Annotated in this window: 56 protein-coding genes (1 of these 56 cut by a window edge); 38 read left to right on the forward strand and 18 right to left on the reverse strand. The window is 64.7% G+C overall.

The window, feature by feature from the left end; all coding sequences use genetic code 11:
• The 5 genes from J3474_RS19650 to J3474_RS19670 all read left to right on the forward strand — a co-directional run.
• Positions 1-226 (forward strand): zincin-like metallopeptidase domain-containing protein (locus tag J3474_RS19650; RefSeq protein ID WP_242528504.1); only part of this gene is annotated, 226 nt, incomplete at its 5' end.
• Positions 223-657: a DUF2958 domain-containing protein gene (locus tag J3474_RS19655; RefSeq protein ID WP_017499954.1), complete on the forward strand. Its 435-nt coding sequence runs from the start codon at positions 223-225 to the stop codon at positions 655-657. The genes J3474_RS19650 and J3474_RS19655, both read left to right, overlap by 4 nt.
• Before the next feature lie 85 nt (positions 658-742).
• Positions 743-2,554, forward strand: a complete 1,812-nt coding sequence (locus J3474_RS19660) for a ParB N-terminal domain-containing protein (protein ID WP_017499953.1) — start codon at positions 743-745, stop codon at positions 2,552-2,554.
• 110 nt (positions 2,555-2,664) lie between these two features.
• Positions 2,665-3,132 carry a hypothetical protein gene (locus tag J3474_RS19665; RefSeq protein WP_017499952.1) on the forward strand — a complete coding sequence of 156 codons (468 nt, stop codon included), beginning with the start codon at positions 2,665-2,667 and terminating at the stop codon, positions 3,130-3,132.
• The gene (locus tag J3474_RS19670; protein ID WP_017499951.1) at positions 3,125-3,628 is read left to right on the forward strand and encodes a hypothetical protein; all 504 of its coding nucleotides are present in this window, start codon (positions 3,125-3,127) and stop codon (positions 3,626-3,628) included. The genes J3474_RS19665 and J3474_RS19670 overlap by 8 nt, the downstream gene beginning before the upstream one ends.
• A 53-nt stretch (positions 3,629-3,681) precedes the next feature.
• Here the strand turns inward: J3474_RS19670 and J3474_RS19675 are convergent, their stop codons facing one another.
• Entirely contained in the window at positions 3,682-3,909 is a 228-nt protein-coding gene (locus tag J3474_RS19675) for a hypothetical protein (protein WP_017499950.1), read from the reverse strand.
• A gap of 360 nt (positions 3,910-4,269) precedes the next feature.
• Between J3474_RS19675 and J3474_RS19680 the strand changes: the two genes are divergently transcribed.
• From J3474_RS19680 to J3474_RS19700, 5 genes are all read left to right on the forward strand, one after another.
• Complete coding sequence (locus J3474_RS19680; RefSeq protein WP_017499949.1) at positions 4,270-4,590, forward strand: DUF736 family protein; 321 nt, start codon at positions 4,270-4,272, stop codon at positions 4,588-4,590.
• Positions 4,591-5,430: 840 nt separating this feature from the next.
• A complete protein-coding gene (gene rlxS / locus J3474_RS19685; RefSeq protein WP_017499947.1) occupies positions 5,431-7,395 on the forward strand; it encodes a relaxase/mobilization nuclease RlxS in 1,965 nt (654 codons plus the stop codon).
• A 27-nt stretch (positions 7,396-7,422) separates the two neighbouring features.
• A complete protein-coding gene (locus J3474_RS19690) occupies positions 7,423-7,647 on the forward strand; it encodes a hypothetical protein (RefSeq protein WP_231726911.1) in 225 nt (74 codons plus the stop codon).
• A complete protein-coding gene (locus tag J3474_RS19695) occupies positions 7,644-8,822 on the forward strand; it encodes a nucleoside triphosphate pyrophosphohydrolase family protein (RefSeq protein ID WP_017499945.1) in 1,179 nt (392 codons plus the stop codon). The genes J3474_RS19690 and J3474_RS19695 overlap by 4 nt, the downstream gene beginning before the upstream one ends.
• On the forward strand, positions 8,819-9,523 hold the full coding sequence (locus J3474_RS19700) for a uracil-DNA glycosylase (RefSeq protein WP_017499944.1): 705 nt from the start codon (positions 8,819-8,821) through the stop codon (positions 9,521-9,523). The genes J3474_RS19695 and J3474_RS19700 overlap by 4 nt, the downstream gene beginning before the upstream one ends.
• On the opposite strand, the gene J3474_RS19705 is transcribed toward J3474_RS19700, so the two are convergent.
• Genes J3474_RS19705 through J3474_RS19725 form a run of 5 tightly spaced genes read right to left on the reverse strand, consistent with a single transcriptional unit; the run spans position 9,490 to position 12,651 of the window.
• Entirely contained in the window at positions 9,490-10,269 is a 780-nt protein-coding gene (locus J3474_RS19705) for a hypothetical protein (RefSeq protein WP_017499943.1), read from the reverse strand. The genes J3474_RS19700 and J3474_RS19705 overlap by 34 nt on opposite strands.
• Complete coding sequence (locus J3474_RS19710) at positions 10,241-10,921, reverse strand: C1 family peptidase (RefSeq protein ID WP_017499942.1); 681 nt, start codon at positions 10,919-10,921, stop codon at positions 10,241-10,243. Before J3474_RS19710 ends, J3474_RS19705 begins: the two co-directional genes overlap by 29 nt.
• A 6-nt stretch (positions 10,922-10,927) precedes the next feature.
• On the reverse strand, positions 10,928-11,938 hold the full coding sequence (locus J3474_RS19715; RefSeq protein WP_017499941.1) for an ImmA/IrrE family metallo-endopeptidase: 1,011 nt from the start codon (positions 11,936-11,938) through the stop codon (positions 10,928-10,930).
• Positions 11,939-11,941: 3 nt separating this feature from the next.
• Positions 11,942-12,316 (reverse strand): helix-turn-helix domain-containing protein, encoded by a 375-nt coding sequence (locus tag J3474_RS19720; protein ID WP_017499940.1) that lies wholly within the window; start codon positions 12,314-12,316, stop codon positions 11,942-11,944.
• Entirely contained in the window at positions 12,313-12,651 is a 339-nt protein-coding gene (locus J3474_RS19725; protein WP_017499939.1) for a hypothetical protein, read from the reverse strand. Before J3474_RS19725 ends, J3474_RS19720 begins: the two co-directional genes overlap by 4 nt.
• 342 nt (positions 12,652-12,993) lie before the next feature.
• On the opposite strand from J3474_RS19725, the gene J3474_RS19730 reads away from it, so the two are divergent.
• From J3474_RS19730 to J3474_RS22925, 13 genes are all read left to right on the forward strand, one after another.
• On the forward strand, positions 12,994-15,021 hold the full coding sequence (locus J3474_RS19730) for a conjugal transfer protein TraG (RefSeq protein WP_038292469.1): 2,028 nt from the start codon (positions 12,994-12,996) through the stop codon (positions 15,019-15,021).
• 2 nt (positions 15,022-15,023) lie between these two features.
• Positions 15,024-15,449, forward strand: a complete 426-nt coding sequence (locus J3474_RS19735; protein ID WP_017499937.1) for a hypothetical protein — start codon at positions 15,024-15,026, stop codon at positions 15,447-15,449.
• Positions 15,446-16,468 (forward strand): P-type conjugative transfer ATPase TrbB, encoded by a 1,023-nt coding sequence (gene trbB / locus J3474_RS19740; RefSeq protein WP_017499936.1) that lies wholly within the window; start codon positions 15,446-15,448, stop codon positions 16,466-16,468. The genes J3474_RS19735 and trbB overlap by 4 nt, the downstream gene beginning before the upstream one ends.
• Entirely contained in the window at positions 16,465-16,818 is a 354-nt protein-coding gene (locus tag J3474_RS19745; protein ID WP_017499935.1) for a TrbC/VirB2 family protein, read from the forward strand. Before trbB ends, J3474_RS19745 begins: the two co-directional genes overlap by 4 nt.
• Before the next feature lie 50 nt (positions 16,819-16,868).
• Positions 16,869-17,099 carry a VirB3 family type IV secretion system protein gene (locus J3474_RS19750; protein WP_051035683.1) on the forward strand — a complete coding sequence of 77 codons (231 nt, stop codon included), beginning with the start codon at positions 16,869-16,871 and terminating at the stop codon, positions 17,097-17,099.
• Positions 17,093-19,561: a conjugal transfer protein TrbE gene (gene trbE / locus J3474_RS19755; protein ID WP_017499933.1), complete on the forward strand. Its 2,469-nt coding sequence runs from the start codon at positions 17,093-17,095 to the stop codon at positions 19,559-19,561. Before J3474_RS19750 ends, trbE begins: the two co-directional genes overlap by 7 nt.
• A 6-nt stretch (positions 19,562-19,567) precedes the next feature.
• Positions 19,568-20,320 carry a P-type conjugative transfer protein TrbJ gene (gene trbJ / locus J3474_RS19760; protein ID WP_017499932.1) on the forward strand — a complete coding sequence of 251 codons (753 nt, stop codon included), beginning with the start codon at positions 19,568-19,570 and terminating at the stop codon, positions 20,318-20,320.
• Positions 20,321-20,456: 136 nt separating this feature from the next.
• Positions 20,457-21,764 (forward strand): P-type conjugative transfer protein TrbL, encoded by a 1,308-nt coding sequence (gene trbL, locus J3474_RS19765; RefSeq protein WP_017499931.1) that lies wholly within the window; start codon positions 20,457-20,459, stop codon positions 21,762-21,764.
• Between the two features lie 3 nt (positions 21,765-21,767).
• Complete coding sequence (gene trbF, locus J3474_RS19770) at positions 21,768-22,610, forward strand: conjugal transfer protein TrbF (protein ID WP_026108910.1); 843 nt, start codon at positions 21,768-21,770, stop codon at positions 22,608-22,610.
• Complete coding sequence (trbG, locus tag J3474_RS19775; RefSeq protein ID WP_006635655.1) at positions 22,607-23,458, forward strand: P-type conjugative transfer protein TrbG; 852 nt, start codon at positions 22,607-22,609, stop codon at positions 23,456-23,458. The genes trbF and trbG overlap by 4 nt, the downstream gene beginning before the upstream one ends.
• The gene (locus J3474_RS19780) at positions 23,455-24,693 is read left to right on the forward strand and encodes a TrbI/VirB10 family protein (RefSeq protein ID WP_017499929.1); all 1,239 of its coding nucleotides are present in this window, start codon (positions 23,455-23,457) and stop codon (positions 24,691-24,693) included. Before trbG ends, J3474_RS19780 begins: the two co-directional genes overlap by 4 nt.
• A complete protein-coding gene (locus J3474_RS19785) occupies positions 24,686-24,898 on the forward strand; it encodes a DUF2274 domain-containing protein (RefSeq protein ID WP_017499928.1) in 213 nt (70 codons plus the stop codon). Before J3474_RS19780 ends, J3474_RS19785 begins: the two co-directional genes overlap by 8 nt.
• 4 nt (positions 24,899-24,902) lie before the next feature.
• Positions 24,903-25,136 (forward strand): helix-turn-helix domain-containing protein, encoded by a 234-nt coding sequence (locus tag J3474_RS22925; protein ID WP_051035681.1) that lies wholly within the window; start codon positions 24,903-24,905, stop codon positions 25,134-25,136.
• A 164-nt stretch (positions 25,137-25,300) separates the two neighbouring features.
• On the opposite strand, the gene J3474_RS19795 is transcribed toward J3474_RS22925, so the two are convergent.
• From J3474_RS19795 to J3474_RS19805, 3 genes are all read right to left on the reverse strand, one after another.
• The gene (locus J3474_RS19795; protein WP_256437864.1) at positions 25,301-25,654 is read right to left on the reverse strand and encodes a tyrosine-type recombinase/integrase; all 354 of its coding nucleotides are present in this window, start codon (positions 25,652-25,654) and stop codon (positions 25,301-25,303) included.
• Between the two features lie 324 nt (positions 25,655-25,978).
• Positions 25,979-26,152: a hypothetical protein gene (locus tag J3474_RS19800; protein WP_158511869.1), complete on the reverse strand. Its 174-nt coding sequence runs from the start codon at positions 26,150-26,152 to the stop codon at positions 25,979-25,981.
• Between the two features lie 733 nt (positions 26,153-26,885).
• The gene (locus J3474_RS19805) at positions 26,886-27,098 is read right to left on the reverse strand and encodes a hypothetical protein (protein ID WP_148275041.1); all 213 of its coding nucleotides are present in this window, start codon (positions 27,096-27,098) and stop codon (positions 26,886-26,888) included.
• Between the two features lie 138 nt (positions 27,099-27,236).
• On the opposite strand from J3474_RS19805, the gene J3474_RS19810 reads away from it, so the two are divergent.
• Entirely contained in the window at positions 27,237-28,115 is an 879-nt protein-coding gene (locus tag J3474_RS19810) for an OmpA family protein (RefSeq protein ID WP_207095333.1), read from the forward strand.
• 197 nt (positions 28,116-28,312) lie between these two features.
• Here the strand turns inward: J3474_RS19810 and rlmN are convergent, their stop codons facing one another.
• Complete coding sequence (gene rlmN, locus J3474_RS19815; RefSeq protein ID WP_207095334.1) at positions 28,313-29,581, reverse strand: 23S rRNA (adenine(2503)-C(2))-methyltransferase RlmN; 1,269 nt, start codon at positions 29,579-29,581, stop codon at positions 28,313-28,315.
• Between the two features lie 271 nt (positions 29,582-29,852).
• Between rlmN and J3474_RS19820 the strand changes: the two genes are divergently transcribed.
• Complete coding sequence (locus J3474_RS19820; protein WP_007014739.1) at positions 29,853-30,521, forward strand: outer membrane protein; 669 nt, start codon at positions 29,853-29,855, stop codon at positions 30,519-30,521.
• Between the two features lie 64 nt (positions 30,522-30,585).
• On the opposite strand, the gene J3474_RS19825 is transcribed toward J3474_RS19820, so the two are convergent.
• The 4 genes from J3474_RS19825 to J3474_RS19840 form a co-directional block, all read right to left on the reverse strand.
• Positions 30,586-31,095: a hypothetical protein gene (locus J3474_RS19825; RefSeq protein ID WP_041559074.1), complete on the reverse strand. Its 510-nt coding sequence runs from the start codon at positions 31,093-31,095 to the stop codon at positions 30,586-30,588.
• A gap of 115 nt (positions 31,096-31,210) precedes the next feature.
• Positions 31,211-31,672, reverse strand: a complete 462-nt coding sequence (locus J3474_RS19830) for an NUDIX domain-containing protein (protein WP_207095335.1) — start codon at positions 31,670-31,672, stop codon at positions 31,211-31,213.
• A 30-nt stretch (positions 31,673-31,702) separates the two neighbouring features.
• Positions 31,703-32,182, reverse strand: a complete 480-nt coding sequence (gene greB, locus J3474_RS19835; RefSeq protein ID WP_013834057.1) for a transcription elongation factor GreB — start codon at positions 32,180-32,182, stop codon at positions 31,703-31,705.
• Positions 32,183-32,270: 88 nt separating this feature from the next.
• Complete coding sequence (locus tag J3474_RS19840; RefSeq protein ID WP_376706548.1) at positions 32,271-34,193, reverse strand: lytic transglycosylase domain-containing protein; 1,923 nt, start codon at positions 34,191-34,193, stop codon at positions 32,271-32,273.
• Between the two features lie 165 nt (positions 34,194-34,358).
• On the opposite strand from J3474_RS19840, the gene dapA reads away from it, so the two are divergent.
• Positions 34,359-35,240 carry a 4-hydroxy-tetrahydrodipicolinate synthase gene (gene dapA, locus J3474_RS19845; protein WP_207095337.1) on the forward strand — a complete coding sequence of 294 codons (882 nt, stop codon included), beginning with the start codon at positions 34,359-34,361 and terminating at the stop codon, positions 35,238-35,240.
• 41 nt (positions 35,241-35,281) lie between these two features.
• Here the strand turns inward: dapA and J3474_RS19850 are convergent, their stop codons facing one another.
• The gene (locus tag J3474_RS19850) at positions 35,282-37,213 is read right to left on the reverse strand and encodes a prolyl oligopeptidase family serine peptidase (protein WP_308632980.1); all 1,932 of its coding nucleotides are present in this window, start codon (positions 37,211-37,213) and stop codon (positions 35,282-35,284) included.
• Between the two features lie 237 nt (positions 37,214-37,450).
• On the opposite strand from J3474_RS19850, the gene smpB reads away from it, so the two are divergent.
• The 7 genes from smpB (at position 37,451) to J3474_RS19885 (ending at position 46,688) form a co-directional block, all read left to right on the forward strand.
• Positions 37,451-37,933: an SsrA-binding protein SmpB gene (gene smpB, locus J3474_RS19855; protein WP_007014746.1), complete on the forward strand. Its 483-nt coding sequence runs from the start codon at positions 37,451-37,453 to the stop codon at positions 37,931-37,933.
• Positions 37,930-38,496: a DUF2062 domain-containing protein gene (locus tag J3474_RS19860; protein WP_013834053.1), complete on the forward strand. Its 567-nt coding sequence runs from the start codon at positions 37,930-37,932 to the stop codon at positions 38,494-38,496. Before smpB ends, J3474_RS19860 begins: the two co-directional genes overlap by 4 nt.
• A 41-nt stretch (positions 38,497-38,537) precedes the next feature.
• Positions 38,538-39,107 carry a DUF2062 domain-containing protein gene (locus J3474_RS19865; protein WP_013834052.1) on the forward strand — a complete coding sequence of 190 codons (570 nt, stop codon included), beginning with the start codon at positions 38,538-38,540 and terminating at the stop codon, positions 39,105-39,107.
• A gap of 17 nt (positions 39,108-39,124) precedes the next feature.
• Positions 39,125-41,557: a PAS domain-containing sensor histidine kinase gene (locus tag J3474_RS19870; protein WP_207095466.1), complete on the forward strand. Its 2,433-nt coding sequence runs from the start codon at positions 39,125-39,127 to the stop codon at positions 41,555-41,557.
• A 201-nt stretch (positions 41,558-41,758) separates the two neighbouring features.
• Positions 41,759-42,835: a recombinase RecA gene (gene recA / locus J3474_RS19875; protein ID WP_007014750.1), complete on the forward strand. Its 1,077-nt coding sequence runs from the start codon at positions 41,759-41,761 to the stop codon at positions 42,833-42,835.
• 213 nt (positions 42,836-43,048) lie between these two features.
• The gene (alaS, locus tag J3474_RS19880) at positions 43,049-45,700 is read left to right on the forward strand and encodes an alanine--tRNA ligase (RefSeq protein WP_207095338.1); all 2,652 of its coding nucleotides are present in this window, start codon (positions 43,049-43,051) and stop codon (positions 45,698-45,700) included.
• Positions 45,701-45,728: 28 nt separating this feature from the next.
• Positions 45,729-46,688, forward strand: coding sequence for a glutaminase (locus J3474_RS19885; RefSeq protein ID WP_085997516.1), 960 nt, complete (start codon positions 45,729-45,731; stop codon positions 46,686-46,688).
• Here J3474_RS19885 and J3474_RS19890 read toward each other — a convergent pair.
• A complete protein-coding gene (locus J3474_RS19890) occupies positions 46,679-48,460 on the reverse strand; it encodes a cation:proton antiporter (protein ID WP_013834048.1) in 1,782 nt (593 codons plus the stop codon). The two genes, J3474_RS19885 and J3474_RS19890, sit on opposite strands and share 10 nt — an antisense overlap.
• 183 nt (positions 48,461-48,643) lie before the next feature.
• On the opposite strand from J3474_RS19890, the gene J3474_RS19895 reads away from it, so the two are divergent.
• The 4 genes from J3474_RS19895 to J3474_RS19910 all read left to right on the forward strand — a co-directional run bounded on the left by J3474_RS19895 (position 48,644) and on the right by J3474_RS19910 (position 52,494).
• Complete coding sequence (locus J3474_RS19895; RefSeq protein WP_013834047.1) at positions 48,644-49,441, forward strand: outer membrane protein assembly factor BamD; 798 nt, start codon at positions 48,644-48,646, stop codon at positions 49,439-49,441.
• An 83-nt stretch (positions 49,442-49,524) separates the two neighbouring features.
• Positions 49,525-49,968: an Rrf2 family transcriptional regulator gene (locus tag J3474_RS19900; RefSeq protein WP_007014755.1), complete on the forward strand. Its 444-nt coding sequence runs from the start codon at positions 49,525-49,527 to the stop codon at positions 49,966-49,968.
• A 113-nt stretch (positions 49,969-50,081) separates the two neighbouring features.
• The gene (gene recN / locus J3474_RS19905; RefSeq protein ID WP_207095339.1) at positions 50,082-51,746 is read left to right on the forward strand and encodes a DNA repair protein RecN; all 1,665 of its coding nucleotides are present in this window, start codon (positions 50,082-50,084) and stop codon (positions 51,744-51,746) included.
• Positions 51,747-51,801: 55 nt separating this feature from the next.
• Positions 51,802-52,494 (forward strand): DUF4396 domain-containing protein, encoded by a 693-nt coding sequence (locus J3474_RS19910; protein WP_207095340.1) that lies wholly within the window; start codon positions 51,802-51,804, stop codon positions 52,492-52,494.
• Here the strand turns inward: J3474_RS19910 and J3474_RS19915 are convergent.
• Positions 52,478-52,978 carry a DUF2165 family protein gene (locus tag J3474_RS19915; protein WP_207095341.1) on the reverse strand — a complete coding sequence of 167 codons (501 nt, stop codon included), beginning with the start codon at positions 52,976-52,978 and terminating at the stop codon, positions 52,478-52,480. The genes J3474_RS19910 and J3474_RS19915 overlap by 17 nt on opposite strands.
• A gap of 118 nt (positions 52,979-53,096) precedes the next feature.
• Here J3474_RS19915 and ligA point away from each other — a divergent pair, with 118 nt between their 5' ends.
• Complete coding sequence (gene ligA, locus J3474_RS19920; protein ID WP_242528521.1) at positions 53,097-55,187, forward strand: NAD-dependent DNA ligase LigA; 2,091 nt, start codon at positions 53,097-53,099, stop codon at positions 55,185-55,187.
• A gap of 64 nt (positions 55,188-55,251) precedes the next feature.
• Here the strand turns inward: ligA and J3474_RS19925 are convergent, their stop codons facing one another.
• A protein-coding gene (locus tag J3474_RS19925; RefSeq protein ID WP_013834041.1) for a DUF1153 domain-containing protein crosses the window boundary here: on the reverse strand, positions 55,252-55,387 show its 3' end. It continues 167 nt past the right edge of the window; the window shows 136 of its 303 coding nt (coding positions 168-303); the start codon falls outside the window, past its right edge; its stop codon occupies positions 55,252-55,254.

The following is a 55,387-nucleotide window of genomic DNA, read 5'->3' on the forward strand; positions in this document are numbered from 1 at the left end:
CGCTGGACTGTCAGGATATGTCGCAGAGATGGGATCGGCCTTCCTTTGCGCCGCGCTCGGCATCGTGCCGACCGTTCGTCACGCCGATTATCTGGCATCATGGCTCGACGTGCTGCGCGAGGACAATCGCGCGATCTTTCGCGCGGCCAGTCAGGCGAGCAAGGCCGCCGATTGGCTGCTTGCCCGCTACGCCGAGACGCAGGACGAAGGGAGGGAAGCGGCATGATTACGCTCCCCCATGCGATCCTTTCGGCGCTGCGCGCGAATGCGCGCGCCAGCCGCCTCCACGAGCAGCGCGACGAACGGTTCGACCCGTTCCCGGTGGTCAAATTCTTCAATCCGGTCGGCGCGGCGACGTGGATCGCCACCGAGCTTTACGACGATGGAGACACGCTGTTCGGCCTCGCCGACTTGGGGTTCGGATGCCCGGAAATGGGCGTGTTCTCGCTTACCGAGATTGCGGGCGTCCGCTTGCCCTTCGGCCTGTTCATCGAGCGCGACGAGCATTTCGAGCCGCTGGCCCCGCTTTCGCTATGGTCCGATACCGCGCGGCGCATGGGTGCAATCGTTCTGGCCGAAGCCGAACTTCGCCGCATCACCGATAGCCGGAACGGCAACGAGCTTCCGCCGCCTCTTGATGATCGAGGGGCCGGATGACGCGCGGCGCGTTTCGCCGCATTGAGTGCCGGTCCCGCCCATCCAGCAAGACAAACGGGACCGGCGCTCCAGAAGGAGCAGACCAATGAAACTCGACTTTATCGACCATAGCAAGCTGGTTCCGTCCAAGGTGAACATGCGGCACGGACCCAAGCCCCCGGACGTGGGCGACATTCTGCCCTCGATCCGCAAGCGCGGTGTCATCGTGCCGCTGATCGTGCGCCCGCAGGCGGGCAACGATAATGGCGTCCACGAAATCGTCGCCGGGCGGCGGCGCTGGACGGCGAACGCCATCGCGCTTGTCGAGGGCATCGACCACGGCCCGCTTCCCGTCGCCATCCTCGACGCCGGGGACGACGCCGACGCCATCGAGGCATCGCTTCTCGAGAACACCCGGCTCGATCCCGACGAGGTGACGCGATGGGAAACCTTCGCACGGCTGGTCAAGGAGGGCCGCGACATTGCGGATATCTCCGCGACGTTCGGCATTCCCGAGCTTGGCGTGAAGCGTATCCTAGCGCTCGGCAACCTGCTTCCGCGCATCCGCGATCTTTACCGCAAGGAGAAGATCAACGCGGCGACCGTCCGGCATCTGACGCTGGCGAGCAAGCAGCAGCAGAAGGCATGGCTGGCGCTCTACGACGATGACGACGCCTATTGCCCGACCGGCCAGCAATTGAAGGCATGGCTGTTCGGCGGGCAGTCGATCAAGGTCGAACATGCCCTGTTCGACGTCGATGCGAGCGGCCTTGCGATCGTCGCCGATCTGTTCGGCGAAGACCGCTATTTTGCAGATGCCGACGCGTTCTGGACCGCGCAGAACGCCGTAATCGACGCGCGCAAGGAGGACTATCTGGATGCCGGATGGTTCGACGTGGTGATCGTCCCGCCCGGCGAATATTTCTACCGCTATGAGTTCGCCAAGGCACCCAAGCGCAAGGGCGGGCGCGTGTATATAGATGTGCGCGAAAGCGGCGAGGTCGAGGTCCACGAAGGCTATGTGACGAGCAAGGAGGCCAAGCGGCTCGAACGCGGCGAGGCAATCGAAACCGGCCCCAAAGTGCCGCGCCCCGAAGTGACGAGCACGATGCAGACCTATATCAACCTGCACCGTCATGCCGCTGTCCGCGCCTCGCTGACCCGTCATCCCAAGGTCGCGCTGCGCTTGATGGTCGCCCATGTCATCGTCGGGTCGCCACTGTGGACGGTCAAGCCCGAGCCGCAGACCGCGCGCAACGACGATGTGCGCGAAAGCGTCGAAACTTGCCGCGCGGAAACCGACTTCGACGCGAAGCGCCGCGCCGTATTGGACCTTCTCGGCTTCTCGCCCGAGGAACCGACCGTCACAGGCGGCAACGGCGACGACTTCGGACTGGTCGGCGTGTTCCTGCGCTTGCTCGACGTGCCCGACCGCGCCGTAATGGACGTGATCGTCATCGTCATGGGCGAAACACTCGCCAGCGGCAGCGCCGCCATCGAGGCGGTCGGCGGCGAGATCGGCGTCGATATGGCCCGCTACTGGCAGGCCGACGACGCCTTTTTCGAGTGTGTCCGCGACAAGGAGGTGCTGACCCGCATCGTCGCCGAGGTGGCGGGCGAACCTGTCGCCGCCGCCAATGCGAAGGAACCGGGCAAGGTCTTGAAGCGCATCGTCCGCGACCATCTGGAGGGTGCGAACGGGCGGCCCAAGGTCGAGGGTTGGGTGCCGAAATGGATGGCGTTCCCGCCCGCTACCTATACGGCGCGCGGCGGCGTCGGCACCGTCGCGGCTCATGCCAAGGTGCTCGCGGCGCGCCCCGACCGCGAGCCGGAACCGACCGGCCCCGGCGCGGTGATTGCGCTTCCGGCCCCTGCCAAGGCCGAGCCGCAGGAACAGCCCGAGCGCGAAGCCGCATGAAACTGGACGGGCGGCGGCGCACCCGCCGCCCGTTCCGTCCCCCATAAAATCGCCGCGCCGCTCGGCCGCAAGCGGCCCTCGCGGCGCGGATTTCAGACAGGAGACTTGTCATGGCCGACCGTGTTTCGGCATCCATCACCATCGGCGGGACGCTCCCCGCCAGCCAGCTTCCCGCCTTCGCCGAGGCCATCGCGAACGAAGGGCTGTCCACCGAATGGGACGGCGAACCCTTCGCGCTCGGCGATCTGCCCGAGGGCGAGCCCTTGGCGCTCATGGCGCACGAGGTCGCCTGGGGGCGGTTCGAGGGACTCGAAGCCTTCTGCATCGCGCATGGGCTTTTCTTCGCGCGCTGGTCGGGCGCCTATGCCTGCCAGTGGGGTGCGGAACGCACCGTGTTCACCGGCAGCGGCGAACCGCAAAGCTACGCTGCCGACGAGGACGACTATATCCTCATGGGGCGCTGCACCGCCGAGCGATTGGGCAGCTATGCGGCGATCATCGCGCATTTCGATGCGGCCGACTTCGCGGTGCCCCCGCTTGTCATCACGCCCGAACGGGAGGAGGCGAGCAATGGCTGACATCTGGATTCAGGGCAGCTTCGCCTTTCGCTGCACCGCCGCCGAGTGCGCGCTGATCGAGGAAGTCGCAAACGCTGGCTACGCGCTAGCGAATGACGACGCGCCCGATCCGCCGAGCGCGGCGCTGCTCGCAGCCTTTCCGCCGGACGATGCGAACGCGCGGTGGAGCGGGTTTCGCGAGGCGTTCAACGATCCCGAATTTCCCACCATCGGAGCCGATTTCATCGCTGAAACCTGCCCCGACGATCCATCCGCGCGGATCGTGTGTTTCGCCAGCATGGACGATTTCGATGCCGCTGCCATCGCGGTGGTGATCCAGCGATGTTGCCCCGAAACGCTCGCCAAGGGGCCGATCGGCTTTGAATGGGCCATGACCTGTTCCAAGCCCCGCATCGGGGAGTTCGGTGGCGGCTGGTGCGCGATTTTCGCAGACCGCATCGAGATCGACGCGACCAACGAGGCGCTGTCGCGCGCGCTCGCGGGCGACGGCAACTAGCCCAAATCGCGCCGCACTGCGCGCTCGCGTGCCGAAAACCCCTGCCGCCTGACCTACCGGGCGGTGCGGCGGATCACCGTCCGGGCGCTTCCGCATAACGTGCATTCGTCCTTCTGCCGCTCGAATCCGCGCGTGCCGCCGAGCGCGCAGGTGACGACATTGGCCTGTGCGGTAACCGACAGGTTGAGCCGGTCAGTCACGCAGGCATCGCACACCGCCGCGCCGTCCAGCCGCACGATCAGCCGTTCGATCTGCCCCGCAATCGTCGTTCCTTCGTTCATCGCCGTGAGGCTATAGCCGCGGCCTCGTGGCCGCGAAAGCAATCATGGCTTCCCGGAAAGACGCCGGACTGGGCTTCCTGTCCGCGCGCGCATCTCGTCCTTTCGTGTCTCACCAACCCGTCGCCGGCTCCTTGGGCGCATGACCTGGGACGGCCGCGCGCCTCGCGAAACCATCGCGCGGAACTGATTTCCCCGCGCCGCTTTGGCGGCGCTCCTCGCGGCCGCTTCGCTCCAAATCAGCCCCGCGCTTCCGGTCCTCCGCTTCGCTTCGGCCTGCGGTTCGCAGCGCGCTCAAGGGCCGTCCCTTCGGTCCGCCCATCGCCCGGCATCGGGTCGGGCGAATGTGCAAGGAGACGAGAAATGCCCTCAATCGGTCATGTCCAGCGCCAGAACGACGGTTCGTTCCGGGGCGCCTTGAAGACGCTTTCGGTCAATGCCGAGATCGCCATCATCCCCAACCGCAGTAAGACCGGGGACCAGCCCGACTACCGCGTGCTGTCGAACGGCGTCGAACTGGGCGGCGGCTGGATCCGCACCGGCGAGGTGAGCCAGCGCGAATATGTCCGCCTCGCCATGTCGGCCCCCGAACTTGGCGGCCGCACCCTCTACGCCAATCTCGGCCGCGCCGCCGGGCAGGACGACGACGACGCGTTCGCCGTTATCTGGAACCCCGGCGACTGAGCCGGATCGGCCCCGCGCCGGTCACCCGGCGCGGGGCTTTCCTCATGCCTTGAGGGCTTGGCGTGGGCCTTTTCCTGCACCGGAACGCGCTTGCGGGCCTGCAGAGAGGAAGAAATCCGCTCAGCAAGCACCGAGTATCCGGCGGCGAACGGACCGCCTCAACCATCGACGGTTCCCCCAATTTTCACGCCACCTGCGTTCCGCTTCGCTCCACTCCGGCGACGAGAAAATCGGCTCCCCCGTCGCCCGCTTCGCGGCCGCTGCGCGGTGGTTGACCCCGCCCGCTCCCCGCCGGGCGATGGCTCATCTTTCGCTTGTATCAGGAGGATGAGATGTCGGTTGAACAACAGATCGAGGAGCTTCGCGCGGAGCTTTCATGGTGCGATGACGCGGGAGAACGGCGGCAGATCGAAGCCGAATTAAGGGCCGCTGAGAAGAGGCTGAAGCGGTGCAATCGGGCGCTGCGTCAGGCCGAACAGGCAGGCTGGCAATAAGGCGATGCGCTGTTGAAGGGGCAGGTTCGCGGGAGTGGTGCCGCATGGCGCCGCTCCCCTTTTTTGATCGGGAAGGCGGGAAGGCAAAGCGGGCGTCTGGGGCGGCAGGTGGCAGTCGGGCTCGATGGCAAGATAGAGGCAAAATCTCGCGATTTTGTAAGTGTTTGTCTGCACATCGTTTTTTGAAGGCTTTTGCGAGACTCGCCCTTTGAGTGCGAGACAGGGTTACCAGGAGTGGCGGTTTTCTGGGCTTTTCCGATCCCAATCGCGAGACTCCTTGCGCTCTGGCGAGGACGCGCCATTCTTATCGGCGGGGAGCGTCATTCCGGCATGGAAGGACGCCGCTATGCGCGATGATGAGTTCGAACCGCAGCTGGGCCGGATGCGCGGCCGGGGCAAGGAGCAGCGCTACCTGAGCCGCGTCGTGAAAGCGGCAAAGCGGGCCGGCATGAAAACGGGCAGGCGCGGCCGTTTCGACGGCAGCCGGATCGGGCGCGGCGCGAGTGTTGCGCGGGTGCTCAGATCGCGCGACCGATTGGGCGCGTTCCGGTCGCGCCGCGTGATCGTCAAGATACGGCCTGTCGGCCTTGGCGGGAAAGGCATGGGCGGTGCGAAGGCGCACCTTCGCTATATTCAGCGCGACGGCGTGACCCGTGAGGGCGAGGCTGGTGCGCTCTACTCGCCCGACAGCGACGTCGCCGATGGCAAGGCGTTCCTCGAACGGTGTGACGGCGACCGCCGCCAGTTCCGGTTCATCGTGTCGGCCGAGGACGCCGACCAGTATCCCGACTTGAAGCCGTTCGTGCGCCGGCTGATGACGCAGATGGAGCAGGATCTTGGGACAAAGCTCGATTGGGTGGCGGTCGACCATTTCAATACCGGCCATCCGCACACGCATATCGTGGTGCGCGGCGTAAACGATCGGGGTGAGAATCTGCTGATCGCGCGCGAGTATATCTCGCACGGGAGCCGGCAGCGGGCGATCGAGATCGTCAACCTCGACCTGGGGCCGCGCACCGACCTTGAAATCGAAGAGCGGCTTCGCAGCGATACGGGTGCCGAGCGGCTGACCGCGATCGACAGACGGCTGATCCGCGACATGGATACCGCGCGGCTGGTCAGCGCGAGCGATGGCGATCCCTTCCAGCAATCGCTTCGCGTCGGTCGCCTGCAGAAACTCGGGCGCATGGGACTCGCCTCGCATGTCGGCAACGGCACCTGGCGGCTTGAGCCCGACCTTGCGAACACACTGCGCCAGATCGGCGAGCGCGGCGACATCATCCGCACCATGCAGCGCGAGCTGACCGCGCGGAAGCTCGATCGTGCTGCGGTCGATCGCGTCATCTACGACCCGGTCGCGAAGGAGGCGACGCCGATCATCGGCCGCGTCGTGATGCGCGGGCTCGCCGACGAACATGAAGACCGTCATTATCTGCTGGTCGACGGCATCGACGGGCGCACCCATTATGCCGAGATCGGCAAGGGCGAGCTGGTCGACACGATCCCCGAAAATGCCATCGTCCGGATCGCGCCACGCGAGGGCGGCATTCGCGCCGTCGATCGGACGATCGACGAGATCGCGGCGGCGAACGGCGGGCGCTATTCGATCGACGCCCATCTGAAGCACGATCCGACCGCCAGCGAACGCTTCGCCGAAACGCATGTCCGGCGGCTTGAAGCGATGCGAAAAATCTCGGGCGTCGTCGAGCGCGAGCCCGACGGAAGCTGGATCATCGCGCCGGACCATCTCGCCAGGGTCGAGAGGTTCGAAGCCATGCAGTTCCGCGACCACCCCGTTGCCATTGAAACCCTGTCGGCGATCCCGCTCGACAAATTACCGGGAACCGATGCCGCGACCTGGCTCGATCGCGAGCTGGTCGCCGAAGCGCCGGTGCCAGTGCGCGATGCTGGGTTCGGGCACGAGGTTCGTTCAGCGCAGGCGATGCGACGGCAATGGCTGATCACCGAACAGCTTGCAGACGAACAGGATGGGCAGACGGTCTATCGGCGAGGGATGCTCGCCGCGCTCCAGCGGCGAGAATTGCTGCGTGTCGCCCGCCAGCTCTCCGACAAGTTAGGCGTTCCGTTCGCCGAGGCCAGAGAGGGGGAGGCTGTTCAAGGCAGGCTCGTGCGCGCAGTCGAGATGACGAGTGGTCGCCATGCGCTCATCGAACGGTCGCGCGATTTCACGCTGGTGCCGTGGCGCTCTGTTCTCGATCGCCATGTCGGTAAATCGGTCTCGGGCATCATGCGCGACGGCGGGATCAACTGGACACTCGGGCGGCAGCGCAGCGGGCCGAGCGTCTCCTGATCCGGAGGATTCGGGCTTTCTATTTTCATGAAATTATGTTTTCATGGATTCATGAAAAATATCGCAGCGCAAACCGATGTCGGCGACGAGCATCTTCAGGTGCAGATTCCTGCCGTTACGAAACGCGATCTCGGTCAACGGTCGCTCGATTCCCGCGAGCCGATCCGGATGATCGTACTGCGGGCACTTGAAGCCTATGGCGTGAGCGTCCCCGCAGACGCGATATCGGATCGCCGGAAGGGCAGGCGATGAGCGAGGATTTCGAAGCTCTCACTGTTGCGGATTATGCGAAGCAGGCCGCGCGGACTGATCAACGCAGCGGTGGCCGCGCACTGGGCTTCTCGATGCTTGGCCTTTTCGGCGAAGTCGGCAGCTTGCTCAGTGAGGCCAAGAAAAAGCAGCGCGACGATGCCTCCTACCTGGGTTACGCTCACGCCGTCGCGGAAGAGCTTGGTGACGTCCTTTGGTATCTGGCGGCGATCGCACGGCGCAGCCGCATGGCGCTCAGCGACATCGCTGCCGCCGCGGCGACAAACGGCGGACAATGGCAGACGGGCGGCAACGAAACGCTCAGTTTCCATGCGCTGCAGCCGCAGCACATTCCGCTTGCCAAGGCACCGATGCCGCAGTTCGAGCATAGCCTGCTCGCGCTGGCAGGCGACGTTGGGCTGCTCATCAACGATTTCCAGGCGGGCGGTCTTGCGAAGGACCGCGAAGCACTCGCGGGCCGGCTGGTCGCGGTCATGCGCCGGTTGATCCAGGCGGCAAACGAATCCGGTGTTACCATCGAGGCTGCCGCCGTGAAGAATCTTCACAAGATCTTCGATCGCTGGCCGCGCGAGCGCATCTATCCGGCGCCGACCGATGCGGCGCTCGACCCAGAAGAGCAATTGCCGCGGCGGATGGCGATCGACGTCTATGAACGCACCGTTCGCGGGCAGACATTCGTGTATCAACGCTCAAGCGGTGTGTATGTCGGCGACCGGCTCACCGACAACGCGCTCGAACCCGACGACTATCGTTTCCACGATGTCTTTCACTACGCTTATGTCGCGGTGCTTGGCTGGTCGCCAGTGCTGCGTGCGCTGCTCCGTCTCAAGCGCAAGAGCGATCCGAAACTCGACGACGCCGAAGACGGTGCTCGGGCGATTCTCATCGAAGAGGGCATAACTTCCTGGATTTTCGGACAAGCGCAGCAACTCCGGTACTTTGAAAACGTGAAGCGCGGTGGCCTTCCGCTGGACATGCTGAAGCATGTCCGCCAGTTCGTCGCCGGCTACGAATCAGAACGCTGTCCGCTGTGGCTTTGGGAGGAAGCGATCCTCCAGGGCTATACGGCTTTCCGCTTCCTTCAGGAGCATCGGCGCGGCCGCGTCCTGATCGACTTCGCCAATCGCCGCCTGCGTATCAAGGAATTGCCGTCATGACCCCGAAATCCTTTGTGTCCACCCTGGCGGCGACCGAACTTCCCTCAGTGTTCAATCCCTGGCGCGATCGCTGCACGGTCCATGACCGCAGCGACGCCGCCGCCCGGCGCCGCGACAATCTCGAAATGCTGCTCACCGCGGCGCTTGATCATCGCGTCGAAACGATCTGGATCGCGCGTGATCTCGGCTATCGCGGGGGGCGGCGTACGGGCGTACCGCTGACCGACGAAATTCACCTCGGACATGCCGGCACGCTGATGGGCGGCATCGCATTTGAACGTGCGACGCAGGGACCCGCCGTGGCGGAGCGCACCGCGGCGATCGTCTGGCGTGTGCTAGAGCGGATCGGTCAGCCTGTCATGCTCTGGAACGTTTTCCCGTTCCATCCCCATGAAGCGGATGATCCGATGTCGAACCGATGCCACACGCGAAGCGAGCGCGAGGCGACCTGGCCGATATTGCAAGCCCTCGTGTCAATGATCCGGCCCCGCCAGATCGTCGCGATCGGGCGCGACGCTCACCTGGCGCTGGACGGTCTCGACATTCCGACCACCGCGGTCCGCCATCCGAGCTACGGCGGGCAGCGCGAGTTCATCGAGGGCATGTTCAGCCTGTACGGTGTCGCGGATGACAACGATGAGCCGCTAGAACTGCCGTTGGGCGCGCCTCACGCCGCAGCACGGAGATGTGCGCTCGCCTGATCGCAGCGTTCAAAGAGTTGCTTAAGATCGCCGCGGTTCCAGTTGGCGGTGTCGACCGTGGCGTTGGTCGAGACGATCGTGAGCGGACCCAGCGCGACCCCGCCTTCCTTGGCGATGAATTCGAGCAGACGGCCGAGGCCGATCAGATTGCCGAGCAGTTTTTCGATATAGTAGTGATTGCGGTAGAGCGCGGTCATGCCGAGGCGACGATCGTCGCCCTTGCCGATCAGCTTGAGACTGGCAAAGCTCAGGCACTGACCGCCGTAGGGCGAGTCATTCACGTCGCGGGCGGGGTCGAAGATCAGCAGTTCGAATTTGTTGAGCGCTCGGACGTTCGGGTTGCGCAGGCGCTCGACGATGCCCCAGATTTGATTGATTGGCTGGCCGTCGGCGCGGGGCAATTCCATCATCCGTTCGAAATAATAGCCCGACCAAGCGCCCGACCTCCGGACCTTCGGCAGCACGTTGTCGCGAAACCGGTCGAAGAATTGCGGCGCGCCGTAGCGCCTGTACAGCGCTGCCGGAAAAATCGTGTTGGCGACCGTCTCGATGGGCTTCTTGCCATGGCCCGAAAGGAAGGCATCGACTTCCGCCACGACGGGATCGGCGAGTGTTGCGCGCGCAGTCGGCTCGGCCACGGAGATGACGACATTCTGCGCCTGGTGTCCGGTGGCGAGGTCGACGAGCCGGACCGCCTCGCGCCAGCCAGCAACGCAGTCAGGCTGCGGCGGTATGGGAAGATACATCGACTTCCTCCGTCAAATTTGCCGTGGCGAAAAGGCGCGGCGCTAGAAAGCGCTCAGTAAGCCAGGCGTGGCCTTCCAAGCCCCAACCTGGTCCCCAGCTGTTGCGGATGAGAATGGCCGGGGTGCCGTCCACGGTTCCATGCCCGACCGCGACGACCGCGTGCCGTTGCGCTGGCTCGGGGAGTTCGTCGTTCGCCGGATCGACGACGCCATCACCGCGCGGCTGGAAGAAAGACCGTGACAGCATCGTCAGCATGAGCACCGGCGTGTCACGATCCAGCGCGGCAAGGATGGATGACAGGTCGGTTCCATCCCTCTGTCCGTTGCGGCCATAGAGCGGGCCAACGGTCGCCGGCGGCGTCCACAGTCGATGATCGGCTGGAACCGCTGCCAGATACGGCCAGCCTTTCTCGTCGGGTTGGCCATCGAGCCGTAGCGCGTCCAGCATTGTGGATAGCAGTGCGCCGCTCGTCGGCGGTCTGCCCGCCCGTTTCTGCGCGGCATAAAAGGCGAATTCACACGACAGCGGTGCCCAGCCGTCGCGAAGCCCGGCGTGGGTGTCGCTCGCGGCGAATGCGAGGCATGTCGGCCGCGCGCCTTGATCGCGCGCAGGCCCGAACAGCGGCCGAAGGTCACGGACGATATCGATCATGGGGCGTCAGGCGGCCTCGAGCAGGTGCCGCCGTTCGGCGCGCGACAGGCCCGTCTGTTCCGGGCCGGTGAGGTCGAAATCGAGCGTCAGGCTGGTGAGGGCCGGCGCAGGCTGCCACGGCCGCCGCTCGTCGAGCGACATGCGGCCGCGCCGCGGCGCATCGGGCGCCGCGGTGACACGGCGGACAACGGGACCACCGATGCCATCGCCGTCGATTGCCTCACGCTCGTCTCGAACGACGGCGAAGCCGCTGGCGATCAGTTGGTCGAGATCCCAGAGATACCCACCGCCGCTATGTTCTTCGAGCTGCAGCACGAAAAGATCATTGCGACTGCCATCGATCCGCGAGCCGGCATCGCGCTCGGTCAGCAGCCAGACGTCGCCGCGATAGTTGTCGGGCCGATAGTCCTTGAGGAGATCGACCTTCAGGCTGCGCGGCTGCGTCCGGAGCAGGTCGGTCATCACCGATGGCGAAATCAGATTGTAGCGAACCAGGGTGCGGCACGTCGCCTCATAGCTGGCGCCGATCCGCAGCGAGAGCTGATAGACGACATTGGGGCGCCGGAAATGATCGATCTGCCATCCTTGTCGCGCGCTGTGCGCGAGCACCAGCCATTTCGGCATCATGAAGGCGATCGCAAAGGCGTCGGCTTCGGTTTCCTCGAAGTTGTTTCCCGGTTCGGGCGACATCGGCATCCGGCGCAGGATGCTCTCATCGTCGAGGCTCGGCTCGTGTCGCATCGAAAAATGCCCGAGTTCGTGCGCGGCCGTGAAGCGCTGGATGCTCATCGGTCGTTCCGTCGTGACGAGAACGCCAGGAGCAGGTGCGCTGAGATAGGCGCCGAGCAGGCCTTTCAGAGGACGAAGCAGCAAGGGTAGACCCACGGCATGGATCGCGCCGAAGACATCGACGCTGCCGCCTTGGGTCTCGATCAGTGCGCGCGTATCGAGTTCGCGATGCAGGCGGCCCGCTGCCATCGTACCAGCGCGAACCGCGCTCGCATAATCCGACGCCATCGATCAGCTCCGTTCGCCGCCAGACCGCGAGCGGAGATATTCGGCAAACCGGCTCAGCTCGGCCCGGTCCTCAGTCGACAAGGCCGCAACGCGTCGCGCCAGATGGGCGACATCGGCGGGAAGGCTCGCGGAGGCCTCGTCTTCGCCGGTAAAATAGGCCACCGACTGGCGGTAAAGACGGGCAAGCCGCGTCAGTTCGATCGCTTCAACGCGGCGCTGGCCATTCTCGATATCGGTAAGCGCGGTCCGGGGAATCTTGAGATAGGCAGCAACTTCTTCCTGCTTGAGGCCGAGATATTTCCGTGCTTCGCGCAGACGGTCGCCCAAGCGCCGCCGCTCCTGCTCGTCGCCTTCCTGGCGGAGTGCGAGATTGGTCATGGCTTCGACCCTTTCTTCTTAACCCAGACGCGTTCGATCTTAGGGAGGAGGTCGTCAATCGCCTTCTCGATCGAATTGTAGCCGCCGGTGCGGACGATGCTGTCGCGAAGCTCGATGTCGAGGACCTGCTCCACCGCGCAAAGCGTGTCGACCACGGACAAGGAGTCGAGTGGCACGGGCGCCTGGATGATCTTCGGGTTTTCCGGAGGCAGGGCAATTCCGCGCACCTGTGCCTCAGCCCTGGCCACTTGCAGCAGTTCGTCGACCAACGCCCTAATGGCGTCGGCTTTGGGAAACGCGGTTGCCGCGGGCTGCGGAGGAGCGATTGTCGCCATGCATGCCTCGCACGATTTCACTACATTAAATGCGATATAATGTCTGATAATCCGACACGCAAGCCCGAATTTGCAGCTCGGATTTTTGCAGGGTGTAGCGGGTCATCGGCGGTGCGGTGTGGTGGTCAGTGCCACCTCGAGGGACAACGACAGGGCAGAATCATCAACTCGGGTCATAGCTCGATCAAAAGAACAGAGCTGGAATATTGAGTCAGTCGCCGACGAGTGATCTCCTTCGGTCACCCACCAGCCCCCAGCGGCTCCGTTCATTTCGGGCGGCCCATAGCCGAGTCTTGAAGCCGCGCCCCGACCGCATCCGGCGGTATGGGCGGGAGCTTCAACGTGACCCCGACCAAATTGCTCATCGGCCAGATCCTTGTCGTGTTCGCAATCGTGATCGCGGGCCTCTGGGCGGCGACCCAATGGGCGGCGGCGATGCTCGCCTACCAGCCCGAACTTGGTCCGGCCTGGTTCATGGCTGGAAGCACGCCGGTCTATCGTCCCTGGGCGCTCTTCCCCTGGTGGTATCACTACGATGCCTATGCGCCGCATGTTTTCGACAAGGCCGGCGCGCTCGCCGGCGCGAGCGGTTTCATCGGCTGCGGCGCGGCGATCGCAGGCTCGCTCTGGCGCGCGCGGCAGTCGCGTCACGTCACCACCTATGGTTCGGCGCGCTGGGCCAGGCCGAACGAGATCGAGCGGGCCGGCCTTTACGGTGATGCCGGCGTATTCCTGGGCCGCTCGCGCGGCCGCTATCTCCGGCATGACGGCCCCGAACATATCATGGCGTTCGCGCCAACCCGTTCGGGCAAGGGCGTCGGGCTGGTCATACCGACACTGCTTGGCTGGACCGGCAGCGCCGTGGTTCACGACATCAAGGGCGAGAACTGGCAGCTCACCGCCGGCTGGCGCGCGCGCTTCTCCCACGTCCTGCTGTTCAATCCGACCGATCCCGCTTCCGCCAAATACAACCCGCTGCTGGAGGTCCGGCGCGGCGAGCATGAGGTCCGCGACGTCCAGAACATCGCCGACATCCTGGTCGATCCCGAAGGCGCGCTCGAACGGCGCAACCACTGGGAGAAAACCTCCCATTCGCTCCTGGTCGGCGCGATCCTCCACGTCCTTTATGCGGAGGAAGAAAAGACGCTCGCACGGGTAGCCACATTCCTGTCGGACCCGCAGCGGCCGTTCACCGCCACGCTCCGGCGGATGATGACCACCAATCACCTCGGCACGAAGGATGCGCCGCAGATCCATCCCGTCGTCGCCTCGGCGGCGCGCGAGGTGCTCAACAAGAGCGAGAACGAGCGCAGCGGCGTCCTCTCCACCGCAATGTCGTTTCTCGGGCTCTATCGCGACCCGACCGTCGCCGCGGTGACATCGCGCTGCGACTGGCGGATCGCCGATCTCGTCGAGGCCGGCCATCCGGTCTCGCTCTACCTTGTCATCCCGCCATCGGACATCAGCCGCACCAAGCCGCTGGTGCGGTTGGTGCTCAACCAGATCGGCCGCCGCCTCACCGAAAAGCTCGATGCCGATCCCGCCAGGGCGGGCAAGCACAAGCTCCTGATGATGCTCGACGAGTTCCCGGCATTGGGGCGGCTCGACTTCTTCGAGACCAGTCTTGCCTTTCTCGCGGGCTATGGAGTGCGCGCCTTCCTGATCGCGCAGTCCTTGAACCAGATCGAGAAGGCTTATGGCGAGCACAACTCGATCCTCGACAACTGCCATGTCCGCGTCGCGTTTGCGACCAACGACGAGCGCACGGCGCGGCGGATTTCGGACGCGCTCGGCATCGCCACCGAACAGCGCGCGATGCGCAACTATGCCGGCCACCGGCTCGCGCCCTGGCTGGCGCACGTCATGGTCAGCCGGCAGGAGACCGCCCGGCCACTCCTGACCACCGGCGAGGTGATGCAGCTCCCGCCCAAGGATGAGCTTGTCCTTGTCTCCGGCATGGCCCCGATCCGCGCGAGGAAGCTGCGCTATTACGAGGACCGCAATTTCCGCGAGCGGATCGCACCGCCGCCGCAGCCCGCGCCCGGAGACTATCCCGACCGGCCGCAGGCACGCCCCAACGACTGGAGCGGACTGGTCCGCGCGCCCGATACCCGGCTCGGCAAGCCCGATGACGATGCGAAGGCGGATGAGGACGGCGGCTTGCAACAGCAGCGCCACCCCGGCCTCGGCGAAGAACCCGCCAAAAAACCCGAGCCGCCAAAGCAGCTCGACCTGCTCGGCCTGGACAGCGACGACACCGACACGATCGCCGACAAGCACGCGATGGACCGCGCCGGCGCCACCGGCACGCTGATCCGCGCTCACGCGATCAATCAGGGTCGCAGCGCCGACATGCTGCCGGACTTCTGACAATGGCCGCGATCAAACCCAACCGCGTCCGCTACCAGCTCTTCCTGCCCGAAGATCTGAGCCACCGCTTCGAGGCGCTGGCGAGCCAGCCCGGCGCGTCCAAATCGGCGATCCTCACCGACGCGCTCACCGCCTGGCTCAACCGGCAGGCGGCGAGCGAGCTGGAGAACAAGTTCAGCCAGCGGCTCGATCGCATGTCGCTCGCGCTGGGGCGTGTCGAGCGTGACGGGCATGTGCTGCTCGAGAGCCTGGCGCTGTTCATCCGCTATGAACTGATGGTGCAGGCCCCTTTGGCCGAAGCCGACGAAGCGGCGCGTGCGATCGGCCGAGACCGCTTCGAGGCGTTCATTGCCCGCGTCGGCGAAGCGCTCGCCAGCGGCCAGCGCACGCTTGCTGCCTCCGCGAAAGACAATGGAGGTGGGCGATGAGCGACACGCTTTTCGGCTCCGATAATTCCGCAGGGCGTCGGCGCGCGATGCTGCGCACCGCGATGGGGCCGACCATCGCCGCAGCGCTGGCCGATCCGGTGGTCATCGAGATCATGGTGAACCCGGACGGCGTGTTGCGCCTTGATCGACTCGGCGAAGGCCGGATCGATACCGGCACCAAATATGAGCCCGCGCAGGTCGAGCGGATCATCCGCCTGGTTGCCAGCCACGCACGGACAGAGGTTCATGGCAATGCGCCGATCGTGTCAGCCGAGCTGCCACCGCACGGCGAAGGCGCGGGCGAGCGGTTCGAGGGTATCCTGCCGCCGGTCAGCCTCGCGCCGTGCTTCTCGATCCGCAAGCCCGCGGCGCGCATCTACACTTTGCTCGACTATGTGCGGGACGGCATCATGCCCGCCGACACGGCGCGACTGCTGTCGATGGCCGTGGTCGAGCGCAAGAACATCCTGGTCGCGGGTGGCACCAGTTCGGGCAAGACGACGCTTGCCAACGCGCTGCTCGCCGAGATGGCGCACCTCGACGAACGCGTCATCATCATTGAAGACACGCGTGAGTTGCAATGCGCCGCGCCCGACGTGGTGGGGCTGCGCACGCGTACGATTGGCACTGCCGGAGCCGGCGGCGTCACGATGGCTGATCTTGTCCGCTCGACATTGCGGCTCCGCCCCGATCGCATCGTCGTTGGCGAGGTGCGCGGGCGCGAAGCGCTCGACATGCTCAAAGCCTGGAACACCGGGCATCCGGGCGGCATCGCAACCGTCCACGCCAATTCGGCAGTGTCGGCGCTCTACCGGCTCGAGCAGCTCGTGCAGGAAAGCGTCGTCACCGTTCCGCGCCGGCTGATCGCCGACGCCATCGACATGATCGTGTTCATCGCCGGGCGCGGCCTCGCGCGCCGCGTCGACACGATCGCGCGCGTCGCCGGCCTCGATCCCGACGGCGGCTACGCCGTCCTCGACCTTACTCCCGACCACGCCCTCGAACCCCAAGGAGAATGACCATGCGCTTGTCCCGTATTCCTGCCCGTATTCCCGATCGTCGGAGCATCTTCCTCACCGGCGCCGCCATCGGCCTCGGGCTTGCGCTCGCCGCCACCGCGCAGGCCGCCGGCTCGGGCATGCCGTGGGAGGAACCGCTTCAGCAGGTCCTCGAATCGGTCCAGGGTCCTGTCGCCAAGATCGTCGCGGTGATCATCATCATCGTCACCGGTTTGACGCTCGCGTTCGGCGAGACGGCAGGCGGGTTCCGGCGCCTCATCCAGATCATCTTCGGCCTGTCGATCGCGTTTGCGGCGTCGAGCTTCTTCCTCAGCTTCTTCAGCTTCGGCGGCGGGGCGCTCATCTCGTGAACGCGCCAAATTCCTATGGCGCCAGCCATATCGAGGGGTTCGAGGCGCCGATGCACCGCGCGCTTGCCGAGCCGATCCTGCTTGGCGGGGCGCCGCGAGCGATCGCGATCGTCAATGGTACGATCGCGGCCGCGCTCGGACTCGGTCTCCAGCAGTGGATCGCCGGGCTGGCCATGTGGGCGTTCGGGCACACTCTCGCGGTGTTCGCCGCCAAGCGCGATCCCGACTTCGCCCCGGTCCTTGTCCGCCACCTTCGCCAGAAGGGGCATCTGTCATGCTGAATCTGCGCGAATACCGTCAGAAGGCCGACCGGCTCGCCGATCATCTTCCATGGGCGGCGCTTGTCGCGCCCGGCGTGGTGCTCAACAAGGACGGCAGCTTTTTGCGCGTCCTCAGGTTCCGCGGCCCCGATCTAGAATCCGCCACCGAAGCCGAGCTTGTCGCCGCCTGCGCGCGGGCGAACAATGTCCTGAAGCGCTTCGGCTCGGGCTGGGCACTCCATTTCGAGGCCGAGCGGCGCGAAGCGCTGGGTTATCCCGACAGCAGCTTTCCCGATGCGGCGTCGTGGCTGGTCGATGAGGAACGGCGCGCGGCGTTCGAAAGCGCGGGCGCGCATTTCGAGAGCCGCTATTATCTGACGCTCACCCTCCTGCCTCCGCCCGATCAGGCGGACACGGCGGGCCGAGCGCTGATCGAGCGCAGCGACGACGCGAAGGGCCGCGACTGGCGACAAGCGCTTGCCGGCTTCATCGCCGAGACGGATCGTGCGCTTGACCTGTTCAGAGGCTTCATGCCCGAGGTGCGCGCGCTCGGCGACAGCGAAATGCTGACCTTTCTCCACGGTGCGATCTCCGCGCGCCGCCATGTCGTCGCCGTGCCCGAAACGCCCATCTATCTGGACGGGCTGCTCGCCGACACGCCGCTGACCGGCGGGCTCGAACCGATGCTCGGCGACGAGCATCTGCGGACGCTCACCATCCTCGGATTTCCGAACGCGAGCCGTCCCGGCATCCTCGACGGACTCAACCATGAGGATTTTGGCTATCGCTGGGTGACGCGCTTCATTGCGCTCGACAAGACCGACGCAACCAAAGCGCTCACTCGCCTGCGGCGGCAGTGGTTCAACAAGCGCAAGTCGATCACCGCGCTGCTGCGCGAAGTCATCTACAACCAGCCGGTCCAGCTTCTCGACAGCGATGCCGACAACAAGGTGGTCGATGCCGACCTCGCCTTGCAGGCGCTCGGCGGCGATCATGTCGCGTTCGGCTATCTGACGACGACGATCACCGTTGCCGATATCGACCGCGCCCGCGTCGAGGAAAAGGTCCGCGCGGTCGAGCGCATCGTCAACGGGCTCGGCTTCACCTGCATCCGCGAGGGCATGAATGTGGTCGAGGCGTGGCTGTCGAGCCTGCCGGGCCATGTCTATGCGAACGTCCGGCAACCGATCGTCCACACCCTGAATCTCGCGCATCTCATGCCGCTGTCCTCGGTATGGGCAGGACCGGCGCGTAATCCGCACCTCGACGGTCCGCCGCTGCTTTATGCGGAAACCAGCGGCTCGACGCCGTTCCGTCTCAGCACGCATGTCGGCGACGTCGGTCATATGCTGATCGTCGGACCCACCGGGGCCGGAAAGTCGGTGCTGCTCGCAATGCTCGCGCTTCAGTTCCGGCGATATCCAGACTCCCAGGTCTATGTCTTCGACAAGGGATTTTCGGCGCGCGCGGCCGTGCTGGCGATGGGCGGCGCGCATCACGCGCTCGGGCTTGGCGGTGAGAGCGGTCATGCCGATGACGTGGGCGGGCGAACGATCGCCTTCCAGCCGCTGCGCCACATCGATCGCTCCAACGCACGCGCCTGGGCGACCGAATGGATCGGCGCGCTGCTCGCCCATGAGAAAGTACTGGTCACACCCGAGATCAAGGAGGCCGTCTGGTCGGCGCTCACCAATCTCGCGACCGCCCCGATCGAGGAACGCACGCTCACCGGCCTGTCGCTGCTGCTGCAATCGGCACCGCTGCGATCGGCGCTCGCGCCCTATACGCTCGAAGGATCGTTCGGCCGCCTGCTCGACGCCGCCGAAGACGATCTAGCGATCGCCGACGTGCAGTGCTTCGAGACTGAAGCGCTGATGGGGCAGGCGGGCGTCGTTGCGCCCGTGCTGACCTACCTGTTCCATCGTCTCGAGGAGCGCTTCACCGGGCGGCCGACGCTTCTCGTACTGGATGAAGCCTGGGTGTTCCTCGACCACCCGCTGTTCGCCGCGCGCATCCGTGAGTGGCTGAAGGTGCTGCGCAAGAAGAACGTCAGCGTCGTGTTCGCGACACAGAGCCTAGCCGATATCGCCGACAGCACGATCGCGCCGGCCATCATCGAAAGCTGTCCGCAGCGCATCTTGCTGCCCAATGATCGGGCGATCGAGCCGCAGGGCCAGACGGTCTACGTCCGCTTCGGTCTCAACGCGCGCCAGATCGAACTGGTCAGCCGCGCGACGCCCAAGCGGCAATATTATCTGCAATCAGCGCGCGGCAACCGGCTGTTCGAGCTTGGGCTAGGCCCGATCGCGCTGGCGTTGTGCGGCGCGTCCGATCCCGACAGCCAGAAGCGCATAGACGCGGTGCTGGCCGAAAAGGGCCAGGCCGACTTCGCCGCGACCTTTCTCTCCCAAGCCGGCCTCGATTGGGCGGCCGACCTGCTTGGGCGTCACCCTGCCGCCCGCCCCCCAGAAGACAAGGAGTAATTTCCCGTGCCCCGTATCCCTATCCGCAAATATGCGTGCCTCTCCGCTCTCGCGCTCGGCGCCGTCGGCTCGCTCGGTATCGGCATCGCGTTGACCTCGACGCCCGTCGCGGCCCAGCTCAGTGTGTTCGATCCATCGAACTATTCGCAAAACCTGCTCACCGCCGCGCGCACGCTTGCCCAGATCAACAACCAGATCCAGAGTCTCCAGAACGAAGCGCAGATGCTGATCAACCAGGGCAAGAACCTGTCCCGGATCGATTTCCCGCAACTTCAGGAGCTTCGCCAGCGCCTCCAGCAGATCGACCAGCTCATGGGCCAGGCGCAGGGCGTCGACTTCCGCATCGATCAGCTCGACGAGCGCTTCCGCCAGCTCTACCCGCAGGAGTTCGATCAGGTGTTCCGCCGCGATCAGCGTGTGGCTCGCGCACGCGATCAACTCGATACCGCGATGTCCGCGTTTCGCCAGACGATGGGGGTCCAGAACCGCATCGTCGACAACGTACGGAGCGACACGCAGGCGCTCGCCGACATCGTCGCGCGCAGCCAGGGCGCGGAAGGCTCGCTTCAGGCGCAGCAGGCCACGAACCAGCTTCTCGCGCTCACCGCCAAGCAGCAGCTCCAGCTTCAGCAAATGATGGCGGCGCAGTTCCGGGCGGAATCGGTCGAGCAGGCGCAGCGGGGCCAGATCGCGCGCGAGGCACGCGAGTCGACGCGCCGCTTCCTCGGCGACGGCAAGGCTTACACGCCACGCCAATGAGCTGAGGCAGGCGAGGACCGCGCCCCCAGCTCCCCCCGGGTCCGAACCTGTCTCGTCGCGGGGGCCGTAGGGCTTGCCCCTCTCATGGCCGCCGGTCCCCGCGACACCTTTCAACTTCAAGCAGGAACCCGCCCATATGGATGACCTGAATGTCATCGATCAGTTCATGGAGGCCTTCGCCTCCTACATCGACAGCGGGTTCGGCCTGTTGGGCGGTGACGTCGGTTTCCTGACCACGATCCTGATCGGCATCGACATCACGCTCGCCGGGCTGTTCTGGGCGCTCGGCGGCGAAGACGACGTCATCGCCAAGTTCCTCAAAAAGATCCTCTATGTCGGCGTCTTCGCCCTGATCCTCAACAGCTTCTCGACACTGTCCGATATCATCTTTCGCAGCTTCGCCGGCCTCGGCCTCACCGCAGGGGGCAGCGCGATTACGGCTGACGATTTATTGCGACCCGGCAAGCTGGCCGGGACCGGCTTCGAGGCAGCATGGCCGCTCCTCGAGCAGGCGAAGGAGTTGGTTGGCCCGATCGCCTTCTTCGACAATTTCATCGAGATCGCCGTGCTGGTGATCGCCTGGGTCGTCGTCATCGCCGCCTTTTTCATCCTCGCGATCCAGCTTTTCATCACAATCCTCGAATTCAAGCTTACTTCGCTCGCCGGCTTCGTGCTCGTGCCCTTTGCGCTGTGGAACCGCACGTCGTTCCTCGCCGAACGGGTGCTCGGGAACGTCGTCAGTTCGGGCATCAAGGTCATGGTGCTCGCGGTCATCGTCGGCATCGGCTCTAACTATTTCGCCGACTTCACCAGTGCGATCACCGGCGACGAGGTGTCGATCGAACAGGCCGTGTCGCTGATGCTCGCGAGCCTCGCGATCTTTGGCCTCTCCATCTTCGGCCCGGGAATCGCATCCGGCCTCGTCGCCGGCGCGCCGCAGCTCGGCGCCGGATCGGTGATCGCCACTACCGTGCTTGCCGGCGGAGGTCTTGCGATGGCAGGCGCTGGCGCCGTCGGCGCGGCACGCGGTCTCGCGGGGGCCGGTCTCGGCGCGATCCGCGCCGGTACATCGATGGGGTCTGCCGCATCCACTGCCTACAAGCTCGGGCAGGAAACCTCGGGCTCGACCAGCGTCGGCGCGGGCCTCGGCGGCGTTGCGACCGCCATGCGCGGCGCGGCTGCCAACCGGATGAGCGGCGGTCTCGGCGTTAGCGCTGCCGCCGATCGTGGGCAGCGCGCCGCATGGGAAGCAGGAAGCACCCGTGCCGGCGGCGCCGCCCCCGCAGCCGCGCCGATAGGCGCAGCTGAAGGAACACCCGCCTGGGCGCAGAAGCTTCATGCCAGCCAGAATGCTCGCCACCGCCGCCAGATGGCGATCCACGCAATCCAGGGCGGCGACCGCGGCGGCGCTGGCGCCACTCCAGACATCAAGGAAAGGGACTGAGCGATGAAATTTCGACGCGCATTGCAGCGCTATGGGCGAACGCCCGAACCCGAGACACCCTACCAACGAGCGGGCCAGCTTTGGGATGAGCGTATCGGCTCGGCTCGCGCACAGGCGAAGAACTGGCGGCTGATGGCCTTCGGCGGCCTGTTCCTGACCACTGGTCTGTCGGGCGCGCTGGTCTGGCAATCGATGCAAAGCCGCGTCGTGCCCTATGTGGTCGAGGTCGATGCACTCGGGCAAGCACAGGCCGTCGCGCCTGCCGCCAAGGACTATCGGCCGACCGATCCGCAGATCGCATGGTTCCTCGGCCGGTTCATCACCGGCGTTCGAGCGCGCTCGCTCGATCCGGTATTGATGCGTGAAAACTGGCTATCAGCCTATGATTTCGCGACCGAACGTGCGTCACTGTTCCTCGGCGAATATGCCCGCACCTCCAATCCGTTCGCCGATGTCGGGCGCAAGACGGTTTCGGTGCAGGTGACGAGCGTCGTCCGCGCGTCGGATACGAGCTTCCAGGTCAAATGGACCGAGCAGCAATATGAGCGGGGAAGCCTCGCCAGCACGTCACGCTGGACGGCGATGCTCACGGTGAAGATCAAGCCGCCGCGCTTGGCCGATGTGCTCCGAAAAAACCCGCTCGGTCTCTATGTTGACGCGATCGACTGGAGCCGCGAACTGGAAACGCCTCAGGACCGGCCGCCTTCGCCGCAACCATCGGCCGTGCCCGATCCCGCACAATCACTCCCGGTCGCGCCGCCCACCGACATTCCGCTGGGCTCGCCGCTCGATCCGACCCTTGCTCAACCCGCAGCCGCACCATCCCCCGAAAGGACCGACCAATGATCCGTGCCCTCATCCTGGCGGCGAGCGCGATGGCGCTTGCCATGGGCGTCGCTGCGCAGAGCCGCGAACCCGCGTCACCCACCGCGCGCGTCACTGCCGCCAACCGGGCGGCACTGCGCGAGCCGTCGAGCGCGGGATATATATATGCCGTCCAGGTCTATCCCTGGGCGGAAGGCGTGCTCTACCGGCTCTATGCCGCGCCCGAGCGCATCACCGACATTGCCTTGCAGCCGGGCGAAACGATTGTGTCCGTCGCCGCCGGCGACACCGTGCGCTGGACTGTCGGCGATACCACCAGCGGCATCGGCGAAAGCAAGCGCGTGCACATCCTCGTCAAGCCGTTTTCGGCGGGCCTACGCACAAACCTTGTCATTGCTACCGATCGCCGGACCTACCATCTCCAGCTCGAAAGCACGCCCGCGACCGCGATGGCGGCGATCTCCTGGACCTATCCACATGACGAGCTGATCGCGCTCCGGCGTCAGCGCGATGCAGCCGTGGCGGCGACGCCGATCGCGTCGGGCCTCTCGGTCGAAAGCCTCAACTTCAACTATGCGATCTCGGGCGACAAGCCGGCCTGGCGGCCGCTGCGCGCGTTCGACGATGGGCGGCAGACCTACATCGAGTTCTCGCCTGCGATCGCCGTGGGTGAGGCGCCCCCGCTGTTCGTGATTGGCGAGGATGGCGAGGCCCAGCTCGTCAACTATCGCGTCGCCGGCCGCTATTATGTGGTCGACCGCCTGTTCGGTGTCGCCGAGCTGCGCCTTGGCGGCAAGAAACAGCAGATTGTCCGTATCACCGCCGCCCAGCCGAAGAGCCGGCAGCGCAAGGCCGGGAGGGGCGCGTGACCGATCCAACCGCTTCTTCCGCGCCGATCGCGGCGCCCAAAGCCGACCCCGAAACGCTCGTTCTGCGCGCGGCGCCGGGCCGCGTCACCCGTTTTCGCCGCGGTGCGATCGTCGCCATCGCTGCCGCCGGCTCGACCGCGATCATCGGCGTCGCCTGGCTGGCGCTCAAGCCCGCGACCCTGAGCCTGATCGCACGAAGCGATGAAAAGCTGGTTGGCGCGAAGGCGCCGCCTGATGCGCTCGCGGGCGCGCCGACGAGCTATGGCGACGTGCCGAAGCTCGGGCTACCGCTTCCCGGTGATCTCGGGCGGCCGATCCTCGAGCGCCAGCGGCAGCTTGGCGGGATGGTTCCCCCTGACCCCGCTGCCGATGCGGTGAGCCGGGCCGCGCAGGAAGCCGAAGCCGAGCGCCAGCGCATCGCCGCTGAGCAGAAGGCCGCACGCGAGTCTGGCGTCATGCTGCAATTGGCGGGCGGCGGTCGCGCCGCCGCCCCTGCACCGGTGACTACCGATGCAAGTGTTCCGCCAGCATCGGCCGAGACTGCCAAGCCGCTCCTCGACCCTGACCGAGATCCTAACGCCCAGGGGCGCAAGAACGAATTGGTCGGCCACGCCAATCGCGACGACGACATCAATCCGCACGCGCTGGCGCAGTCCGTATCGCCTTGGACCTTGCAGGCCGGCAGCATCATTGCCGCGAGCCTCATAACCGGGCTCAACTCGGATCTTCCCGGGCTCGTCACCGCGCAGATCACGGAGAACGTCTATGACAGTGTGACCGGGCGCGGTCTGCTCATTCCGCAAGGATCGCGGCTGATCGGCAGCTACGACAGCGTTGTAGCGTTTGGGCAGAGCCGTGCGCTGGTCGTCTGGCAGCGGATTATCCTGCCCGACGGCTCGTCGATTCGTATCGACAATGTGCCGGCGACCGATACGCAGGGCTATGCGGGTCTGTCCGACCGGATCGACCGGCATACTTGGCAACTTCTGAAGGGCGTCGCCCTGTCGACACTGCTGGGCGTCGGCACTGAATTGAGCTTCGGCAGCACCGAAAGCGACCTTGTCCGGGCGATCCGCGAGTCAGCGCAGCAGAGCGGCGCGCGCGCCGGCGATCAGCTCGTCACGCGCAATCTCAATATCCAGCCGACCTTGCGCGTGCGTCCCGGCTGGCCGCTACGGGTGGTCGTGCACAAAGACATCATATTGCCCGGACCCTGGGGAGGCCGTCATGGCTGATTTGAAGCTGCCAAGGCTGCCCGATCGGACGCCGGCTAAGATCACGATCAACGTCATGCCGGATCTCATCGAAGCGCTGAACGACTACGCCGAGGCCTATGAGGCGGCCTACGGCCGACGCGAGTCCGTACCGGACCTCATTCCATTCATGCTTAGCGGCTTCCTGGCGAGCGACCGCTCGTTCAGCCGGGCACGTAAGAAATAGTCCGATGTCGGCCCGGCAGCCTGCAACGAATGGCGACGACGCGCCCCCGATTGGGCCGATAAGCGTTCGCATTCCCGACGCAGTACGGATGACGGGGCTCAGCAAATCCAAGATCTACCAGCTCATCGCTTCCGGCGACATCGAGGCAGCCAAGGTCGGCCGTGCAACCGTGGTGTTTGTCGATAGTCTGCGGTCCTTTCTGCGATCACACTGTAAACAGCCGCGTTCTCGGGCGTAGCAGGGATCGCGCATGTCGGCCTGTCGATATTTCGGCACGGCCTGTCGCGAAGGGGTAAAATTGGGGGTGGATTGAGCGGAATTATCGGCACGACGATCAAGAACGTTGTTATAAATCAGTATCTTATGTTTTTCGTGTGAATCCCTCCTCCGCTACCATTGATTTTAAAGAATTTCCTCCAGATTTAAGACAAGATCGCCCGGGCAGTCGGGCGTTTGGTTGGGAGAAATTGTTTTCCCTTCGAGCTTTCGGATGGCCGCTTCGCTCAGTGCGGGATCGCGGTGCATGTAGTGGGCGCCGTGGATGCTCCCGACTTCCTTCATGCTGTGTCCGGTGATCGCTGCGATCTCGGGAACCGTGGCGCCGGTGATGGCCAAGTGGGTCACTGCGGTGCCGCGCAGGTCGTGGATGGTGACGTCCGTTACGCCTGCCTTGATGCGCGCCTTTCGCCATGAGGCGCGGAAGCCCGATTCGGTCCAGGCGGTGCCGTGCACGGTCGCGAGGATGGTTTCCGCCAGATCCTTGTTCTCCTGCGCGTATCGATCCTATTCGGCCTTCAGCGCTACCTTCAGAGGTCCGCTCGTCGGGATCACGATCGGCACCTTCGTCTTGCGCTGGCGCAGGCGGATGGTCTCGCCGTCGTGGGCCGCTTATTTCACAAGCGGAGATTCTGTTCCGGGGCCCATCGCCGACGGCGCTGAACCCCTCCGAGAACTTCCGCATGCGCATAGTTCCCGGGATGACTGTCGGTCATATTCCTCACTCTTGCATAAGTGTGAGGAACGGAAGCGTTCGTGGTTTTCCCGGGCTCTCCGGTGGAGCCTGCTATGCCGGTTGCCGGATCAGTGCATCTGAGTGAGTTTGATTTTTGGAGCAGGTTCGGCGCACAGGGCTGTCCCGATGGCCTGATTGCTTTCCGCATGCTTGTGCCAGCGCACAGCCGTTTCGATGTCCAGCGACGAGCGACGACCGCGATGGCCGCGCAAGAGCCCCTTGAAGCTTCGCAAAATTCCCATGCTCAATCCTCCTGCTATATGGCAGACCTGTCGTTAGCGTGGTTAATACCGTATTATTCATGCTCTATCAAAGGTCATATATCGCAGTTTCGTCCCGCGATCGGACGAGGTTCCTGTAAGGCAAGTAAAGATTGATGGGGGACGCCAAGGTGACCTTCAGAATCCGGCTTGCAATGACTTGTCAGGAGGGGCGTAAACGATGGTACGATAACTGGCCTAAAAAGGGACAGTTATTCACAGTCATGAGTAAATACGGGATTCAGTACCTGAATGTCGTAATTTTACAATTTGGCATGACGCTTCTTGAAGTAAATGTCCGGTGCGACCCGATGGGCTATCCAGAAATGGTTTAACCCTATCAGACTGATGGCAGCCAATTCCGATTGGCTGCCATTTTTTTCTGGATCGCCGGTCGGCACACGGTACCCGCTTGGAACCGCTGGATATATGTCTACCGGCAACTGGGAACTGGCCTCGGGCTGAGCGCTGTTGGGAAGTCATGCCGCACGCAAGCAGGCCGGTCGCTAGGGTAAGTCATCTCCATCCAGGGGCGGCTTGCCCAACGGCTTGAGCCGGGTGTCTTGGGACCCTGTTGAACTCAAATGATCCGAGAACTGGCGCAGGTTCAAAGAAAAACGATTGAAGATAGATGCTTAAATGAAGGTGCCAAGCTCGCGTCAGCCAATGGCCAGCCAATGGCCGGAACTTTCGACTTGAGAAAAGTCCCGCGATATCAGTTGCGAATCGGATGGCGAGCCGCGACTTCAAGCCATGACTCGCCGGTTCTGTCATGGTAAATTAACCATGGCATGATCGTGGGTTTGTTTAGTGCGATCCGGCTCGACTCGTCGCACATCGCGGTCGAATTAACTGCGCAACCGGCGCTACTGCCATGCACGTTCATCTGCCAGAAAGGACGACCTGAACACGCACGAATGCCGTTCATGTGCTGCAGTCCTGTAGCACACCTTACTAAACCGGGGTGAACAGATTTCCGACAGCCGGAGATGCAATCACGGGGCCCGGCATGATTGAGTGCCGCAAACAAGCAGGGCCGGCTGATACAAATTGAAGGAGTAACGTAATGAGTGTCGTTTCGAAAAGTCCGAAGGCCATGTTGATGTTGGCCATGCTTAGCCTGCCGGCGACCGGCAGCTTCGCGCAGTCGCAGGATCCCTCGCAGGGCGATGTTCTGACGACTACCTATGACACCGGTGCTGCAGACACTTCGCAGATGACCGCAGGACCCGAGGTAGAGGGATTCATCTCGGCGCGCAGCGGCGACAAGATGCAGGTGACTTCTGCCGATGGCACCAAGACGGTCATCGTGATCAACGATGCCACCGTGATCAAGGCCACTGGCGGTTTCCTGGGCCTTGACAAGGATAAACTGGCAGCGACTTCGCTCGTCAATGGCCTGCCGGTCAGCGTGGAAACGCTGCAGTCGGGCTATGGTCTCGTGGCCAGCAAGATCGACCTGAAGAGCAAGGATCTCAAGACCGCGGCGATGATCCACAACGGCACCGACCAGCGCTTTGCCGAGCAGACTGCCGCTACCGACGCGCTGCGCAGCCGCATGGGTGACATCGACAAGTACAACATCAAGGGCACGACCAATGTGAACTTCGACACGGGCAAGTGGGCGCTTTCGCCGCAGGCGAAGGACGCGCTGTGCGCCACGGCCGCCCAGGCCGAGGGCATGGATAATGCGCTGCTGCTGGTCGTGGGTTACACGGACTCGACCGGTAACGAGGATTACAATCAGGTTCTCAGCGAGAAGCGCGCTGGCCGGGTCGTGAACTACCTGCAGCAGGCCTGCCACTGGAAGCCCTATCGCATGCTCACGCCCACCGGCATGTCGGAAGCCGATCCGCTGGCGAGCAACGACACTGTCGAGGGTAAGGCCCAGAACCGCCGCGTTGAGGTGAATATTCTGGTCAGCAAGGGCCTCGACGGTCTTTGAGATACGCGGGGTGGGCCTGGCCCACCCCGTTTCCTTTCCGGGGCAGTTCCTCGCGGTTGGACGGTTCCGGGTTCTGCCAGCTTTAGTAGCCGCGCCATTCGCTGAGATAGCCTTGGGCGCAGTCCGTCGCCGGGCCCATGCCTCACTGACTTTGCCAGTCCTGTTCTCCGATCCCGCCCGATCACAGGCGGCCCGCTTTAGCCGAGCGCCTGTTCCTTTTCGGCATAGAGGCGTTCCAGCTCGGCGCGGCTCTTCTTTTCCGCAGCAGTCTTGAGCTGGCCGCAAGCGGCATCGATGTCGCGGCCGCGCGGGGTGCGCACCGGCGCGGAGATGCCCGCCTCGAAGATGATGTTCGAGAATGACCGGATGCGTTCGGGTGTCGAGCACTCATAGGGAGCACCCGGCCACGGGTTGAACGGGATCAGGTTGACCTTGGCCGGCAGCCTGTAGTGCTTGAGCAGGCGGACCAGTTCGCGCGCGTCGTCGTCGCTGTCGTTCTTGTCCTTGAGCATGACGTACTCGAAGGTGATGCGCCGGGCGTTGGATGCGCCGGGATAGTCGGCGCAGGCCTGCAGCAATTCCTCGATGCCGAACTTCTTGTTGATCGGCACGATCTCATCGCGCACCTCCTTGGTCACGGCATGGAGCGAGACGGCGAGGTTTACGCCGATCTCCTCGCCGCAGAGCGCCATTTTCGGCACCACGCCCGAGGTCGACAGGGTGATGCGGCGCTTGGACAGGGCGAGGCCGTCACCGTCCATGACGAGCTTGAGCGCGTCGCGCACGTTGTCGAAATTGTAGAGCGGCTCGCCCATACCCATCATCACGATATTGGTGAGCAGGCGCCCGTCAGCCGAGTAGGTGCCTTCGTCCTCTTCCTCGTCGAGACCGGCCATCGTGGCGAGGCGGGTGTCGTTCGCGCCCTTGGGCCATTCGCCCAGTGAATCGCGCGCCAGCATGACTTGGCCGACGATCTCGCCGACAGTGAGGTTGCGCACGAGCCGCATGGTTCCGGTGTGGCAGAAGCGGCAGTTCAGGGTGCAGCCGACCTGCGAGGACACGCACAGCGTGCCGCGGTCCGCGTCGGGAATGAAGACCATCTCGAAGTCGTGCCCGTCGGCGGTGCGCAGCAGCCACTTGCGCGTGCCGTCGCTGGAGTGCTGGGCCTCGACGATGTCGGGGCGGCCGATGACGAAACGCTCGGCCAGCCAGGGGCGCATGGTCTTGGCGATGTCGGTCATCGCCTCGAACTCGGTCACGCCGCGATGGTAGAGCCAGTGGAACACCTGCTTGGCGCGCAGCTTCGCGGCCTTGGCGTCCAGACCCGCCTGCTCGAACAGTTCGGCGATGCGCTTCTTGGGCAGGCCGATGAGATCGACGCGGCCATCCTCGCGCGGGGTGACGTCACGCGGGACGGGCACGGGGTCTATGTGCCCCGGGATCGGCATGAGTTTCGTGTTTGACATGATTGGCGGCCATATAGTGCAAGGCGCGCCATTTCGGAAGGGTGCAGGATTCCGAGACATTCATGAAGCGCATGCAGGCGCCCGCGAACGCCGAATGTTCGCATTCGGTTCCCGCCGTCCGGCGCTTTGAAGAGGCATCTCGTCGATGCGGTGTTGCCAAAAAACATCAATGATTTCGTTGTCTTACGTTCATGAAACTCCTCTCGGCCCTTAGGCATTCCATCGGTCCAGGCAGGCGCAACCTGCCGTTGAAGAAGAATTGGAGTTACACATGAAGAAGATCCTTGTTTGTCTCGCCGCCGGCAGTGCCATCGCATCGGTTCCGGCCATGGCGCAGGACGTCGGTCCGGCCGAGCCCTTCGAGGGTTTCCACGTCGAAGGGCTCGCAGGCTATGACGTGAGCAAGGCCGGCAGCAGCATCGACGACGATTCCTCCATCGACAACGACCAGTCGATCGACGGCTTTCTCTATGGCGTGGGCGCCGGTTACGACTTCAAGATGGGCAACGTGGTTGTCGGTCCCGAAGCCGAAGTAACCTGGTCGACCGCCAAGACCAAGTTCGACAACGGCGACTTCGAAGGCTTCGGCATCGGCAACGTGAAGACCAACCGCGACCTCTACCTTGGTGCGCGCCTGGGCTACGTGGTGTCGCCCTCGACCATGGTCTATGCCAAGGGCGGCTACACCAACGCCAAGTTCGACGTTCGCAACGGCGACGGCACGGTCGTGACCAACCGCGATATCGATGCGGACGGCTGGCGTATCGGTGCGGGCATCGAGCAGGCGGTCAGCAACAACGTCTTCGCCAAGCTCGAGTACCGCTATTCGAACTACGAGAAGGGTGAGCTGGACTACACCGGCGACATCCCCGACGGTCAGCGTTTCGACCTCGACCTCGATCGTCACCAGGTCGTTGCGGGCGTCGGCGTCCGCTTCTGATCCTGCCCCGGGTTTGGAGAGAGGAGGGCGGGGGCGTCATGCTCCCGCCCTTTTTCCTGCCGGATCAGCGCAGCTGCGCGCAGCCGATCAGGGCTGCATCCATGGCAGAGGCGGCGCCGGCGAGCGGCCAGCTGTTGCCGAAGCGTCCGCCTTGGGCCCCTTGCGCACTGACGGACATCTTCGTGGCGGACCGCATCGCGGCTATGATCGCGGCATTGTCATTTTCGTCGCGCGGCCAGGCATCGCCGCCGCCGCCGATGAGGGCATAGCGCTTACCCCCGATACTCAGCGAAATGCGCGGGTTTTGCGCCATCTTGCGTGACAGCCGGAAGTGCAGCTGGTTGCGCGCGCCGCGGCGGGGCCAGGTGCCCACAGCGACATAGGGCTGATAATCGCGCCGCAATGCGCTCGGCTCGGCCATGGCGATTGCATAGCAGCGCGGCACCACCGGATCGCGAAAGGCGCCCCAGGTGCCGTATAGCCCAAGGCTCTCTCGCGCCGAAGCTGAGCCCCCGTAGGCGGCGAGCGTGGCGGCAATCAGGAGCGAGAAGACCGGACGAAGCGAATGAGGCATCGTCGGCGCTATAGGCTGACCGATGGGGCGAGGGAAAGTCCTCGGACGCACGGGCGCTCGATCGTGACCCCCGGCAGGGCGGGGCACGGATCGAAGCCTTGGCATGCCGCCGGGGCTACCAGGGCTCGAGGGCGAATTCGCCCCGCTGGTATTCCCCGATGCGCCGGGCGGTCGCGGGTGAAATGTCCGGCGGCAGGGCATCGGGCGAAAACCAGCCGATTTCGCGCACCTCGTTGGGGTCGGCGATGCGAGCGGCCTGCTCGGTGTGCACGGCCAAGATGACGACGTGATCGTCCTTGTGCTCGCGCGTATTGTGATAGATGCCGACCACGCGTTCCACAATGAGGTCGCTGAGGGCGATTTCCTCGACAAGTTCCCGGCGCAGCGCGACTTCGAAACTCTCGCCCTTCTTTGCGCCGCCACCCGGCAGGTGCCAGAAGTTGCCGTAGGTGTGGCGGACAAGCAGGAGCTGCCCGGAGCCGTTCCACACGATCGCCCGCACGCCCAGGGATCGCGGCTTGAACAGGCGCCAGTACACCCGCGCGGCCTTGCCGATTATCCTGTGACGTAGAGCCATGCCGACCTCCGGCCTGCGCCGATTGCGATACTAGGGATACTCGATGGAGATCACTTCCCATTCCTTCTCGCCGGACGGGAGGCGCACGGTCTTGAGATCGCCGATCGCCGCACCGCGCAAGGCGCGCGAGAGCGGGGCGCTCCAGCCGATCCGGCCGGTACTGGCGTCCTGCTCGTCGTCGCCGACGATGGTGATGGTCTTGTGGCTGTCGTCCTCGTCCGCAATCGTGACGGTGGCGCCGAAGAAAACCCTGTCGCGCTCGGTCTGGCGTGAGGGATCGACCACCCGCAGCTTTTTCATGCGGCGCGCAAGGTGGCCCAGTTCGCGGTCGATTTCGCGCATGCGCTTGCGGCCGTAGAGGTAATCGCCGTTCTCCGAACGATCCCCGTTGCCCGCCGCCCACGAAACGATCTCGACGATCTCTGGCCGCTCGGTACCGAGCAGGTGGTCATAGCGCGCGCGCAGCGCGGCCATTCCGGCAGGGGTGATCGGTGGTCCGGCAGGTTGCATAGACCGCTATCCTTAAGCGAGGAACCGGGCCCAGGCAAAGCCTGCCGCCACACTTGTGAACCGCCGGGCACGGACCCGAGCGTGCGGGTCAGCCCGGCTTGCGCTTGCCCATCAGGTGGCTGAGCGGGGTCTGTCCCTTGTAGGGGGACTTTGCCGGATAGATCGTTTCGTAGACCACGGCATTTTCCAGCACGCGCTGGATGTAGTTCTTGGTCTCGTAGATCGGGATCTGCTCGATCCAGTCGATCCAGTCGATCGAGCCGGTGCGCGGATCGCCATTGGCGCGCAGCAACTTGTTCACGTTGCCGGGCCCGGCATTGTAGGCCCCCACGGCCAGCGGGGTCGAGCCGCCGTAGTAGTCCATCATCCGCGCGAAATAGCCGTCGCCCAGGCGAATGTTGTAGCTGGGATCGCTGGTGAGCGAGGTCGGGTCGTAGCTCAGGCCCATCTTGCCGGCCTGTTCGCGCGCCGTGCCGGGCATGAGCTGCATCAGCCCACGCGCGCCGGCATGGCTCACGGCGTTCTGCGCGAACTGGCTTTCCTGCCGGGTGAGGGCGTGGACCATGGTCCAGTCTGTGCCCGGCGGATTGGGGATCAGCGGGAAGGCGATTTCGCCGAACTCGCCGAAGCCGTCGGCATGGGCGCTCTGCCCGAGGATGACGGCCAGGTCGCGCCGCCCGATTTCCTGGGCAAGCTCGGCGACGAGAACGTGGTCGGACGCCGTCTGCGCGGCATCCGAGATTTCGCGGAAGAACTGGACCGTGGTGCGCCAGTCACCGTCGCGCGCGACATCGCGCACGGCATCGGTGATCGGCTTTTTCATGAAGGCTTCGCGTTCGGCCTTGGTCGGGACGATGTGCGGCATCGTGTCGAGGTCGGGCAGGGGGCGGCCAAGCCGTTCGAGCGAAAGCTGACCGTAGAAATACTGCGGATAGGCGGCGGCCATCTCGAAATAGCGGTTGGCTCCGGCGGTATCGCCTGCCTTGGCCATGGCGCGCCCGGCCCAGTAGAAGCCCTTGGACCGCGTGCCCGGGGTCTGCGCCGCAGCGCCGTACCGGTAGAACAGCGGCGCCGCGCGGCGCGGATTGCCCAGATCCCACAGCGCCTTGGTGCCGCCCAGCCAGACGAGCGAGGTGTAATCGTCCCTCAGGCGATAGGAGAGCTGGCTGATGTCGGTGCCAGGAGCAAACGCGTCATCGATCGATTCGGCGATCTTCACCGCGCTTTCGGTGCCGGCCCCGCGCGCAGCGACCAGCAGTTCCTTTACCCACTTTTCCGGTTCGGGAACGGGTTCGGACAGCGGCGGGCGATTGGCCAGCAGGTTGATTTCCGAAGACATGCCGCCCGATTTGCGCGCCTGAACCGCCCGGTTGTAGACGTAGCCGGGGTCGCGGCCGATGTTCGGGGGCAGGGTCAGGCCCAGGCTGCCCGGAGCCGAACCCTGGAGAAGGGACAGCCGTTCCATGAAGGCATTGCGGTTGGCCGAGGACACGAACGAGACCTGACGTTCCGCCTGCGACGTTTCTCCCTGCCAGAGCAGTTCGTTCATCCGTGCATCGTGGTCGGCCGGGGTCAGGACGTTGCGGTAGAGGGTGAGCAGGCTCGTCTCGTCCATCGGATCGAGGGAGCCGGCGCGCCAGGCGGCGACGGCCTTTTCCCTGGCATCGGGACGGCGCAACCCGGCAAGCGCGGTGGCATAGCGTCCCGCGCCCTTGCTGGTGAGCGGGGGGAAGCGATCGAAGAAGGCGGCGACCGAGCGCGGCTCGGGCGAATCGCGCAGCACCGCCTGCTCTGCAAACCGGCGAATTTTCTCTTCCTGCGGGTAGCCAGGATAGGTCAGCAGGAAGCTGGAATACGTCGAGAAGCCGAGGTTGCCGTTGGCGACTAGGACCTTCCAGTTATCGATCGACTGGTGCACGCGCATGTCGTGATTCTGCATCGACCGCGCCCGCGCCAGGTCCCATTCGCGGCCATCGACACCCTTTTCCTGAGCCATCGCGGGAACGCTCATGAGCGCGGTCGAGGCAAGCAAGATGAGGGGAGATATTCGCTGCATGCTGGACATTTTGGGAAAAGGCTCCTTATCAGGCGCTGAACACGAAGTCCGTGCATCAGGTTCCCGGGATTCCGGGGCCGATTGCCGGACGATCAATGAACGTCAGTTGGGGTAAAGTCCATGTTCTCGGGGTCCATTCCTGCTCTTGTCACACCGTTTCGCGACGGGGCGTTCGACGAGCAGGCTTTCCGTCGCCTGGTCGACTGGCAGATCGAATGCGGCTCCTCCGCGCTCGTGCCATGCGGCACGACTGGCGAGAATTCGACGCTTTCCAACGCCGAGCACCACCGCGTCATCGAGGTCTGCATCGAGCAGGCGGCCGGGCGCGTGCCGATCATTGCCGGCTGCGGCAGCAACGATACGATGAATGCGCTTCTCCACATGAATTTTTCGAAGAAGTGCGGAGCCGCTGCCGCACTGGTGGTTGCGCCCTACTACAACAAGCCGAGCCAGGAGGGCCTGCTCGCCCATTTCAGCTATCTGGCTGAAAATGCTGAGCTGCCTATCGTGCTCTACAACGTGCCGGGCCGTACCGTGACGGACCTTCGCCCCGAGACGGTGTGCGAACTGGCGCGCCGTTTCCCGGATACCTTCATCGGTATAAAGGATGCGAGCGGGGACCTCAGCCGCGTGACAGATCACCGCCGCGGCATCGGCAAGGACTTCGTGCAGCTTTGCGGCGATGACGAACTGGCGCTGCCGTTCAACGCGGCGGGCGGCGTCGGCTGCATTTCGGTGACGGCGAACGTCGCGCCCAAGCTCTGTGCCGAGTTCCAGGCTGCCTGCGCGGCCAACGACCTCGAGGAATCGCGCCGCCTCAACGACCTGCTCTATCCGCTGCACTATGCCATGTTCGAGGACAGCTCGCCGGGCCCATGCAAGTACGCACTGGCGCAGGTCCATGACTGGATCGAGAACGAACTGCGCCTGCCGCTCGTCCCCTGCAACGACAAGGCCCGCGCCGCGGTCGACGAAGCTCTGGTCCACGCCGGCCTGCTCTGACCCTTACCGTCCGGCGATCCGCTCGGTTCGGCGGACGGTCGTCAATTTGCCGGGTTGTGCTCCTGCACAAAGCGCATGGCGGCGCTCAGCATCTCCTTGCGGGTTTCGCTGCGCGAGAGCCAGTGATCCTCGCCGTCAAGCACGACCATCTCGTAAGGCTTGCCAGCGTCCTTGAGCGCGTCGGCCATGACTGCGCTCTGCTTGAACGGGACGACGGTATCGTCCTTGCCGTGGATCAGCTGGACCGGCGCATCGGCGTTGTCCGCGAATCGACGCGGCGAGATCTCTTCGTAGGACTTGCTGTCGCCCAGCTGTGCGCGAAGCGCCCGCCCGGTCATCCGCGAGCGGCCGCTTTCGGTCAGGTCGGACTGGTACATCAGGTCGACATCGGACACGCCGGCAACCGAAACCGCACAGCGGTAGAATCCGTGCTGCAGCGTAACGCCTGCAAGCGCGGCATAGCCGCCGTAGCTGGCCCCCACGATGCAGGCGCGGCGTGGGTCGACAATCCCTTGCCGGACCAGTTCGGCCAGCCCGTCGGTGATGTCGGTCTGCATCTTGCGGCCCCATTGCCCGTCCCCGGCGTGGCGGAAGGCATCGTCGCGGTTGGTGGAGCCGCGAAAATTGGGCTGGAAAACTGCATAGCCGCGCGAGGCGAAGGCCTGCGCCCACCAGTCGAAGCCGATATCGTCCTGAGCCGAGGGTCCGCCGTGCGGAAGCATGATGACCGGAAGGTTCTTCGCTTCGCGGCCGGGAGGCAGGGTCAGGATGCCGTCCATCTCCAGTCCGTCTGCCGCGGTGTAGCTGACGCGCGAAATCGGGCCGACGTCGTCGGGGCCAATCGCCGGGCGTTCATCGCCGATTGGCAAGGCCTTGCGGGTGGCCAGATCGACCTTGAACCAGGTTCCGCTGTCGCGATTGCCTTCGGTGCGTACGAGGATCTTCGAAAAGTCGGGTGTCCAGTCCTTGAGGCTGATTCTGCGGCCTGGAAAGGCAGCGAAGATCTTGGCGAGCGTGCTGTTCACCTTTGGATCGGCCATTACCGCCTTGGGCTCGTCGCCGCGCTCGCGGTAGCCGAGCATGCGGCTGCTCGCCGGATCTACGTAAGTGCGAGAAACGGCAACGTCGGCGAGGATTTCCCGCGCCTGTCCGCCTGCCAGGGGAACCTCGAACCAGTGCGACGATCCATCTTCGTCTTCCGTTGCGTAAATGACCGTCGAACCGTCGTATCCGAACCACAACAGGCTGACGTCGCCGGTGGCGCTGATCCCGCTTGCGATTACTTCGTTATTGGCATTCTCGATCTGCCAGGAGCCGTTGAAATCGGCGATGTCGAGTGTCGCCGCGACCTGACCCCGGGTGTCGACCAGCCAGTCTCTGTAGTGGTTTTCGGCAGGTGCGCTGGCCACTTGCCGCGCCCTGTTGGTGGGCAGGTCAACCGCATAGAGCAGTGCGCGTCCATGTTTGAAATAGGAGTTGCCCATAGAACGCCCCATGCCGATGCCACCGAAGTAGCCGACAGTCTTGCCGTTGATCCTGCGGATTCCGTAACTGCCCCGGGTCGTGTTGGCGATGGAGCTGGTTCCGGCGAAAACGAGTTCGGGCTTGGGGTTGCTGACAGAGAGGATGAGCGTCCCGGACAGTTCGTACTTACTCGCCGCGAAGTAGGGTCCGAGGCCGACGGTTGCGCTGTTGGTGATCAGGAGAATGTCGTCATCCGCCCAGTTCAGGCCCCTGATTTTGGCATCGCCGGTAGGCGCATTGATCGTCGGGCGCCCCGTAGGATCGAAAGTCACGATCCGGCGCATACCAGCAATCCAGGCGATCGTGGCGAGGTTGCCGGAGGGCGAGATCGCGATATCCTCGACGCTGGGCAACTCTCCATAAGCCTCGAGCGGTGGCGGTGCGGCATCGGCAAGCGATGGAAGGGGCGCAGCAATCAGGCTCGCCGTGGCAAGAAGTATCTTTCGCACTTGTCTGAATTCCCCCCGATATTCGCGATTCGGTATTTCGGGAAGGATGCCGCAAGGCAAGTCGGGCAGCCCGGCTTCTCCGTTTAAATCTTTGTAATGTGCATCCCGGCAGGACTTGCTGTGCGCGCCTTTCGGGACCTGTACTGAAGGCGCCGGGGAATTCGGCACAAGCGCGCTGCAATTCGTCCCGAAGGGGCGTTTCCTTTTCGCTTTTGAATCCCTACATGGCGCACCGACATGGCACGCCCGCAGCACAAGACATTCGACAAGAAGAAGAGCGTCGCGGAAAACCGCAAGGCCCGCTTCGACTATCACATTGAAGACACTTTCGAGGCCGGCATCGCGCTGACCGGCACGGAGGTGAAATCGCTGCGTTTCGGCGAGGGATCGATCGGCGAATCCTATGCCGAGATCAAGAACGGCGAATGCTGGCTGGTGAACTCCAACGTGCCCGAGTTCAGCCACGGGAATCGCTACAATCATGTGCCCAAGCGGCCGCGCAAGCTGCTGCTGCACGAGCGCGAGATCGCGCGCCTGCAGGGTGCGGTCGAGCGCAAGGGCATGACGCTGGTGCCGCTGTCGATCTACTTCAACAGCCGGGGGCGGGCGAAAGTCGAACTCGCGCTTGCCAAGGGCAAGAACGCCGCCGACAAGCGGCACACGATCAAGGAACGCGACTGGAAGCGCGAGCAGGGCAGGATCTTGCGGGACCACGGATGAGCGCGCTGCTGACCCGCCTGTCAGCCTGGCTCCATCGCCAGATGCCCACGCACGAGCAACTCGAGGCAAATCGGCTTACCGCTCCCATCTCGCGGCGACGCGAATTGTTCCGCTTTACCCGCCGCTCGGTCCCGCGCGGCGTTGCCGTCGGAATGTTCGTCGGCATCTTCGCGCTGATCCCCGGCGTGCAGATCGTGGGCGCTGCGTTGATGTGCGTGCCGGTTCGCGGCAACATTCCGCTGGCCGCCGCGGTTACCTTCATCAGCAATCCGTTCACGACGATCCTGATCATTCTGCCGCTGGCCGTAGCAATCGGAAACAGTTTCGGCTTTCACGCCGATGTCGAAACCGTGAACGCCATGGTCCGTTCAGGTGCGGGCGTGCACGAATGGTGGTCGTGGCTGCTTTCGGATACTGCGCCGGCCATCGTTATCGGATTGTTTGTGCAATCGGTGGTAGCGTCCGTCGTTAGCTATTTTGTCACTGTATGGTTCTGGCGTTTCTGGATAGGGCGCAAGCATCGTGCAAGGCTCAGGCGTTCTGGTCGGGATTTCGATTCGTGAGTGGCATTTTCCGTCGCATCTCCACTTCGCTGCACCGGCGCATGCCGTCGCGGGAGGATTTCGAGCGCAATCGCTGGATAGCGCCGATTGCCCACCGCGTGCTCAGCCCGGAACTGTGGCGCTATACCCGCCGCTCGGTGCCGCGCGGGGTGGCGCTTGGGCTTTTCGCCGGTTTCATCGTCCCTGTCGGGCAGATCTTCCTTGCCGCGTTCCTCGCGCTTCCAGCGCGCGCCAATGTGTCGATCGCCGCGCTCGTTACCTTCGTAACCAATCCTTTCACCTTGCCGTTCTGGGTGGTGGTCGCCAATCGGGTCGGTCGCTTCTTCCTGCATGTCGATCCCACGGGAGTGGCGTCCGCGGTCGGCAGCGGCATGGACCACAGCGGCTGGGATACGCTCGTCTGGTTCGCCCAGTCCGCGGGGTTCGCTGCCGTCGGCTTCATCGTGCTTGCCATCGTCGCTTCCGCGCTCGGCTATGTTCTTTCCGGCCTGATCTGGCGCAGCTGGATCGGCCGCAAGCACCGTGCCCGCCGCCTTCGCCACGCCCAGGCCCGTGCCGAGCGCGAGGCCCGCGCCCGCGAGGCCGGTGCGTCGCTTGAGGCGGCTGCGTGAAGCTGATCGACGAGGCCATGCGCCAGGGTCGCCAGACAGACTTCCTGGTGGTCGGCCTGGCGATGGCTTTCAGCGTGTTGCTGGTCGGTCTCGCCACTCAGGATTCGCTCGCCACTTCCGTCTATCTCGGCGCGATCATTGCCTTGGCGGGGCTGGCCTGGTTGATCGTTCGCAACCGGCCTCAGGAGGCCGAGGCCGAGTTCGCCCAGCCTGACTGGTCGGTAACGGTCGCCGCGATCGACCGGCCGGACATGGCCATTGCCGTGACCGATCGCGCCGGACGGCTGACTTGCGCCAATGCCAGCTTCGAGGCGTGGTTCGGCACCAGTTACGCGCCGCCGCGCCTTCCGCTCGACGAACTTTCGCTTGAACGCCTTGCCGATGCCAGCCGCGCAGCCTGGCGCGACGGCGCCGCTTCCGCCGATGTGGCCGCCGGGCCCGAGTATCCCGGCGGAGCGCGGCAATGGCGGATCGAAGTGCGCCGTTCCGGTCGCGGCGACGACTTTCTCGTCTGGCGCATCGCGCCGGTCAGTTCGGTGGACCTCATCGGCGATATCGTGACCCAGCTTGAGGGCAAGCTTGGCAAGGGCCTCGCCCGTGGCGGGATCGGCGCTGCCCTGGTCGAACCGGACGGCATGATCCGCGCCGCCAGCAAGGGTTTCGCGCTGCGCGCTGCCGGCGACGAGGCAATCGATCTCACCGGCGAGGATTTCGTCTCGCTGCTCAGCCAGGAGGAAGGCGAGCGCATCGGCTGGGCGCGCGACAATGGCCGCGGCAGCCCGCTGGTCCTCTATCACGTGCCGGTCGCCGATCCGGACTCGCCGGTCGAGCCAGACCCCAACACGACCCCTTCGCTGATGTTGGTGATGGAGGCCGGACAGGGGATCGGCGCAGCGGGCGGCGGCGGGAATTCCGCTCCGCATCTGGAAGCCCTGCTCAGCCAGTTGCCTCTCGGCCTCGCCATGGCCGACCGTGACGGGCACCTCCTGTTCGCCAACCCCGCCTTCATGCGCGCGGCCGGACGCGAAGGGCAGGATCCGCCGACTTATCCCACTGACCTCGTCGTTCGCGAGGACAAGCGCGCGCTGTCCGAATCGATCCGCCGTTTCGCGCAAGGGCCCGCTGCCGCAGGCGACATCGCGATTCGCCTGACTGCGCAGCCCGACGATCCGGTCTCGCTCAGCCTTGCAGGTGTGCGTGGGCTGGGTGAGCCCGCGGTCCTGCTTGGCCTGACCGACACTTCGGAGGAAACCCGGCTCAAGCGGCAGGTCGCCCAGGCCACGAAGATGCAGGCGGTCGGCCAGTTGGCCGGCGGCGTCGCGCATGATTTCAACAATGTGCTGACCGCGATCCTGGGGACCTGCGACCTCATGCTGATGCGCCATACGCCGGGCGACTCGGACTATGACGACATCCAGCAGATCCGCGCCAATTCAAACCGTGCCGCATCGCTGACCCGCCAGCTGCTCGCCTTCTCGCGCCAGCAGACGCTGCGGCCCGAAGTGCTGCAGCTGCCCGACGTCGTTGCCGATGTGTCGCAGATGCTGCGCCGCCTGATCGGTGAGAAGATCGAGCTGGTCGTTTCGCACGACCGCGATCTCGGACCGGTGCGCGCCGACCCGACCCAGCTCGAGCAGGTCATCGTCAACCTCGCGGTCAACGCGCGCGATGCGATGCAGTCGTCCAGCGCCAAGAAGGGCGGTGACGGCTCGGGCGTCCTCACCCTCGCGACGCGCAAGGTGACCACGACCGACGTGCGCGCGATGCGCAGTGAGATCATCCCGGCGGGCGAGTACACCGCGCTCATCGTCGAGGATACCGGTGGCGGCATCGCGCCCGAGCATCTGGGCAAGATCTTCGAGCCGTTCTTCACCACCAAGGAGCAGGGCAAGGGCACCGGGCTGGGGCTTTCGACCGTTTACGGCATCGTCAAGCAGTCGGGCGGCTTCATCTTCGCCGAGAGCGAAGTGGGCAAGGGCACGCGCTTCATCGTCTACCTGCCGGTCTATCACGTTGCTCCGGGCACGACGCCGACTCCGTCGGTCAAGGAAGAGGCGCCCGTGCTGAGCCAGTGGGCCGGCGGCGGGCGCATCCTTCTGGTCGAGGACGAGGACCCCGTGCGCATGGTCGCCGAGCGCTCGCTCACGCGGCAGGGCTACGAAGTCACCAGCGCCCGCGACGGGGAAGAGGGGCTCGCGCTCGTGGAAGAGGGCGGCCAGTTCGATATCGTCGTTTCCGACGTCGTCATGCCTTCGCTCGACGGCCCGGCCATGGCGCGCGAAATCCGCAGGCTGCAGCCGAACCTGCCGGTACTGTTCATGTCGGGTTATGCCGAGGAACAGCTGCGCAAGGAGATCGGCCTGTCGAATGCCTGGTTCATGCCCAAGCCGTTCTCGGTCCAGCAGCTTTCCGAGAAAGTGGGCGAGGTCCTCGCGCGCACGGCCAAGTAAGGCCCGGCGCTCCCTAACGCGTTGATTTCCGGCCCGCTGTCCGCGCTGCGGTCCGGCGCCTTCTCGCGCTGCCTGCGCCTGCCGCAATTAAATTTGGGAAAACTCCCGTTGTTCCCCTCTTGTTCACGGAGAACAAACGCGATACATCGGGGTCCGCGACGTTGACCTTTCCGGTCAGGCCGGTAGCAAAGGGGAAGTGAAATGGCTGCTCAGCTCAAGCTGATCCAGGAAGGCAAGGATAAGGACTCCATGGACCGTCAGAAGGCGCTCGACGCAGCGCTCGCCCAGATCGATCGCGCGTTCGGCAAGGGCAGCGCGATGAAGCTCGGCTCGAAGGAGACGATGCAGGTCGAAGCGATCTCGACCGGCTCGCTCGGGCTGGATATTGCGCTTGGAGTCGGCGGACTTCCCAAGGGCCGCGTGATCGAAGTCTACGGGCCGGAAAGCTCGGGCAAGACCACGCTGGCACTGCATGTCATCGCCGAAGCGCAGAAGGCTGGCGGCACCGCTGCCTTCATCGATGCCGAGCACGCGCTCGACCCGGTCTATGCCAAGAAGCTGGGCGTCGACATTGACGAGCTGATCGTCTCGCAGCCCGACACCGGCGAACAGGCGCTCGAAATCACCGATACGCTGGTGCGCTCGAACGCGATCGACGTGCTGGTGGTCGACTCGGTCGCCGCGCTCGTTCCCCGGGCAGAGATCGAAGGTGAGATGGGCGACAGCCACGTCGGCCTCCAGGCCCGCCTGATGAGCCAGTCGCTGCGCAAGCTGACCGGCTCGATCAACCGTTCGAAGTGCATGGTGATCTTCATCAACCAGCTGCGCATGAAGATCGGCGTCATGTACGGCAACCCGGAGACCACCACCGGCGGCAATGCGCTCAAGTTCTATGCCTCGGTCCGTCTCGACATCCGCCGTACCGGGCAGATCAAGGACCGTGATGAAATCATCGGCAACGCAACCCGCGTGAAGGTGGTCAAGAACAAGGTCGCGCCGCCGTTCAAGCAGGTCGAATTCGACATCATGTACGGCGAGGGCATCTCCAAGATCGGCGAAATTCTCGACCTCGGCGTCAAGGCCGGCATCGTCGAGAAGTCGGGCGCCTGGTTCTCCTACGATTCGATTCGCATCGGTCAGGGGCGTGAGAACTCGAAGAACTACCTGCGCGAGAATCCCGAGGTCTGCGAACGTCTTGAAAAGGCGATCCGCGCCAAGACCGAAGGGCTGGCCGAGGAAATGATGGCAGGCCCCTCGGACGAGGATGGCGCCGAATAAGTCGTCCGCCCCTTTGCAGGAACAGGAACCCCGGTGCGTTGCGCCGGGGTTTTTGCTTGGGGGAGGCACGGTGCGCGAAGGCCTGCGCGACCGGCAAAGCTACCTCCGGCGTAGCCGATTTGCCGCATATCTGCGGATTATCGCAAAAACCGAACAGCCTGACGGTGCCTTATAGCTTGTCGGTTTCGCGCCTGTGCCTTATCGGCCCGAATTATGCAGACGACCAACGAAATCCGCCGGTCCTTCCTCGACTATTTCGCCAGTAATGGTCACGAGGCCGTCCAGTCCGCGCCGCTCGTTCCTTACAACGACCCGACGCTGATGTTCGTGAATGCCGGCATGGTGCCGTTCAAGAACGTGTTCACCGGCCTTGAGACCCGCGCCACCCCGCGCGCGACGTCCTCTCAGAAGTGCGTACGCGCCGGCGGCAAGCACAATGACCTCGACAATGTCGGCTATACCGCGCGCCATCACACTTTCTTCGAAATGCTGGGGAATTTCTCCTTCGGCGATTACTTCAAAGAACAGGCGATCACCCACGCCTGGACCCTGCTGACAAAGGAATGGGCACTTCCGGTCGAGAAGCTGCTGGTGACGGTCTATCACACCGACGACGAGGCCTTCGACCTGTGGAAGAAGATCGCCGGCCTGCCTGAATCGAAGATCATCCGCATTCCCACCAAGGACAATTTCTGGGCGATGGGCGACGATGGCCCGTGCGGTCCGTGCTCGGAAATCTTCTACGACCACGGCGACCACATCTGGGGCGGCCCTCCGGGAAGCCCCGAGGAAGACGGCGACCGCTTCATCGAGATCTGGAACCTCGTGTTCATGCAGTTCGAGCAGGCCGCGGGCGAAATCGTCGGCGATCTGCCCAAGCCCTCGATCGACACCGGCATGGGGCTCGAGCGTATCTCTGCAGTCATGCAGGGCGTCCATGACAATTACGACATCGACACCTTCAAGGCGCTGATCGCCGCTTCCGAGCACCTCACCGGCGTGGCCGCCGAAGGCGACAGCCGCGCGAGCCACCGGGTCATTGCCGATCACTTGCGCTCGACCAGCTTCCTGCTTGCAGACGGCGTGCTGCCGTCGAATGAGGGCCGCGGCTATGTCCTGCGCCGCATCATGCGCCGCGCCATGCGCCATGCGCACCTGCTGGGCGCCAAGGACCCGCTGATGCACCGCCTCGTGCCGGCACTCGTCGCCGAGATGGGCCAGGCGTACCCCGAGCTCGGCCGTGCCCAGCCGCTCATCGAGGAGACGCTGGAACGCGAGGAAGTGCAGTTCCGCCGGACCCTGTCGAACGGCCTCAAGCTGCTCGACGAAGCCACCGCCGAAATGGGCGAGGGTGCCCGCCTGCCCGGTGAGACCGCGTTCAAGCTCTACGACACTTACGGCTTTCCTTATGACCTGACCGAAGACGCCCTGCGTTCGCGCGGCATCAGCGTCGACAAGGATGGCTTCGACGCCGCCATGGCGCAGCAGAAGGCCGCTGCCCGTGCGGCCTGGAAGGGGTCGGGACAGACCGCCGACAACGAAGTCTGGTTCGACATCGCCGAGCGCGAGGGTGCGACCGAATTCACCGGCTATACTTCGACTTCCGGCGAGGGCCGCGTCGTGGCGCTGGTGAAGGACGGCAAGGAAGTCGAAACCGCTTCAGCCGGCGATGAAGTCATCGTCCTGACCAACCAGACCCCGTTCTACGGCGAATCGGGCGGACAGGTCGGCGATGCAGGCACGATCACCGGTCCCGGCGGCCTTGCCATCGCGATTGCCGAGACCGCCAAGCCGCTTGGCCGCCTGCACACCATGACCGGCAAGGTCGAGGCCGGGCTGATCAAGGTCGGCGAGACGGTGAACCTCGTCGTCGACGTTGTGCGCCGCGATGCGATCCGCGCCAACCACTCGGCCACCCACCTGCTGCACGCCGCCCTGCGCAACCGCCTGGGCGATCACGTCACGCAGAAGGGCTCGATGGTGGCGAGCGAGCGCCTGCGCTTCGACTTCTCGCATCCCAAGGCGCTCGATGCCGAGGACATCGCCGCGATCGAGGCTGAAGTGAACGCCGAGATCCGCGCCAACGATCCGGTCATGACCCGCCTGATGACGCCCGACGATGCCATCGCTGCTGGCGCCATGGCGCTGTTCGGCGAGAAGTACGGCGACGAGGTGCGCGTCTTGTCGATGGGCCGCAGCAATGGCGGCAAGACTTACTCTGTCGAGCTGTGCGGCGGCACCCACGTCAACGCAACCGGCGACATCGGCGTGTTTCGCATCGTATCGGAAAGCGCCGTCTCCTCCGGCGTGCGCCGTATCGAGGCGCTGACCGGCGAGGGCGCGCGCCAGTGGCTGGTTGGCCGCGAGGAAGCGCTGAAGAATGCCGCCGGTATTCTGCGCACTACCCCCGAAGACGTCGAAGCCCGCGTCGCGGCCCTGCTCGATGAGCGCAAGAAGCTCGAGCGTGAACTGGCCGAGGCCAAGAAGGCGCTGGCGCTCGGTGGCGGCGGCGCTGCCGCGGCCGGTCCGGCCGACGAGGAAGTCGATGGCGTGAAGTTCTCGGGACAAGTCCTCGAGGGCCTCGATCCCAAGGAACTGCGCGGACTGCTCGACCAGGCCAAGCAGCGCCTCGGTTCGGGCGTTGCGGCGATCGTGGCGGTCAACGAGGGCAAGGCATCCATCGCCGTGGCCGTGACCGACGATCTCAAGGACAAGGCCAGCGCGGTCGATCTCGTGCGCAAGGGCGTCGAGGCGCTCGGCGGCAAGGGTGGCGGCGGTCGTCCGGACATGGCGCAGGGCGGCGGTCCCGACGGTTCGAAGGGCGCCGATGCCATCGCTGCGGTAAAGGCGGCGCTCGCCGGCTGATCGGCCGGATGTAATGGAGATGTCGGCAATGGATCCGGGGCGCAATGACATCGGCCGGATCGTTGCCGAGATCGCCGAGGAAATGCGCGGCCATGCGCATCGCGGCAAAGTGGCGGACTACATTCCGCCGCTCGCCTGCGTTCCGGTCGAGAAATTCGGTCTGGCCGTGGTCATGGCCGACGGCACCGTCCACTGCGCGGGCGATTGCGACGAGCCGTTCTCGATCCAGTCGATTTCCAAGGTCTTCGCGCTCACTCTCGTGCTGGGCGCGGTGGGCGACCAGTTGTGGAAGCGGGTAGGGCGCGAGCCGTCGGGATCGGCTTTCAACTCGATTGTCCAGCTCGAGACCGAACACGGCATCCCGCGCAATCCTTTCATCAATGCCGGGGCAATCGTCGTGTGCGATGTCCTGCTGGGAGGGCTGCAGCCGCGCGAGGCGATTGGCCAGATGCTGCGCTTCGTGCGCGAGCTGGCGGGCGACGACACCATCGCCATCGACGAGACGGTTGCCCGCGCCGAGCAGGAGACCGGCTTTCGCAACATGGCGCTGGCCAACTACATGCGCGCCTTCGGCAATATCCATGCGCCGGTCGACCTGGTGTTGGGTACCTACTTCCACTTCTGCGCGCTGGCCATGAGCTGCCGCCAGCTTGCCCTGGCAGGGCGGTTCCTGATGGCAGATGGACGCAATCCGGTGAGCGGCTTCAGCGTCGTCACCCCGCGCCGGGCGCGGCGCATCAATGCGCTGATGATGTCCTGTGGGCACTATGACAATTCAGGTGACTTCGCCTATCGCATCGGCCTGCCGGGCAAATCGGGCGTCGGTGGCGGCATACTTGCGGTCGTGCCGGGAATCGCCAGCATCGCCGTTTGGTCGCCGGGGCTGAACCGCAGCGGCAATTCGCATCTGGGGCAACTCGCGCTCGAACGGCTCGTGCAGAAGACCGGGTGGTCCGTGTTCGAGCCGCGCGTCGGCAGTCAGGCGTGAAGGCTGTCCTCGAGCGATGAGGACTTGAGCGCGGGTTTCTCCGTGAGCCCGCCCTGTTCCATGATGCTTTCGCGAAATTCGTCGCGCTTTTCGTGGATCGAGGCGATGACAGGCCCCATGGCAACGCCGGTTTCGATCAGCACCGCTTCCGACAACTGCAGCGAGCTTTCCAGCGTTTCCGGCACGGCATGGGTTGCGCCGGCGCGGTAGAGCTGGGCTGCGTGCTCGGGATCACGAGCGCGTACGAGAACCGGAAGGTCGGGGAATTGCTGGCGCAGCTTGCGCACCATGCGTTGGGCCGTGACCGGTTCGTCCATGGTCAGGATGACCGCGTTGGCCTGATCGGCACCGAGCCGCATCAGGGCATCGCCGCGTCCGGCATCGCCGAAGGAAACGGTATAGCCAAGGCGCTTGCCCTGGCTGACGAGGTCGGTGTCCGAATCGATGGCGATGTACGGCTTGTTGTGAGTGGCAAGCATGTCGGCGACAAGGCGACCGACGCGCCCGAAGCCGACGATCACGGTGTGCGGCTCGCCGGTATGCTCTGGCGGCTGGTGCAGCGGCTCACCGGCATCGACGCGCCGTGCCATCATGCGCCCGAACAGCGATAGCAGCGGCGTAACGGTCAGGCCGATGGCGGTAACGATCTGCCAGAACATCGCCGTGCCGGGCTGGATCAACTGCGCCGATCCAGCCGCGGTAAGCACGATGAGCGTGGTTTCCGAAGGGCTCGACATGAGGATGCCGGTTTCGGTCGAAGTGCCGCGCCTGGCCCCCATCATGCGCAGAAGCAGCCCGGTCACGACGGCCTTGAGCAGGATGACGCCGACCGTGGCGACTAGGATCGAGCCGAGGTTCTCCCAGATCACCTGCAGGTCGATGCTCATGCCGATGGTGATCAGGAAGACACCCAGCGCGAGCCCCTTGAACGGCTCGGTGATCTCCTCGACTTCGGAATGGTATTCGGTTTCGGCGATCAGCAGGCCGGCCACGAGGGCCCCGACGATCGGCGAGAGGCCGGCGGCGGCGGTCGCCAGCGAAGCGAGGATGACGACCAGCAGGCTGGCAGCCAGGAACAGTTCCGGGCTCTTCGTGCGTGCCGCTTGGGCGAACACCGGCGGCAGCAGGTAGCGCCCGAACACCAGCAGCGCGAAAATGACGACGGTGCCCCAGATCAGTGTGTTGATGAGGTTGCCCATCCCGTCGGCTTCGGCATGGGGTGCCAATGCGCCGAGAAGGAAGATGATCGGGACCAGCGCGATGTCCTCGAACAGGAGCATCGAGAGAGCGGCTCGTCCGACCGGCGTCGTCGTGTTGGTGATCTTGAGAACCAATGCGGTCGAGGACAGGGCGAGGGCAAGGCCCAGTGCCAGCGCGCCGGTGAAGTTCTGGCCGATGGCCGAGAGGATGAAGGTCAGCGACCCGCCGATGACGATGAGTTCGAGAGAGCCGAGCCCGAAGACCAGTCTTCGCATTTGCCACAGTCGGCCGAACGACAGCTCGAGCCCGATGGAGAACAGCAGGAGGATGATGCCGAACTCGGCGAAGACCTCAAGCCCGCTTGGGTCGGTAATGGTTATGTGGGCGAGCCATGGATAGTCGAAGACGTGGCGCCCCAGTCCGAACGGCCCTACCAGCACGCCGACCAGGATGAACCCGATGACCGGCGTAATGCGAAAGCGCGAGAATACCGGGATGACGATGCCTGCCGCACCGAGGATGACGAGAGCGTCGGAAAGAACGGGTGAGTAGAGTTCGCTGGAGCCGGCCATGTGCCGGTCACTATGGCAGGCGAAGCGAATTTGTCACCTTCGAAGCTGCATTTTCCGGCCATTTGCGCTGGCAGGGCAGGGGCTTGCTGGCGCGAGGGACGACAGGGGCGGTGACGCGGACGACTGGGCATACCCGCGTAACTTCACTTGGCGTTCAGCAAAGCGCTGGTTATAGACCCCGCCATGTTCGAACGCTCGCGTCTGAAGACCGCCCTGCTTGCCGCCGCCACTGGCGCGATTGTCCTCACTGCCGGTTGCGCCGGTCGCGGGGGGGCAAACAAGGATACCGCCTACGTCGCACGCGACGTCGACACGCTCTATGCAGCGGCCAAGGAGCGCCTCGACACGGGCCGCACCAAGCAAGCCGCTGCGCTGTTCGACGAAGTGGAGCGCCAGCACCCCTATTCGCCCTGGGCCCGCCGCGCCCAGCTGATGAGCGCCTTCAGCTATTATGCCGCACGCGACTACAACAAGGCGATCCAGTCGGCGCAGCGCTTCCTGTCGATCCATCCGGGCAACAAGGACGCGCCTTACGCCTATTATCTGATCGCCATCTGCTACTACGAGCAGATCAGCGACGTGACCCGCGACCAGCGCACGACCGAGCAGGCGAAGCAGGCGCTGACCGACATCACGCGCCGCTATCCGACCACGCCCTACGCGGCGGACGCCAAGCTCAAGCTGGACCTTGTCAACGATCACCTCGCCGGCAAGGAGATGACCATCGGCCGCGCTTACGAGCGTCGCGGCAAGTGGCTGGCGGCAACGCTGCGCTTCCGTAACGTGGTCGACAACTTCCAGACCACCAGCCACGCGCCCGAAGCGCTGTTTCGCCTCGTCGAGGGATATCTCTCGATGGGCATTCCAGAAGAGGCGCAGAAGGCCGCGGCGGTGCTGGAGGCAAACTATCCGGGCAGCAAGTGGTACGACCGCGCCTACAAGCTGATGACGCGTTACGCTCCGGAGAACGTCGCAGCCTAAATGGTGCGGGCCGTCCTTTAGGGGATGGGTTTTCTCTACTGGACAGGTTGACATGATACTGTGCCCCCGCGCAGTGTCCCGTCATGCTGTCGCAGAAAACCCGTTACACCATCCGCGCCCTGCAACATCTGGCTGACAACTACCTCAAGGGCTGCGTGCGTCTCGACGAGATTGCAACGGCGCAGAACATCCCGCGCAAGTTCCTGACGGTGATTCTCTCCGAACTGGCGCGCGACGGCATAGTCATCTCCCACAGGGGGCGCTCTGGCGGCTATGAGCTGGCGCTGCCGCCGGTCGACATCCGCTATGGCGACATCATCCGCATTACCCGCGGCAGTCTCGCGCTCGTGCCTTGCGCCAGCCGCAATGCGCACGAGACCTGCGCCAATTGCCTGCCGGAGGCCGAATGCCGCCTGCGTGGCCTGATGCTGACCTTGCGGGACGAGACCGCCAACATGCTCGACCGCCTGACCCTGGCCGACCCGATCGATCCCGAGCCGCCGGTCCTCGCCGAGCCTGAATACTGATTTCCGCCCGGCCATGGCCGTTGCGCTTCGCGCACAGTTGGGGGAAACTGGCAGGCAAGGCGCGCAATCGCGGGTGACGCGCGAAAAAGACTTCGCTAGAACGCTTCGCGAACATGCTGACCCGGCTTTCCATCCGCAATATCGTATTGATCGAGGCGCTGGATCTCGATTTCGCCGGAGGGCTTGGCGTCCTCACCGGTGAAACCGGGGCGGGCAAGTCGATTCTGCTCGATGCGCTGGGCCTGGTGATCGGCAACCGAGCCGACAGCGGGCTGGTGAGGGCGGGCGAGCCGAAGGCCAGCGTGACTGCCAGCTTCGAATTTTCAGCGCTTCCGCCTGCCGTCCATGCGGTGCTCGAGGATGCCGAGATCGATGTCGAGCCGGGCGAACCGCTGATCCTCAAGCGCCAGCTCAAGGCGGACGGCGGCTCGAAGGCCTTCCTCAACGACCAGCCGGTGAGCGTCGCGTTGCTGCGCGAAATCGCTCCGGCGCTGGTCGAGATTCACGGCCAGCATGACGATCGCGGTCTCGTCAATCCGCGTGGACACCGTGAACTGCTGGATCGCTTTGCAGGCGGAGACGTCGCCGGCGTCGAGGCGGCTTGGAAGGACTGGCGCAAGGCCCAGGATACGCTGGACGAAGCGCGGGCCCGGGTCGCCAAGGCGGCGGAGGACCAGGACCTGCTGGTCGCGCACCTTGCCGAACTCGACGGGCTTGCGCCGGAAGAGGGCGAAGAGGAACAACTCGCCCACGCCCGCGCCGACATGCAGAAAGGCGAGAAGCTCTCCGAGGACCTCTCGGCACTGCAGCACTTGTGGGAAGGATCCGATTCGGCGCTTGCCAGCATGCGCGGCGCGGCGCGGCGGCTCGACCGCATCGCTGGTGAGCACGAATTGCTGGCCGAGGCTCTGGCCGCGCTGGACCGCGCGGTGATCGAGGCGAGCGAGGCGGAAGAAAAGCTCGAGCGCGCTGCCGAGGCGCTGGCCTTCGATCCGGCCGAGCTGGACAGGATCGAGACGCGCCTGTTCGATCTTCGCGCCGCAGCCCGCAAACACGGTTGCCAGGTCGATGACCTGCCCGGTCGCATGGCGCAAATGCAAGAGGATCTGGCGGCCATCGAGGGCGGCGAAGAGCAGGTTGCGGGGCTTGAAAGGGCGGCGGGCAAGGCCGCGCTTGCCTACCATCAGGCGGCGAGCGCCCTGCACGACCTGCGCCGGGCGGCGGCCAAGCGGCTCGATGTGGCCGTGGCGTCGGAACTGGCCCCGCTCAAGCTCGATGCGGCGCGCTTCCAGACCTCCGTGGCGAAACTGCCCGAGGAACGCTGGGGGCCGCAGGGCATGGACGCGGTCGAGTTCCTGATCAGCACCAACCCCGGCGCCGATTTCGCGCCGCTCGCCAAGATTGCCTCGGGCGGCGAGCTTTCGCGCTTCATCCTCGCGCTGAAGGTCGCGCTGGCCGAAGAGGGCGGGGCATCGACGGTGATCTTCGACGAGATCGACCGGGGCGTGGGCGGCGCGGTTGCCTCGGCGATCGGCGATCGCCTGGCGCGGCTCGCCAGCGACGGGCAGCTGCTGGCGGTCACGCACAGCCCGCAGGTCGCGGCACGCGGGCGGCGGCACTACATGATCGCCAAGTCCAGCGAAGGCACGGTCACGCGCACCTCTGTTACCCTGCTGGGCGACGGCGACCGCAAGGAAGAGATCGCCCGCATGCTTTCCGGCGCGGAAGTGACGGACGAGGCACGGGCCCAGGCCGACAGGCTGCTCGAAGGCGTGTGAACGGCCTCCCGCAACGCGTTCGGAGCCAATTGCCTTGCGAGCCGTTGCAAAGGGCATGGCTACGCCGCAATTTCCCTACTGGCTCCACGCGCTGTCCATTGTCTCGCTGATCCTTGGCCTTGCCTGTGCCATCGTCATCGCGATCCATCAGCGAAGCCATCCGCCGAAAATGGCGGTCATGCAGTGGGTCTGGCCGCTGGCCGCGCTTTTCGGCAGCGTGATCTGGCTGGCGCTCCATTTCCGGGCACAGCGGGCAGACGAAGACGTGCCGATGTGGTTGTCGGTTGCCAAGGGTGCAAGCCACTGCGGTGCGGGTTGCACACTGGGCGACATTATCGCTGAATGGCTGGCCTTCGCTTTCCCGGCGATTGCCGTCTGGCTGGGCTGGCACACGGTCTTCCCCGAGAAGACGTTCGCGGTCTGGATCCTCGATTACGTTCTGGCTTTCGGCATCGGCATAGCCTTCCAGTACTGGGCCATCGTGCCTATGCGGGACCTGTCCTTTGGCAAGGGCGTGACGGAGGCGGTCAAGGCGGACTTCCTCTCGATCGGCGCTTGGCAGGTGGGCATGTACGGCCTGATGGCCGCCGGACAGTTCCTCTGGTTCCGGCCCGCCTATGGCGACATCGCCGAAGTCGCCTCGCCCGAATTCTGGTTCCTCATGCAGATCGCCATGCTTGGCGGTTTCGTGACGGCCTACCCGGTGAACTGGTGGCTGGTGCGCGCCGGGATCAAGGAGCGGATGTAGCCTCTTCGCCCCGCTGGTTGAGCACGATCAGCAGCAGGACGTAGGACGCGCCGAAAATCCACGAGCTGTAGAACGGATCGCGCCCGGCTTCGATCTGCCACATCTGGTACCCGGCCCCGGCCAGCGCCTGGAAAAGTCCCCACCAGTTGGCGACCGCGCAGGCAATGCCGACCTTGGCTATGCGCACGCCGCCGGCAAAGGCCGTAGCGTCATTGCGTCCCGCCAGCATCTTCGCACCGGCCCATAGCAGGAGCACGCCTGCCGCAGCCTCCAGCGCGAAAACGACGATCATGGCAACCGCCACCAGCGCGGGAGGCGGTACCGGCAGCAATGTCACCGGATAGGCCTTCTGGTCGGCATGGCTGGTCACGTAAGTGAAGAAGGCCTGTGCAGCTTCGATATTGGCAATGTTGTGCACGACATAGAGCAGTGCCATGGCACCGAGAATGAGCGCGAAAAGCGCTTTGAGGAGCCTGTCGATCATGGCTATCTCCCTGTTGCCCGCCCGCAGGTTAACATGGGCAGGGACGAATAAGGAAACGGACCGCCAAGTGGCATCTGACAGCGAATCGATTACCGAAGCCGAAGCCGCCAACGAACTGATGCGCCTTGCGCGCCAGATCAATCGCGCCAACCGCCTCTATCATGCCGAGGATGCGCCGGAGATTCCCGACGCCGAGTACGACGCCCTCGTGCGCCGCAATGCGGAACTGGAAGCGGCCTTTCCCGATCTTGTGAGAGCGGACAGTCCGTCGAACCAGGTCGGTCACGAAGTCGCGGCCTCGCCCCTGTCCAAAGTTCGTCATGAGGTTCGCATGATGAGCCTCGACAACGCCTTCACCGACGAGGAAGTGGGCGAATTCGTCACGCGCGTGCGACGTTTTCTCTCGCTCTCGGCGGATGAGCCGGTGGTCATGACCGCCGAGGACAAGATCGACGGTCTGTCCTGCTCGCTGCGTTACGAGAACGGCAAGCTGGTCCGCGCGGCGACGCGAGGCGACGGACAGGTGGGCGAAGACGTCACCGCCAATGTCGCCCACATCCCGGACATCGTGCAGGAGTTGCAGGGCGAAGGCGTACCCGAGGTCTTCGAGGTGCGCGGCGAAGTCTACATGGAAAAGGCCGCTTTCCTCGCACTCAACCAGGCTCTGATGGAGGATGCGCGCAAGGCTGCCGAAGCCAGGGGCGAGACGCTCGACGAAAGCAAGGTTCGCCAGTTCGCGAACCCGCGCAATGCCGCCGCCGGTTCATTGCGCCAGAAGGACGCCAGCGTCACAGCCCGGCGTCACTTGCGCTTCTGGGCGCATGGCTGGGGTGCTGCCAGCGAAGTGCCGGGCGAAAGCCAGCATGAGGTCGTGCGCAGGATCGAGGCCTGGGGCCTGCCGGTCTCTCCCCAGTTCCGTCAGTGCCGCTCGCTCGACGAAATGCTGGCTGCCTACCGCGAGATCCGTGACGGTCGCCCCGACCTGCCGTTCGAGATCGACGGCGTCGTCTACAAGGTCGATCGGCTCGATTGGCAGCAGCGCCTTGGTTTCGTGGCGAAGGCGCCGCGCTGGGCCATGGCGCACAAGTTTCCCGCCGAGCGGGCCGAAACGACGCTGGAAGCGATCGACATTCAGGTTGGCCGCACCGGCAAGCTGACGCCGGTCGGGCGGCTGAAGCCCGTGCTGGTCGGCGGCGTCACCGTAACCAACGTCACGCTGCACAACCGCGACGAGATTGCGCGCCTTGGCGTGCGGCCGGGCGATACGGTGGTGCTGCAGCGGGCAGGGGACGTCATCCCGCAGGTTGTCGAGAACCTCACCCGCGAGGCCGAGCGCGCGCCTTTCGAGTTCCCCGATCATTGCCCCGAATGCGGCTCGGAAGCCGTGGCAGAGGAAGGCGAAGTCGACGTGCGGTGCACCGGCGGCCTGATCTGTCCGGCCCAGCGCACCGAGCGCCTCAAGCATTTCGTGAGCCGCGCCGCGCTCGACATCGAGGGGCTGGGCGAAAAGACCATCGACGAATTCTTCGCCAAGGGCTGGCTGGAAAGCCCTGCGGACATCTTCCGTCTCAAGGACCGCAGGGACGAGATCCTCGCGCTTGAGGGATGGAAGGACAAGTCTGTGGAAAACCTGTTGAGTGCTGTGGAAAGCAAGCGCGCTCCCGATGCCGCGCGGCTGCTTTTCGGGCTCGGCATACGCCATGTCGGCGCAGTCACTGCGCGCGACCTGATGAAGCGGTTCGAGACCCTGCCGGCCCTGCGCGCCATTGCCGAGAACGCGCATGCGAAGGACGGCGAGGAACAGGCCGCCCAAGCTTCGGAAGCCTATGCCGAACTTACGTCCATCGATGGGATCGGACCGGCCGTGGTCGAGGCGCTGGGCGACTTCTTCCACGAGGAGCACAACCGCGAGGTCTGGGACGACCTGCTCTCGCTGGTGTCGCCGCCGCCCTACGTCGTGGAGACGAGGGACAGCGCGGTTGCAGGCAAGACGGTGGTTTTCACCGGCAAGCTGGAAACGATGAGCCGCGATGAGGCCAAGGCCCAGGCCGAGCGTCTGGGAGCCAAGGCATCAGGATCGGTTTCGCCGAAGACCGATCTGGTCGTGGCCGGGCCGGGAGCCGGGTCCAAGCTGAAGAAGGCGGCGGACCTGGGAATCGAGGTGATCGACGAGGCGCAATGGGCGGAAATCGTGAAGGCTGCCGGCTGAACACGCATCAGCCGCCCGTGCCCCGGTGATTTCCGCCCATCGGCCGCTCCATGACTGGGTCGGGTCAGGAGCGGCGGCTCTGCCTTTCGTGAATCTGGCGATAGTGCTGAACACGCGTCGCACGGAGTCCGGGCATGCCTTCGCGTTCTATCGCACGTTGCCACGAGGCCAATTCCTCGAGGGTCAGGCCGTAGCGTTCG

This window comes from Novosphingobium sp. PY1 (assembly GCF_017312445.1).
In the GTDB taxonomy this organism is placed as follows: Bacteria; Pseudomonadota; Alphaproteobacteria; order Sphingomonadales; family Sphingomonadaceae; genus Novosphingobium.

What these genes read in the sequence shown, in the direction of transcription:
- trbG (WP_006635655.1), top strand. Translation starts at nt 22,607, where the DNA reads ATGATCCGTGCCCTCATCCTGGCGGCGAGCGCGATGGCGCTTGCCATG.
- J3474_RS19805 (WP_148275041.1), bottom strand. Translation starts at nt 27,098, where the DNA reads ATGAACGGCATTCGTGCGTGTTCAGGTCGTCCTTTCTGGCAGATGAAC.
- J3474_RS19690 (WP_231726911.1), top strand. Translation starts at nt 7,423, where the DNA reads ATGAAATTATGTTTTCATGGATTCATGAAAAATATCGCAGCGCAAACC.
- J3474_RS19735 (WP_017499937.1), top strand. Translation starts at nt 15,024, where the DNA reads ATGGCCGCGATCAAACCCAACCGCGTCCGCTACCAGCTCTTCCTGCCC.
- J3474_RS19750 (WP_051035683.1), top strand. Translation starts at nt 16,869, where the DNA reads ATGCACCGCGCGCTTGCCGAGCCGATCCTGCTTGGCGGGGCGCCGCGA.
- J3474_RS19910 (WP_207095340.1), top strand. Translation starts at nt 51,802, where the DNA reads ATGGCTACGCCGCAATTTCCCTACTGGCTCCACGCGCTGTCCATTGTC.
- trbF (WP_026108910.1), top strand. Translation starts at nt 21,768, where the DNA reads ATGAAATTTCGACGCGCATTGCAGCGCTATGGGCGAACGCCCGAACCC.
- J3474_RS19800 (WP_158511869.1), bottom strand. Translation starts at nt 26,152, where the DNA reads ATGGGAATTTTGCGAAGCTTCAAGGGGCTCTTGCGCGGCCATCGCGGT.
- smpB (WP_007014746.1), top strand. Translation starts at nt 37,451, where the DNA reads ATGGCACGCCCGCAGCACAAGACATTCGACAAGAAGAAGAGCGTCGCG.
- J3474_RS19865 (WP_013834052.1), top strand. Translation starts at nt 38,538, where the DNA reads ATGCCGTCGCGGGAGGATTTCGAGCGCAATCGCTGGATAGCGCCGATT.
- J3474_RS19890 (WP_013834048.1), bottom strand. Translation starts at nt 48,460, where the DNA reads ATGGCCGGCTCCAGCGAACTCTACTCACCCGTTCTTTCCGACGCTCTC.
- trbL (WP_017499931.1), top strand. Translation starts at nt 20,457, where the DNA reads ATGGATGACCTGAATGTCATCGATCAGTTCATGGAGGCCTTCGCCTCC.
- trbB (WP_017499936.1), top strand. Translation starts at nt 15,446, where the DNA reads ATGAGCGACACGCTTTTCGGCTCCGATAATTCCGCAGGGCGTCGGCGC.
- J3474_RS19915 (WP_207095341.1), bottom strand. Translation starts at nt 52,978, where the DNA reads ATGATCGACAGGCTCCTCAAAGCGCTTTTCGCGCTCATTCTCGGTGCC.
- J3474_RS19665 (WP_017499952.1), top strand. Translation starts at nt 2,665, where the DNA reads ATGGCCGACCGTGTTTCGGCATCCATCACCATCGGCGGGACGCTCCCC.
- J3474_RS19840 (WP_376706548.1), bottom strand. Translation starts at nt 34,193, where the DNA reads ATGAGCGTTCCCGCGATGGCTCAGGAAAAGGGTGTCGATGGCCGCGAA.
- J3474_RS19715 (WP_017499941.1), bottom strand. Translation starts at nt 11,938, where the DNA reads ATGGCGTCGGATTATGCGAGCGCGGTTCGCGCTGGTACGATGGCAGCG.
- J3474_RS19675 (WP_017499950.1), bottom strand. Translation starts at nt 3,909, where the DNA reads ATGAACGAAGGAACGACGATTGCGGGGCAGATCGAACGGCTGATCGTG.
- ligA (WP_242528521.1), top strand. Translation starts at nt 53,097, where the DNA reads ATGCGCCTTGCGCGCCAGATCAATCGCGCCAACCGCCTCTATCATGCC.
- J3474_RS19655 (WP_017499954.1), top strand. Translation starts at nt 223, where the DNA reads ATGATTACGCTCCCCCATGCGATCCTTTCGGCGCTGCGCGCGAATGCG.
- rlmN (WP_207095334.1), bottom strand. Translation starts at nt 29,581, where the DNA reads ATGTCAAACACGAAACTCATGCCGATCCCGGGGCACATAGACCCCGTG.
- J3474_RS19820 (WP_007014739.1), top strand. Translation starts at nt 29,853, where the DNA reads ATGAAGAAGATCCTTGTTTGTCTCGCCGCCGGCAGTGCCATCGCATCG.
- J3474_RS19710 (WP_017499942.1), bottom strand. Translation starts at nt 10,921, where the DNA reads ATGATCGATATCGTCCGTGACCTTCGGCCGCTGTTCGGGCCTGCGCGC.
- J3474_RS19885 (WP_085997516.1), top strand. Translation starts at nt 45,729, where the DNA reads ATGGATCCGGGGCGCAATGACATCGGCCGGATCGTTGCCGAGATCGCC.
- J3474_RS19680 (WP_017499949.1), top strand. Translation starts at nt 4,270, where the DNA reads ATGCCCTCAATCGGTCATGTCCAGCGCCAGAACGACGGTTCGTTCCGG.
- J3474_RS19830 (WP_207095335.1), bottom strand. Translation starts at nt 31,672, where the DNA reads ATGGCTCTACGTCACAGGATAATCGGCAAGGCCGCGCGGGTGTACTGG.
- J3474_RS19860 (WP_013834053.1), top strand. Translation starts at nt 37,930, where the DNA reads ATGAGCGCGCTGCTGACCCGCCTGTCAGCCTGGCTCCATCGCCAGATG.
- J3474_RS22925 (WP_051035681.1), top strand. Translation starts at nt 24,903, where the DNA reads ATGTCGGCCCGGCAGCCTGCAACGAATGGCGACGACGCGCCCCCGATT.
- J3474_RS19725 (WP_017499939.1), bottom strand. Translation starts at nt 12,651, where the DNA reads ATGGCGACAATCGCTCCTCCGCAGCCCGCGGCAACCGCGTTTCCCAAA.
- J3474_RS19660 (WP_017499953.1), top strand. Translation starts at nt 743, where the DNA reads ATGAAACTCGACTTTATCGACCATAGCAAGCTGGTTCCGTCCAAGGTG.
- J3474_RS19870 (WP_207095466.1), top strand. Translation starts at nt 39,125, where the DNA reads ATGCGCCAGGGTCGCCAGACAGACTTCCTGGTGGTCGGCCTGGCGATG.
- J3474_RS19695 (WP_017499945.1), top strand. Translation starts at nt 7,644, where the DNA reads ATGAGCGAGGATTTCGAAGCTCTCACTGTTGCGGATTATGCGAAGCAG.
- J3474_RS19810 (WP_207095333.1), top strand. Translation starts at nt 27,237, where the DNA reads ATGAGTGTCGTTTCGAAAAGTCCGAAGGCCATGTTGATGTTGGCCATG.
- greB (WP_013834057.1), bottom strand. Translation starts at nt 32,182, where the DNA reads ATGCAACCTGCCGGACCACCGATCACCCCTGCCGGAATGGCCGCGCTG.
- dapA (WP_207095337.1), top strand. Translation starts at nt 34,359, where the DNA reads ATGTTCTCGGGGTCCATTCCTGCTCTTGTCACACCGTTTCGCGACGGG.
- J3474_RS19745 (WP_017499935.1), top strand. Translation starts at nt 16,465, where the DNA reads ATGACCATGCGCTTGTCCCGTATTCCTGCCCGTATTCCCGATCGTCGG.
- J3474_RS19720 (WP_017499940.1), bottom strand. Translation starts at nt 12,316, where the DNA reads ATGACCAATCTCGCACTCCGCCAGGAAGGCGACGAGCAGGAGCGGCGG.
- J3474_RS19785 (WP_017499928.1), top strand. Translation starts at nt 24,686, where the DNA reads ATGGCTGATTTGAAGCTGCCAAGGCTGCCCGATCGGACGCCGGCTAAG.
- recA (WP_007014750.1), top strand. Translation starts at nt 41,759, where the DNA reads ATGGCTGCTCAGCTCAAGCTGATCCAGGAAGGCAAGGATAAGGACTCC.
- trbE (WP_017499933.1), top strand. Translation starts at nt 17,093, where the DNA reads ATGCTGAATCTGCGCGAATACCGTCAGAAGGCCGACCGGCTCGCCGAT.
- J3474_RS19825 (WP_041559074.1), bottom strand. Translation starts at nt 31,095, where the DNA reads ATGCCTCATTCGCTTCGTCCGGTCTTCTCGCTCCTGATTGCCGCCACG.
- J3474_RS19700 (WP_017499944.1), top strand. Translation starts at nt 8,819, where the DNA reads ATGACCCCGAAATCCTTTGTGTCCACCCTGGCGGCGACCGAACTTCCC.
- J3474_RS19900 (WP_007014755.1), top strand. Translation starts at nt 49,525, where the DNA reads ATGCTGTCGCAGAAAACCCGTTACACCATCCGCGCCCTGCAACATCTG.
- J3474_RS19705 (WP_017499943.1), bottom strand. Translation starts at nt 10,269, where the DNA reads ATGTATCTTCCCATACCGCCGCAGCCTGACTGCGTTGCTGGCTGGCGC.
- recN (WP_207095339.1), top strand. Translation starts at nt 50,082, where the DNA reads ATGCTGACCCGGCTTTCCATCCGCAATATCGTATTGATCGAGGCGCTG.
- alaS (WP_207095338.1), top strand. Translation starts at nt 43,049, where the DNA reads ATGCAGACGACCAACGAAATCCGCCGGTCCTTCCTCGACTATTTCGCC.
- rlxS (WP_017499947.1), top strand. Translation starts at nt 5,431, where the DNA reads ATGCGCGATGATGAGTTCGAACCGCAGCTGGGCCGGATGCGCGGCCGG.
- J3474_RS19670 (WP_017499951.1), top strand. Translation starts at nt 3,125, where the DNA reads ATGGCTGACATCTGGATTCAGGGCAGCTTCGCCTTTCGCTGCACCGCC.
- J3474_RS19895 (WP_013834047.1), top strand. Translation starts at nt 48,644, where the DNA reads ATGTTCGAACGCTCGCGTCTGAAGACCGCCCTGCTTGCCGCCGCCACT.